The following is a 41,102-nucleotide window of genomic DNA, read 5'->3' on the forward strand; positions in this document are numbered from 1 at the left end:
AAATTCACCGCTAGCCGAAAGGTCGGCGGCAGGATAAACTCGTTCTGCAGCGCAGATGGCAGTCATGAGAGCGTTGTCTGGCGTACCTTCCACGCTATGCCCTCAAGAAGGCGGTGCGCTGCACGATTGAGGTGAAGCCGGCAAACGCTCAGCGTTGACTGCACTTCAGGGCGACCGTGCCCCTTGCCAAGGCAGAGGGCGCACCGCCCGCGCGCGCCACCGCACGGGGATCGTCTGTCGGGACGGGTTGAACAAGAACGGTGCCGTGCCGATCGCCGATCGCGAGCATCAAGGCGATAATGGTGGAAGCCTTGTGGCGCATGGGCATGGTGTGGATTGAACCAAGGAAGGCAACAAGCATCGCAGACCGAGCGTATCGTGACACTCTATAGACTTTTGTGAATCAATGACCGGCAACTGATTCAAAAAAGTCATCGGACTTTACGGGGTCGATTTTGTAGGCTTTGCGCCATGAAAGGCGCAATCCCCCCTGATCCGATCGAGTTGGTGGCGCTTGACCCGACGCGCAACATTCGCCGGCGTTATAGCATTAGCGCGAGTTTTGATCTGTTCGGCATGATCATTGTCGAAACCCGTTGGGGGCGGATCGGCGCAGCCGGCCAAACCCAGTGTCACGCCTTTGCCGATCGTGCCGCAGCTGATCGTCATATCGCCGCGATTCTCCGGAGACGTGGTACGGCCGAAAGGCGGATCGGGATTGCCTATCGGCCGGTAGAGAGAAGCGGAGCGTAACGAGAAACTCTTCAATTGCCTCGCTCCGTCAGTTCGATCGTTGCGAGATCGTGGCAGGGCATGCCGGCGTTGCCGGTGGCCTCACTGTGGCGGATGAATATCGCCCTCATAGCGCGTCCCTTAGCCGACTATTGATAACCCGCCTCCCTTTGGTGGCGCACGGCCAACAGCGCCACCGTCTCACCATCGAAGTGATACAGGACAACATAGCCGCTGTTTCCAAAGTCGATCAGCTTTTCCCGATACTCGGACTCCATATCTTCAGTTGGTCGGCCGATGTGCGGGGTTGCCGCCAGAATCCGAACCCCTCCCCGGATCGCGGCGACCGCGCGTCTCGCTGCGTCGGCGTCTTTGGTCTTCAACCAGCGATGGAGCCGGTCAACATCGGCCAGTGCTTCGGCCGTCCAGATCAGACGTGGCACTTAGGCGGCTCCGCATCCTCACCCGCTTCGAGCTTCGCCAACCAGACATCGGCTTCCTCAAGCGTCACATGCAAGCCCGTCTGCTGATAGTTTTCCCATGCCCGAATGGCGTCCTGTTTGAATGCCTCGCGCTTTTCCTCGCGCTCGACATACTGCGCGATAGCTTCGCGCATAATCCAATGCGAGCTGCGCCGGCGCGCGTTGGCCAGGTGCTGCACACGCCCTTTCAGGGCATCGTCCAGCTTAATAGATGTTGCCGTTGCCATCGTGCTACCTCCATAATGAAAGGTGTTACCCAGCACTACTATATGCTGCCTGCACTCAGCCGTCCATCCTCTGCCGTTACTGCGCCCCTAGTTGCTCGCGCTTCCCAAACTCGCAAGCGGACTCGCTCAAGGTGACGATCCACTGGCAAGCGAGAGCGGTCAGTCATATCCGAGCCAAGCGGCACATCATTGACGATGAGCCTTTGAGCGGTTTTGGGCATTGAAGGCGGCCAGTGCCTTCAGGCTCGTTTATGTCAATATAGGGTATATCCTATGTTGGCGTAAGGAAACGCGTTGAAAATATGTCAGAAAAGAGCCTGTATATCATTTTGTTGACATATGGCGGCTCATATCTAAAGGTCTAATCTGACAGATTGGGCTTGGGGAGTGGAATGAAGGGTCAAAGGATCGGCTATATCCGGGTCAGCACTTTCGAACAGAATATCGATCGTCAGTTGGACGGTGTCGCGCTGGATCGGGTCTTCACCGATCGCGCCTCGGGCAAGGATGTCGGTAGGCCGCAACTGGAAGCCATGCTCTCCTTCATTCGAGAGGGTGACACGCTGGTCGTCCACAGCATGGACCGCCTCGCGCGCAATCTCGACGATCTGCGCAAACTCGTCCAGTTGCTCACCCGACAGGGCATCCGCATCGAATTCGTCAAGGAAAGCCTTTCCTTCACCGGCGAGGATTCGCCGATGGCCAATCTCATGCTGTCGGTGATGGGCGCTTTCGCCGAATTCGAGCGTGCCTTGATCCGCGAGCGACAACGTGAGGGCGTGGCACTAGCCAAACAGCGCGGCGCCTATCGCGGGCGTAAGAAGATGCTGTCGGATGAGAGAGTGTCTGAGCTTGTGCAACGCATTGCGAACGGCGAACAGAAAGCCACTATCGCGCGTGACATGGGAATCAGTAGGGAAACCCTATACCAGTATCTGCGATCAGTGGGGTGAGGCTGGGGTAAGCGATGAGCAGACAATATTTTGGTACCGATGGAATCCGTGGACGTACTAATCAGGGGCTAACGGCCGAACTGGCGATGAAGATCGGTATGGCTGCTGGGACGCATTTCCTGCGAGGAAAACACCGCCACCGTGTCGTGATTGGCAAGGACACACGGCTATCAGGCTATATGATAGAAAATGCGCTGGTCGCTGGCTTTACAGCCGTCGGCATGGACGTGGTACAGTTCGGCCCTATTCCGACGCCGGCAGTCGCTTTGCTTGCCCAGTCGATGCGGGCGGACTTAGGAGTCATGATCTCAGCCAGCCACAATCCTTATCTTGATAATGGGATCAAGCTGTTCGGACCGGATGGGTACAAGCTTTCGGATGAAGATGAACTAAAGATCGAGGCGTTGTTGGGGCAGTATATCGCGCTCGCTCCGTCAAAGGAGATTGGCCGTGCTCGCCGCATAGAGGATGCGCGCGGGCGTTATATCCATGCGGTGAAGTCGAGTTTTCCTGCGGATTTGCGACTCGATGGGCTTAGGATCGTCATCGATTGTGCCAATGGGGCGGCCTATCAGGTAGCGCCCTCTGCCTTATGGGAATTGGGCGCTGAGGTGATCGCGATCGGGGTCGGCCCTAATGGCAGTAATATCAACGATGGTTGCGGCTCTACCGCGCCGATGCTGCTTCAGGAAACAGTCGTATCTTCTGGCGCGGACATTGGCATTGCGTTGGACGGGGATGCCGACCGCCTCATCATTGTTGATGAGAAGGGGCAAGTCGTCGATGGTGATCAGATCATGGCGTTGATCGTTACCAATTTCGCGCGTGCGGGCGTTTTGCGAGGCGGCAGCCTTGTCGCGACGGTGATGTCGAACCTTGGCCTCGAGCGTTTTCTCGAGGGACAGGGCATTGGGCTTGAACGCACCAAGGTCGGCGACCGATACGTGCTCGAGCGCATGCGCGAGGGAGGTTTTAATGTAGGCGGCGAACAATCGGGACATATGATCCTCTCCGACTATGGAACGACCGGTGATGGGACAGTGGCGGCTTTGCAGGTGCTGGCAGCGCTCGTCCGCGCGAAAAAGCCAGCGAGCGAGGTATTGCACCCATTCGACCCTGTACCCCAGCTACTCAAGAATGTGCGCTTTGCTGAAGGAAAGCCGCTTGAACATGCCGATGTGCAGCATGTCATCGCCCAGGCCGAGGCAGAACTTAACGGTTGCGGCCGCCTCGTCATCAGGCCCTCAGGGACGGAGCCGGTGATCCGGGTGATGGCTGAGGGTAATCGTGAGGATCAAGTGCGCGATGTCGTCGACCGCATTTGCGCCGCTGTGGAAAAGGTCGCTACTTAAGCCTGAGCATTGCTGCTTAAATCATTACCTCGTCAACGAGGTGATTGAACGCGTGTGCTCTGCTCGGCGGCGACCTCGAATGGCGACGTCGTATTGGCGCGAGGGTCGTAATAGCGGTCAATCCGGTTGCGAATGCGGTTCTGCACCCGGTTCGCTATACGATTGTTCAGCCGCCCTAAGGGTTCAATATGGACTTGGCTATTGCTGGCGGTCTGGCGCTGCCCCACTTGGCCCGCAGCCGATTCAGCCAGCTGCCCGGCGGGCATCGACTCCTGAGCCAAGGCAGAAGACGCTAGAAGCAGCGATGTCGCGAAAGCACTGCTGAGCAAAAAAAATCTCATGAGGCTGTCCTTTATGGCGCTTGTGGTCGTGTGGGCCGGATCAGGATGCGATCAATCTGACCCGAAACACCCCCAATCTCATTCGAGGATCGTGCGATCAGTGCAAGCGTCTGCACCGGGCAGTCAGCGGGAATGTTGACATGTCCTTGGAACCAGCCCTCTGCCTGTGATGAATTTGGTACCTCTACTCGTCCAATTTCACTACCTGTCTGGCAGCGCACGACCCAATAAGGACGCGAGCGCGCAGCCTGCTCAACCCCGATACTATGCCCTTTCAGCACATAATCGCCGGGTGGGAGCATCTGAAGCTGCTGAAGCAGAAGGCCGCCATTGCCCATGGACACTGTGAAATCGAAAAGGCCGTTCGCCGGATCGGACAGGATCGCCGTCGAGACACCGATGCTGTTGATCGCGATCCAGTCGAAAGCGCTGCGCGCTTCGATCGGGCTTGTGAAGGCAGGATCGCGCGATTGATGCCGCTCGCTGCCAGGACGGGCAGCGGCATAATAGGACCAGGCATCGTCGAACAGTTTGGCCGCCAACAGCCTGTTGATGAGCGCCACGCTGGCGCTGTCGGGTACGGACACGCGGGCGATCTGCAAGGCACGGAAAAAGGCCGCGCTCGCCACCGGATCCGCGTCGCTCCGCGCGGCATGATTGATGAAGCCATTACCCCAATTGGGTTGTCCACCAAGGGTTTTGACCAATTCTGCGCGGATCGCCGGGTCGGTCAGTGCGGAGGTCAGCACCGGATAGAGCAGGTCGGGCGCTTTCTTCTTGGTGCGGAGCGCAATATCATAATGTCTGAGCGCGCCTGGAATATCGTCACGCGCCACGGCTAACTCGATCGCCATCAATTGCGTGCGCAAATCCCGTCGCGACAGCGTCTGCGAATAGGCAAGCAGGCGCTCCCCCTCGGCCTGGTCGCCGCGAACGAATGCATCAGCGGCGAGTGTTGCAACCGCTTCGACGGCAGTTGGGTCATGATGCAAGGCGTCGCGCGCGATCGCTACGGCGCGGATACGGTCGGCTTCGCTTGCGTTTGGACGGTAAAGCGTCTGCGACAAGCGACCCGCGATATGGCCATTGTTGGGCGCGAGCGCATAAGCCTCTTCGATCCGGCTGTCGGGCAGCACTAATGCTACCGATTGCATGACCGACAAATAGCCTAGCCAGGCGGCGATCCCAGCCAGGATAAGGCGCACACTCCATTCAAGCGGAGAGCGTCGTTGTCGAGAGGTCTTTTCCTTCATCAGGCGGTGTCGGACACTACCTTGCGTCCATAGCGATAGCCATATTCATAACCATAACCATAGCCGTAATGCGCTTTCTTGGCGTCAAACTTGGTAAGAATGCTGCCAATGATGCGGACATTGGCAACGATGAGGCGACCGAGTGCCTCTTTCACCAGACCAGAGCGGATACCATGGGATTCAACGGCATAGAGAACGCCTTCAACCTTGGCTGCGATGAGCGACGCGTCGGCTAGCCCCATGACCGGCGGGGAGTCGATGATGACATGGTCATAACTTTCAAGCAGTTGCGCAATAAGCTGCGAAAGACGACTGCCGGTCAGCAATTCAGCGGCATTGGGCGGAAGTGGCCCTGCCAACATCGCCGTGAAGCCCAGGTCCTCCATCGGAAAGGTCAGGGATTCGAGATTGCCCTCTCCGGTCAGGTAGTTGCTAAGTCCCCGATCATGCCTGACACCGCCCAGATGATGGATTGAGGGATTACGCATATCGCCATCAATAAGGATGACCCTCTTACCCCCGCGTGCGAGCGTCGTGGCCAAAGCAAGACAAGTGGTTGACTTGCCTTCCCCCGGTCGCGTCGAGGTGACGGAGAAGGAACGCGGGACGCCATGTTCGGTGGAGAAGGCAAGATTGGTCTGCACCGTCAGATAGGCATCCACGAGGTCCGACTTGCGGTCAAGCAGGACATCCTTGGGCGCCTCTTCGATTTTAGGGATCGAGCCGAGCAGCGGCAGACCAAGCTCACGCTTCGCTTCAGCTGGATCGGCGATGCCCTCGTCGATCTGCTCGAGGCCAAAGGCCAGCGCTGCGCCGATGCCCAAGCCGGCTAGGATAGCGATGGCGAGATTGATGAGCAATCTGGGGCTTGAAGGCGCTTTGGGTGCCTGGGCCGGATCGACGACCGAGATATTGTTGACGCCGACGCCGCCGGCGACGCCGATTTCCTTGAAGCGCTGGAGCAGGCCGTCATAGAGTGCCTGATTGGTGTCCACTTCCTGCTGATAGATATTATATTGGATGCTGCGGCGGCGTAGGTCGAGATAGTCATCTTTAAGTTGTTCGACCTTGGCTTGAAGCGCCTGTTCCTGCCCCTGTGTCCGGCGATAGTCGGCGAGAAGTGATGAGGTCACGCGACCTTCTTCGCTCGCGATGCTGCGGTCGAGCTGGGTGATTTGTGCTTGGACCGCTTGAGCGGCGGGGTAACCTGGTTCGAACTGCGTCATCAAGCGCTTGTAATCAGCCGCCAGCTCCGCGCGACGCTGGCGCAGGCTGTTGATTGCCGTATTGTTCAGGGCTTCGGCAGATGCGCCCGCTCGCCCATTTTGCTGAAAGCGTGACTGCGCCTCAATGCGGCTCGCGGTCGCCTGGGCCAGCGCGGCATTGAGTGCGGCTAGATCATCGACAACGATTGAGCGTTCCGAACTCGATTGGCCATTGCCTGATTGCGCGGGCAGATTGATGATCTTGGCGGACGAAGCGTAATTGACCAATTGCCGCTGCGATTCATCCAGCCGTTGCTTCAACTGGACCAGCTGCTTCTGGAGGAGATTGCGCCCATAGGAGGTTGCTTGGATCTTGCGTTCCAGATTGGTCTGGATGAAATTCTCGGCCCATACATTGGCGACCTGCGCTGAAAAGGTAGGGTCTGGGCTGGTGAATTTGATCTCGACCAAGCGCGACATGCGTGTGGGGCTGATACTGAGATGCTCGCGCAATATTTCACCAGCGACCCGTTGCCGGGTAGGGCGGCCTGAGGCGGGGTATCGGCCGTTTGCCAGCTGGAAGGCCGGATCATCGCTCTTGAAATCGAACATGTCGAAAAAGCTGTGCGATTCCGTCAACTTGAGCTGTGTCGCCACCCGTTCGGAAAGCGCGCGAGACTCCAGTAGGCCATATTGCGTCTGGTAGAATTCCTGGTCGGCAATGCCGGCTTCGCGCTCGACCCCCTGAAGATCAGTGACCTTGTCCGCTTCACGCGAGATTTCGATCGTTGAGGACGCCGTATATTGCGGCGTCATCAGCAAGGTCGTGATCAAGCCGGTCAGGAAGCATACCGCTACCGCACCGAGGATTACATAGCGCCAGCGCATGGCGATACGCAGATATTGGCGCAACAAGGGAGGCCCGCTATTTTCCGATTGCGCCTGCAACAGGGCTGCCGGGGCTAGGTGGCTGCCTGGGGTCAAAGTACTATTGGTCATAGGACTGCAAGCCTTAGCGCAGGACTGCGACGAGGGGCGCCGCAAGTAGTGGTGCTAAAGAAACGACATCTCGGAAAAGACGGCGCTGCGGAGAGTCGCCGATGATGACGACATCATTGGCGTAGATTGCTGGGTCGGCATAGGCGCCGCGACGGATCGCACCGATATCATAAAGACCGGCCATCCGCTGATTGTCGACGGTGCGCAGGATCACGACCTGTTCCTGCTTCGCAAATTCCGACAGGCCTTTGGCTGAGGCGATGACGCGCATCAGCGTCATCTGGTTGGTGACCGGGTAAAGGCCCGGCTCCTTCACTTCGCCATCAACCGTTACGACCTGGCTGACCGAACTCCTGATGTTTACGGTCACCTGAGGGTTGCGGACATAACGACCCTGCAACGAATCTTCGATCGTGCGCGCTAGCTCATCAGCGGTCTTGTTGCGCGCGTCGACGGTACCGATCAGCGGCATGGAAATGCGCCCGCTGGCGTCCACCTGCATCTCTCGGCTGAGTTCGGGCACGTTAAAGATATCGACATTGATCGTGTCGAGCGGGCCGATTAGGGCGGGCCGGTCAGCGGCTGCCAGATCGCCCCGCTGGGGCGCAGGCAGGCCCTGACTGTCAGGAATGACGGTCAGTTGCGCGCTGGGCTGAGGCGGTGGTGTTCCCGTGCAACTGGCAAGACCAGCCGCGACTATGATCGAAAAAAAAATTTTGCGCATGCGCCCCATATCTTCCGGCTGAAGAGGTCTTCGCCTTAGATGCTGATCGCAATCAGGTAAAGTCGGCCATAACGCGGGGCGTCCTATTTTGGCTGAGCCAAGAAGCGGCGATGACGATCATCGCCATCATCATCGGCGTGCGCGCCGGATAGTCAAAGACGCTCGCAACGAAGACGAGAAATAATATGGCCGACCCCAGCTTCGGCAGGATCGCGTGTCGCCCGCCTGTTCGCCAAGCCCGGATACTGGCCATCGCATACCACCCAAGCGCGCCGAGCAGCAGCAGCAGCGCAGGCAAGCCACCATCGAGCACCACTTCCAAAAAATCATTATGGGCATGGTTGAAATAGGTCGGCTTGAGCAATGCGAACGGCTCATGCAGGCGGAAGATCGTATCGAAACCGCCGAAACCTGATCCAGCAGGGAAATAGGCGGTGATCATTGACCGTACCGTCGGTAGGGCGCGCGCCCGCATGTCTTGGCCGGCATCTATTTCAAACGCACGGCGTACAGATTCCGCCCTGTCGACAGCGATGCTGACTAGGACGAACAGGGCAACGACGCCGACGATCGCGGCGATCAGCGCCGGGAACACCCAGCGTGGCGCCCCACGCAAAGCGCGGCGGACATCGTGCCAGCACAAAGCGAGGCCGAGCGCCAGCGCCAACATGCCGGTCAACATGCCGGCGCGCGATCCGGTCGCCAATATGGTGAGAGCAAAGAGCGTCATCAGCGCCAGTGCGACTGGCGCGCGCCACCCCACGCCTTGTTTTCCGGCAAAGGCCCAGACAGGGGTAATCAGGCATCCGATGGCGAGGAGGAGCGCGAAATGGTTGCGGTTGGCGAAGGTGCCGCTGACGCTTCCCACCGTGTCATTGATGAATGGATTATCGAGGACGAAGCCGGAAAATTGTAGCAACCCGACCAGCATCGAGCAGAAAATGATCCCGAGCAGGATCGTCGGCAGCCATGTTTTCTCCTCGTTGCACAAGGCAGTGACGAGAATGAGTGTTACGACCGGCACGATCAGCGAGGACGCGGCGTTGATCGTCGCTGAAGGAACGATCGCCCAAGGCCGCCATACCGTCTCGCCGGGTGACGCCCCGAGTAGCACGTCCCGGCCCGGCAGCGCTGTCCAGATGTTGGGAGGTAACGGCACCAGTTGCAGCAGGACAAGCAGGACCGTCGCCAGCAGCAGCCAGAACGCCGCTCCCGCCCCCACGACCACCGGTCGCACGCCGAGCAGGATTGCGAGCACGAGCAACGTCCACGTTGCCCCCCACGTTATCACCTGCCCCGTGACGTCTGCGTGCGACGCGCCGCCCGCCACCCATAAGGTGCCCAGCAGCAGCAGCAGCAGTACCAGAGCGGGACTCCAGCGGCGTGTGAGGACGGGGCGGGAAGGCATCTAGGACAGAGTCTCCTCTGTGCGCATCGCGTCCTTGAACATATCGCCTATGGCTTGCGAAACACGCGCCATGTCGTCAGATGAAAGCGTCGGATGGACGAGGAACATGAGGCTGGTCCCGCCCAGTTCGCGCGCGACCGGTAGGGGCACTTCGGGCCGCCAGCCGGTGCCGTCGAACGCCTTTTCCAGATAGACTTCGGAGCAGGAGCCTTGGAAGCAGGGAATGCCCCGCTCGCCCATTTCGGTGACGATCCGGTCGCGCGACCAGCCGGATGCCAGATTTTCCGGCCGGACATAGGCATAATATTTATAGAAAGCGTGGACCGACCCTTCCGGCCAGCTTCGGTCCGGGCCGAACGGGCCATGAAGACGGATGATCCCGTTCTTGTCGGCAAAGGGTGTCAGGGCTTCATGCAGGATCGTCGCATTGGCCGTCCGCGTGCACGTCCATTCGTTCATGCGGCGAAGCTGGATGCGGCCGATTGCCGCCTGCATCTCCAGCATCCGCCAGTTGGTGCCGATGCTCTCATGCAGCCAGCGGAAACCCGGCGGGTGCGCGCGCTCATAGACCGCGTTCCAGCTTTTGCCATGATCCTTGAACGACCACATGCGCGACCAGAGATCACGATCGTTGCACGTCACCATGCCGCCTTCGCCGCCGGTGGTCATGATCTTGTCCTGGCAGAAGGACCAGGCGCTGACATGGCCGATCGAGCCGACGCTGCGCCCCTTGTAGCGCGCGCCATGCGCCTGCGCGCAGTCCTCGATCACCTTGACGTCATGCGCGGCGGCGAGGTCCATGATCGGATCCATGTCGCAGGGCCAGCCCGCCAGATGCACCGCGATGATCGCCTTGGTGTGCGGGGTCAGCACGGCCCGACAAGTTTCCGTCGAGATATTGCCGCTGGCGCGCTCGACATCGGCGAAGACCGGCCTGGCGCCGGCATTGGCGACGCAGGAAATCGACGCGATGAAGGTGCGTGGCGTGACGATCACCTCATCGTCGGCACTGCCGCCATTGGCGCTGCCGATGCCAAGTCCTTGAAGCGCGAGATCGAGCGCGACCGTGCCATTGGCGACGGCGATCGCATGATTGCTCTCCGACCATTCGGCAAACTCCCGCTCGAAAGCGCGGCATTCTTCGCCCGTCCAATAGTTGACGCGGTTGGAGAGCAGGACAGCGGAAACGGCGTCCGCCTCTTCCTGCGTGAAGCTGGGCCAAGGGGCGAAATTCGTGTTCAGCATGTCATTTTTTCTCGAGAATGCGGGCGGGATTGCCGACCACGGTTACGCCTGGAGGGACATCCTTGGTCACGATCGCACCCATGCCGACGACGGCATCCGCGCCGATGGTCAGGTTCTGGCGGATGACCGCGCTCGACCCGATATAGGCGCGATCGCCGATCCGGATATTACCGTTGCAGCGCACCCCCGGCGCGAAGGTGACATAATCGCCGATCACGCAGTCATGCTCGACATAGGAATAGAGATTGGCGTGAAAGCATCGGCCGACCTTGATGTTGGACGTGAAGGTTACATAGGGTGAGACAAGGGCACCTTCGCCGATCTCGACATCGTCCATCATAACGATGTCGGCCGCCGTCGCAGCCATGATCTCGACCCCTGACTGCCGGCATTTTTCGTCGAGCATCTGCCTGATCTTAGGGTTGGCGATCGCCAGGGCCGCTCCGCGCCGCTCGGCTGGTTCTTTCATAAATCGATCAAAAGTCCACACCTCATGACCATTGGCATGAGATGATGCCGGATTGTCGTCGATGAAGACCAGGGCCGCATCCATGCCTGCCATCTCGCGCCGCAGCAGCGGCATGATGCCCCGTCCGCAGCCACTGGCCCCATAGACACCATATAAAGGCTTCACGAATTCTTACCCGTGCCCTGGAATTTGGCCATCGTCGCCTGGCCTTCCGCGCTTATCCCATCACGCTGAATGATGCGCAGGACCGTCAGCCATATGATCTTCATGTCCAGCAGCAGGCTGCGATGATCGACATACCAAATGTCGAGCGCGAATTTCTCTTCCCACGAAAGCGCATTGCGCCCGTTGACCTGCGCCCATCCCGTCAGGCCGGGACGGACGTCGTTGCGCCTTGCCTGCTCCGCATTGTAGCGCGGCAGATATTCCATCAGCAGCGGGCGCGGCCCGACCAAACTCATCTCGCCCTTGAGTACATTCCACAGGCCGGGCAGCTCATCTATGCTGGTCGAACGCAACAGACGCCCCAGATCCGTCAGACGTTCAGCGTCGGACAAGGGCTGACCATCGGCATCGCAGGCATCGAGCATGCTGCGGAACTTACACATCCGAAAGGGCCTGCCCCCCAGACCGGGGCGTTCCTGCACGAAAAGCACGGGCGCCCCCATGCGCTGGCGGATCGCAATTCCCGCGACAAGCATAACAGGCGACAGCAGCACCAGTCCGGCAAGAGAGCCTGCAATGTCGATCAACCGTTTCATTTATTGCCCTGTTTCTTGGCGGCGCGATCCGGACGCGGCTAGATCGCGATCTTCAAAGCCCGATGCCCGCTAAAGGTCCATGAAGTCCAGCAGCTTTCGATTCTGGACATGCACGTCGAACCGTTCCTCCGCCAGCCTGCGGCTTTCCAGCCCCATCGGCACAACGCTGTCTGGATGATCGAGGAAATGACGCATGGCCTCTGCCAGACGCGCCGAATTGCGGACCGGAACGAGGAACCCGTTCTTTCCTTCCACCACCGTTTCCCGGCATCCTGGAACATCGGTCGTGACCACCGGCAGGCCGATCGCCATCGCTTCCTGCGTGCTGCGCGGAACGCCCTCCCGATAAGAGGGCAGGACGAAAACGCTCGCCTGCGCCAGCCAGGGACGTACCGGCACATGTCCCGGCCATTCGATCACCCCGGCATCGACCCATAACCGCACTTCGGCCAGCGGTATGGCGGCGGGGTTTTCGTCATGTCCCCCCACCAGCAGGAAGCGCGCCTGCGGATAATGCGGGCGCAATGCCTTTGCCGCCTCCACATATTCCTCCACGCCCTTGTCGCGCAGCAGCCGTCCGACCATGATGAAGGTCGCGGCCCCGGCATCAGGCTCCTCATAGGCCCATTCCTGCAAGTCGAGCCCAATGCCCCCAAGGATCACGGCGCGATCGGGCGACACCAGGCGACGCTCGACAAATTCGCGGCGATCGTCGGGATTGAGGAAGATGACGCGCTCCGCCAGGCGCAGGGCGCTGCGATATAATCGCGCGACGACCCGTTGCAGCGCCGCGCGCCGCCGGCTCGGACGCTGCCCTTGGGTAAAGGCGAACCCCAGTCCCTCTATCATCGCAAAGCGGCGGGGAACGCGCGCCAGCCAGGCCGCGATCGTGCCGTAAATGACCGGCTTGATATAATAGCCGAGCGTGATGTCGGGCTTGTGCCGGCGCAGCAGCCGCCGAAGGTCCAGCAGCGACGCTGCATCCCTGATCGGATTCATCCCCGCCCGCGCCAGGTTGAAATCGATCGGGACGATGCCGTTAGCGCGCAACCATGCGCGCGTCGCTTCATCATGATCGGGGGCGAAGGCCAGAACCTCATGACCCCTGCGCACCATTTCGAGAAGCAGCGGACCACGGAAATTCAGCAATGACGACGCAAAATTGGAAATCACCGAAATTTTCATATTTCACTCAGTCCAGGATAGAAAGCCGACACGCTTGTCCGACGCCCCCCAGATCGCACGATAACTTCTGGCCATCCGATCCCTGGAGAACTGCTTTTCCACACTTGTGCGTGCGGCGACTTTTCTGTCGCTCCAGCCCGGTGCATCGTTTTTCTGAAGCGCGTGGGAGATCGCTTCCGCCAGTGCAACGGAATCCTGAGCGGGAGCGACCCAGCCCGTATCCGCGATAATAACCGCCGCATCCCCGACATCCGTCGAAACGAGGGCGTGCCACAGGCCATGGCTTCGGTCAGCACATTGGGAAAAGCCTCGCTGGCGGACGACATCACATGAAGGTCCAGCGCATTCATCACCGCCGGAACGATATTCATATGGTTTTCCGCTTGACTGCGGCCCTGCTGAGCCAGCCGTAAAAGCTGTGCCGGCGTTCCGCGATTAGCGAAGTCTCGAAATATTTCGCTCGATCGAGGTTGCGCGCGGACTGCGCGGCAAAAAGTTGCTCGTCGCGCAGGAACCTCTCAATACGAGCAGCCAAAGCAGACACGTCATCGCTAGGGACGAGCGCGGCGTCGTCAAGCAACTCAGGAATGCCGCCCACATTCGTGCCGATGCAAGGCAATGCTTGCGCCATTGCCTCAATCATGGCTCGCGGCAGCCCCTCAGTTCGTGACGGCATGACGAACAGATCACAGGACCGGAACTGCACCAGCACTGTTTCCGGAGGAACATTGCCACAGAACCGAACGCGCTCGATCAGACCGAGACGCAATGCCTGCGTTTCGTATTTGGCGCGGAATACACCATCCCCCATCACTACCAAATGAATGTCGAGGCCGGCAGATGTCAGTTGGTAGACGGCCTCCAGCAAAATGTCGAGGCCCTTGTACTCTTGTGCAAGCGAACCGCAGAAAGCCAACGACGCCCTATTTTTAAGCGGACCTAGACGCGGACGATCGACAAAATGACGCGGTTCCAAAAGAACGTTGGATATAGCTACGCTCGGCGCGCCCTTCCCAGGTGGGTAAAGCAATTGTAGTTGCCGCTCGGTCACATAGGCACAGGCAACGGCGCGGCTACAGATAAAGCGGCTGACGGCAACTAAAGGCCAACGCATAAGCCGCTCATACCATCGGAAGCCTTTGCTGCTTAGCACTTGGTGGGGATCTCCGACCATGTGAACTGTGTACGGAATTCCGCGCAGCCAGCAGAAGAATGCATGTAGAGAACCGATCGGCCCAGGAAGCCGTACCGACAGTGCATCTGCCTTAACAGCGGCACGATTCAGCCGTTGCACCAGAGCAGGCAACGCCTTGATGAAACCGCCAACTCCCTTGTAACCAGGTAACGGTTCGACGGAAACGTCATGATCCACGATCCATGTCACCGTTTCGACCGGCGGATCGCGTTCCTCTACCCGGAGCACGAGCCGGAGATGATCGAAGTGCGAACGGATTTCCGCCAAATGCGATAAATGTAGAGGATGAGCCGACCAATGGCGTCCGTGACGGTCACGATTGATCACCGCCTCCGAAGCCCAGTGGAGCGTCGGTTTCGCCCGCTCGAACTCATTACTCGGGAAAGCGACATTAACAATAGAAGCGTCCTCACCCATGCTGATACTCCGCCATTGGTTGCACTGGTTTACGGAGTATCCAGAGGTAAGTACCGATCTGGACGACTGCCCCGGCCGACATCAAAATAACGCATCCAAAAATACCCTCTGTCTGGATTGCCCATGGGGCGAGCAACGCTTGAACTGCCAACAAAATGGCCGAGGTTGTGAATATAGCCGTCATCCGGCCGGTGGACATTGCTAGATAAGAGTAGAATTGTCGCAGGCCGAGCGGCAGAGACAGAACGAGGACAAAAGCTACATCATGCAATAGCGAGCGCTGATTTTCCCATCCCCAATCCACGAAAGCCGCCGCGAGAAAAACCAAGATGGTAATTGCCATGTGCAAGCCCACGATAAGCATGGCAACCGGCGCGCTGGCCAGAAAGGTCTGGCGGATTTCCCCCAATCGAGCAACTCTCGACAACTGATGAAGGTGCGTTTGAGATAATCCTGTCGCAATCATCTGAATCATCAGGACCGGAATAAAGATTGTAGAAAAGTAGCCGACTGTTTCACGGTCCGCGAATAGTTCAAGCAGGTATCGTGGCAAAAAGCCCGCAACGGAAGCGACCAAGCTGTTAACTGCTGCGAACAGTGCCGTAGCTAGCGGTATGACGGCCAGCCATTGGGAAAATTTAAACAATCCGAAGGGACGGGCGCTACCGCTTAATTTCCACTCCGCGATCACGATGCATGCCTGAACGATCACGAGCGTTGATACTATAGTGCTAAGATCGAACTGCGCCGTCCACCCTGCCAGGATCACTAAGCTCAGCAGCGCGCTCTTCATAATTAGCAGCAGCCCGGAGATCGCGCTCTTTCCTTGTCGATCGAAAATCGCCGCCAAAATATCTGACACCATATCCAAAAATTTGCTCGCAAGCACATAGGTGAAAATCATGGCGTCCAGCCGTATCTGGAACGTGAGCGTAATCACGATTGCCATCGTCAGGGCAACCATACCCGTAGTAATGCGCACTGCCAGAACGCTTCCGGCCGAAAGCTCGCCCAACGCGCCCGAAACCCACAGTGGACGTAGCGAAAAGGCAAAAAAACCTACGACTGGAGCAACCACCGCCTGAGCCAGAGCATAGCTGCCTACCAACTCGTAACCACCAATCGGGAGTAAGCGAAGTAGAATCAGCCATTGTAGGCCAGCATATGCGATAATCCCCGTAGCCTGCGCAAAGCGGGCAAGCTGAGGCTGAACTGTCAGGAATTTATCGATCAACCAAGTCATGCGTCGCGCTTTTGGAACAAGCGATTGAGTAGGAGCAAGGCTCCCGGGATTCCTAAAAGCATCGTTAGTCGAAAGACAATATTATCAAGATCATAAAACAGCATAAAGAGGGGGAGAGCCGATATTGTCGGTGCGATCAATGCGCTCTCCCACCCTTTTGGGTGAATAGAATATAATATCGCCCATCGCGACAATAATCCAAATATGACGAACGATAAAACTGCACCAAAAATTCCAAAATTTAGAATAGATTCCCCGACCATGCCATAGATACGCGATGATCCCCTCCCTGATGGATTATTATACAAAATCGCACTAGTTGGATCTATGTTCAATTGTGCATAAGAGCCAACGAAAACTTTACTCCATTTATCTGGTATAGGATCTATAAAGTCAGGAAGGGGCAAGGTTAACGCCTTAACATAGGTCCTGCCGTAAGCGAGAGGTATCCGATCCTCCATCTGAGCATCGAGAATAGACGCTTGAATATCCGAACGTCCGATGTCGCCAATGACGATGCGAATAGGGTTCGTGTAATTTTCATCTAAATAGGCGGGCACCCCTTCTCCGGCGAGATATGAGGATACTCCTTGAATACCCAGATGCTTGTAAACTGTCATCAGGTTAAACACGATAGCGCTACCTATCAATAACGCAAACAAACTAAGCTTACTCAGTCTAAAAACATACTGATGAAAAAGCTGAAAGCCCAAAACTATAATTAATAGTACTGTTACACGAGAACCGCGTGAGAAATTCATTCCAACCGTAATAAGAATAAAAAGGGCAGCAAGTAGCAGCGCTGTCAAGATTGATGGATAACGGCCTCGCTTCCATACGCTCACCACTATTAGCCAAGCAAGAAGAATCGGTGCCGACTCGATCACGGCGTATAATGCAATACCAGAATTGATCATTGAATCACTAGATTCGCGTAGGTTAGATGCAATAAAATTGTTGTAGACGCCTAGGCTCAGACTGATCATAAGAGCCACAGCAAGAAGAAATTGTATATGTCCTAACGAGGGCCAATCTCGCGTTTTCAGTTGCATAAAAGGTTTCGCCTGTCGCGCTGCAATCGCCGCAACAAGAAGTCCAACTGCATTCAATATATTCAAATTTGTTATTGATTCGATAGGATCTGAATAAAATAAAGATCGATTTACATAATCGTCATATATAACATTAACAGCAGGGACTATTAAAAAGTATATGTATACAAATATTTCAAGAGGATAAGAAAATATATTGCGATTAACTCCTCTCAAACAAGAGCGATTGAATGTTACTACAGATATAAGAGTAACGCTCAGCGTTATCCAGAATATATGTTGGGATTCCATGGCGCGGTTGCGTCAGAGTCGCAGATCTGAATCTTCAGCTAGGAAGATCGATTTTAGATCATACACTACAGCTTTTCTGCGCCCGAAGTTTCGCACGGCTTTGATGTCCAACCTTTTGAATTCATCGTGAGGAACAGCGATGATCACGCCATCGTAATAGCCCTCCTTTGGGCTGACTAATTTGATCCCGTACTCCCGTTCGGCTTCGGCCGGAGACGCCAAAGGATCGGTGACATCGACTTCTATGCCGTATTCGCGCAATTCGGCAATTACATCTACCACGCGCGTGTTACGTAGATCTGGACAGTTTTCCTTGAAAGTGAGGCCGAGCACTAGCACGCGGGCACCGTCCACCTGAATACGGCGCTTTAGCATCCCCTTTACCATTTGACCGGCGACGTAGTTCCCCATGCCATCATTGATCCGCCGTCCAGCGAGGATGACCTCAGGGTGATACCCCATCGCTTCAGCCTTATGCGTCAGATAATAAGGATCGACGCCGATGCAGTGCCCCCCAACCAATCCAGGCCGGAAAGGTAGAAAGTTCCATTTCGTGCCGGCCGCTTTTAGTACCGCCTCGGTGTCGATGCCCATGCGATTGAAGATGATCGCTAGTTCGTTGATCAGCGCGATGTTGAGGTCGCGTTGGGTATTCTCGATGACCTTGGCGGCTTCGGCGACGCGGATCGTTTCTGCTTTGTAGGTGCCCGCGGTGATGATCGAGGCATAGAGGCTGTCGACCAGCGTAGCGATCTTGGGTGTCGATCCCGATGTCACCTTGCGGATTGTCGGCAGGCGATGCTCTTTATCGCCCGGGTTGATCCGCTCTGGGCTGTAGCCGCAGAAGAAGTCATGGTTATAGGTCAGGCCCGAAAAACGTTCGAGCACGGGGACGCAATCTTCCTCGGTCGCGCCAGGATAGACGGTCGATTCATAGACAATGATGTCGCCGCGCTTGAGCACCTTGCCGACCGTCTCCGATGCCTTGATCAGTGGCGTCAGGTCAGGCCGACGATGCGCGTCGATTGGTGTCGGTACTGTCACGATATAAAGATTGCATTTAGCCAGATCCGCAGGGTCGGTCGAGAAGCTCAGATGCTTTGCCTCCGCCATTTCCTCGGCATCCGTTTCCAGCGTCGTATCTTCGCCCCGGCGCAGCGCGTCGATCCGCGATTGGTTGATATCAAAACCGATCACATCGCGAATACGGCCGAACTCGACAGCGAGCGGCAAGCCGACATAGCCAAGGCCGACGACGGCGATCTTGAGATCATCCAGTGACGGCGTGGCCGCAATATCTGTGCTGCTCATGATCATTTCCCCGAATATTCACGAAACCAGGCGACGAAATTGGCAATGCCGTCTCGAAAGTCGGTCGCCGGACGGTAGCCAGTCAGTCTTTCGAGCAGCGAGGCATCGGCCCAGGTGGCGGGAACGTCGCCCATCTGCATCGGCATGTAGTTGCGGATCGCCTTCATCCCCAGGCTCGCCTCGATCGCATCGATGAAGTCGAGCAGGCGAACCTTGTCGTTATTGCCGATATTGACGATGCGGAACGGCGCGACGGGGCTAAGCGAGTCTCCAGCCACGATGTCGGCGCGCGATGCCGGCCGCTCGGGCGCTGCGTCGATCAATAGGCGGATCGCACGGACTAGATCGTCGACATAGGTAAAGTCGCGATACATGTCGCCATTATTGTAGATGTCGATCGGGCGGCCATCGAGCATCGCCTCGACGAACTTGTAAAGCGCAAGATCGGGCCGGCCCCAAGGGCCATAGACCGTGAAGAAGCGGAACATGGTCGTGGGCAGATCGTAAAGATGCGCATAAGAATGCGCCATCGATTCATTGGCCTTTTTCGTTGCCGCATAGATGGTGAGCTGGGTGTCAGCCTTTTCGGTCTCAGTGAAGGGCATGTCTTCATTCGCGCCATAGACCGAGGAGGTCGAGGCCATCAGCAGATGCTGCACCGCGTTTCGACGCGCCGCTTCCATGACGTTGAACGTGCCGATGACATTGCTGTCGAGATAGGCACGCGGGTTTTCAAGGCTGTAGCGCACGCCCGCCTGTGCGGCGAGATGAACGATGACGTCGGGCTTGAAGGCATCGATCGTCGCATCGAGCAGCTTCTGGTCCTCGAGCATTCCCTCGGTCGCGGTGAAATTAGGACTTTCGTCAAGATGCGCATGTCGGGAGCGCTTGAGATTGACGTCATAATAGTCGGTCATCCCGTCATAACCGGCCACGACGAACCCTTCGGCAAGCAGAAGCTTGGAAAGATGGAAGCCGATAAACCCCGCTGTCCCGGTGACGAAGATACGTTTCAGGTTAGCCGTGCTCTCTGGCATTGAAAATGGATCCGTTCTCTATGGTAAGATGGATGGATTATTGGGCGGCGGCTTCATAAGCTGGACGATTATATTCAGGAACCAGCTTGTACAAAGTGGACAGCGCCTCCGGCACATCGCCCTGTCTCAAATAATCTTTGAGGTCATCCAATATATCCGACAGCGAATTCCACGGATGCGCTGCTTCACGCGCCTGCATGATCCGCGAATGCACGGTCGGCGTCGGATTGTCGCCGATCAGCAGCTCCTCATAGAGCTTCTCACCAGGCCGCAGGCCGACCTCAACGATCTCGATGTCGCCCTCCGGCGTCGCTACATCACGTACCGACAGGCCCGAAAGCTTCACCATCGTCTCCGCCAGATCGCGGATCAGCACCGGCTGGCCCATGTCGAGGACGAAGACTTCGCCGCCCTCGGCCATGCCGCCCGCCTGGATCACAAGCTGCGAGGCTTCGGGAATAGTCATGAAATAGCGGGTGACGTCGCGGTGGGTGATTGTCACCGGGCCGCCTGCGGCGATTTGCTGCTTGAACAAGGGCACGACCGAGCCGCTCGATCCTAAGACATTGCCAAAGCGGACCATGGTGAAGAGCGTCTTGTCCTGCGCCTGCGCACGCGCTTGCAAGATGAGCTCGCACACCCGTTTGGACGCGCCCATGATGTTGGTCGGACGCACCGCCTTGTCGGTGCTGACCAGGATGAAGCGCCCAACGTCCACCGCCTCGGCAGCAAGCGTGCAATAGAGCGTGCTGAAGATATTGTTGCGCATGCCGGCGATCGGATTGGCCTCGACCAACGGCACATGCTTGTAGGCTGCCGCATGATAGACGGTTTCGGGCTGCCATCGGCGGAAGATGCGAAAGACTGAATCTTTGTCGGCGACATCGGCCAGCTCGGGAATGAGCTCAACCTCGCAACCTTCGGCGAGCGCCAGTCCGCGCAATTCGCTTTCGATTGCGTAGAGAAAATATTCCGATTGCTCGACCAAGATCAGGCGCTTGGGACGCGAGCGGATGATCTGGCGGCACAGCTCGCTGCCGATCGAGCCGCCCGCGCCCGTCACCAGCACATTCTTGGCAAGCAGCGAGCGGCCCATCAGCAGGTCGTTGGGTGCGACCGCATCGCGGCCGAGCAGATCCTCGATCTGCACGTCGCGAATATCGCTGACGGCGAAATGCCCGTCGATCAATTGGCCGATTCCCGGCAGCATGCGCACGCGGATCTTGCGGGCTTGCAGCGCCTCCACGATCTCGCGTCGGCGTACGCGCAGCGCGCTTGGGATGGCGAGGACGACCTCGTCCACCCGCCGTTCTTCCAGGATGCGGTCGAGGATCGAGGAATGCCAGACGGTGACGCCGTCGAGTTGTTGGTTGCTCAGGCGCTCGTCATCGTCGATATAGCCGACCAGCACCAGATGCGGCTCCTGCCGCAGCGAGTTGGCGAGCTGCTGGCCGCCGCGCCCCGCGCCATAGATGAGTAGCCGCCGCCGTTCTTCGGACTGGCTGCGCGCCAGATGCAGCAGATCGCTGACGACGAAGCGCATGGCGAGGCGCAGGAACAGCATCGACAGGAAGAAGATGATCGGTTGCAGCACGGCGATGGTGCGGGGAACGCCGCCGACCTGAAAGAAGCCGAAGATGACCGCCAGCGGTGCCGTTAGCAAGGCGCAGGCATAGAAGAGCCGGCCCGATGCCCGCGCGCCGGAAAAGCGGATGAGATTGCGATAGACCCCTGCTGGCCAGGCGATCACCGTCCAGAAGCCAAGCGCCGTGCCGGTCAGGATCAGCACCATGCGCGCATCGTCAGGCCATTCGCCAAGCCGCAGCGCGAGCGCGACCCAGGCCGCGACGAGGCAGAGCAGGCAGTCGAGGCCGAAGGCCAGCCATCGGCGCGCGAAACGCGGCAGACTGGTCAGGGATTCCAGCATGGTAAGCAGGGCGCTATGCGTTTCCTTCGTCATGTGCCTTGAACGTCCTTGATGATCGTGGCGACTGACGCGCCTTTAGATTTCCCAGGAAGGCTGATGCGACCAAACTTAGCCTGACGAATTGCGACTCGCGCCCCTTACTCCACCGTGACCGATTTCGCCAGATTGCGCGGCTGGTCTACATCGGTGCCTTTTGTGACGGCTACATGATAGGCCAGCAATTGTACCGGCACGCTATAGACCAGAGGCGCGATTAAGGGGTGGACCTTTGGCATGGTGATAGTCGCGAGGCACCCGCCGCCCGCTTCCTGGATGCCGTCATAGTCGCTGATCAACACCACCTTGCCGCCTCGCGCCTGCACTTCCTGCATGTTGCTGACGGTCTTTTCGAACAGCGGCCCTGAAGGCGCGATGACGATCACCGGCACGTTTTCGTCGATCAGCGCGATGGGCCCATGCTTCATCTCGCCGGCGGCATAGCCCTCGGCATGAATATAGCTGATTTCCTTGAGCTTTAAGGCGCCTTCCAGCGCTAGCGGATAGTCGGTCCCGCGGCCCAGATAGAGTACGTCGCGCGCCGTTGCGATTTCGGCAGCGACGGCTTTGATCGCGTCCTCATAGGCGAGGGCGGCATTGAGCGCAGCTGGCGCTTCGGCAAGATGTTTGACGACCATATGTTCGCCCTCGTCCGTCAGGCGCGCTTTGGCGCGTGCCAAGTTGGCTGCAAGCGCGGCAAGCACCGCCAGTTGGCAGGTGAAGGCTTTGGTGGAGGCTACCCCAATTTCGGGTCCGGCATGGGTTGGCAGCAGCAGGTCGGCCTCGCGCGCCATGGAGCTGGTCGGCACATTGACGACAACAGCGATCTTCTGCCCTTCTTCGCGGGCATGGCGCAGCGCTGCGAGCGTGTCAGCGGTTTCGCCGGACTGGCTGATGAAAAGCGCGAGTCCGCCTGGCTCGATCACTGGCGCGCGATAGCGGAATTCGGAGGCAATATCGAGGTCGACCGGCACGCGCGCGAACTGCTCGAACCAGTAGCGTGCGACCATCCCGGCATAAAAGCTGGTGCCGCAGGCGACGATCGTTACCCGTTTAATCTCTGACAGGTCGAAATCGGGAATCGGCAGCGTCAGCGTGTCATCGATGCGCTGGAGATAGGAGCGCAGGGTCTGGGCGACGACGATGGGCTGCTCGTAAATCTCCTTGATCATATAATGGCGATGATTGCCCTTGGAGATCAATTCGCCATCGACTCCCGATTGGGTGATCGCACGCTCGACCGGCTGATTGCCCTGATCGAAAATCTGTGCGTGGTCGCGATCGCAGACGACCCAGTCGCCTTCCTCCAGATAGATGACGCGCTGTGTCAAAGATGCCAGGGCGAGCGCGTCCGAACCAAGATAGGTCTCCCCTTCCCCGATCCCAACGACCAGAGGCGACCCCAACCGCGCGCCGATCAACAGATCGGGTCGATCGCGAAAAAGGATCGCCAGAGCGAAGGCGCCGCGCAACTGAGGAAGCGCTTCTCGCACCGCGTTGATCGGGTCGATCCCGGCCTCCACCCGCTCACTGATCAGATGTGCCACGACTTCAGTATCGGTTTCACTGGTGAAGACGCGACCCCGGCCGATGAGCATGTCCCGTAGGGGCTTGAAGTTCTCGATAATGCCATTGTGGACGACTGCGACCTCAGCCGTGGCATGGGGATGGGCATTATTAGTGGTGGGGCCGCCATGTGTGGCCCAGCGCGTATGCGCGATGCCGATAGTTCCGGGCAGTGGGTCGGTCTCAAGCGCATCGGCGAGGTTGTTCAGTTTCCCTGAGGCCCGACGCCGCTCGATCGCGCTGTCATGGCTCGTAGCGATACCGGCAGAATCATAACCGCGATATTCCAGTCGCCTGAGGCCATCCAGAAGTCGTGCAGCGACATCCCCATGGCCGACGATACCAACTATTCCACACATTTAGCCCCCCCAAATTGCGAACGGATCTTAAGACATAATAGATCGGCTAAAGCAAGTTGGGCTTCACCGCTTGTCCGGTATCAGTAAAGGCTGCAGGCGGGCGACCAGGCTGATTAAGAAGGGCCAAAATAGGGTATTGGCGATATCCTGATAGGTATCCATTGGGCGCCAGCCATAGGCCATATAGTCGAGAAGCTCATTGGCTGTCTCAGCGAGAGCAACAAATGCAAATGGAAAGAATGTTCCATAGCTTTGGCGGACAGTTAAACGTGATAATATAAGAATAAATAATCCGGCATGAACATGCAAAAGTTCATCAGATAATCCTGTGCTATTACTAACCCATAATATTATTTTATTGTAATGTTCAGGCACATTTGTCATATATACATATTAATTATTCTTAAGTTATAGGTGGGATTTGTCATAGGAATCCGCCATTTCTGTCCTTGAAAATATGAAGAAAACTGTGCCCATTATCCTTCGTGAGCAGCTTTCCGATGGTCAATCGGATAAGGTGACCAGATCGCGGTTTCAAGCGGCGTAATTTCACATTATAGGGCAACGGTAACGGGAGAGTCTCAATGATATTTCAGGACGGAGAATTGCGCCGGATTGAGAGTAACCGGCCGATGCTGTTTGATGGATGGGCCTATGTGCCGATTGAACTGAATTCTGCTACAGCCACGGCGCATATCGTGTTGAAGCTTAAGCCAGTGAAAGCGGAGGTGCCCCCAGCGTCCGTTCTCCGATAAAAGACCAGCATCCATTGGATGGCGATATTGATCCTGGATAGATCGATATGTCATTCCGCTGTTATACCCGTCTGTCATGTTGAGGTGTTTTCACGCCTGCTCTCCCAATTCTCGACTGGCGCAGGATAGGAATTGATTTGGGATAGCTAAATGCCTCATGATGCAGACATTGTCACATATCATTTTCAGGCAAAAAAATAGCGGCCCGAAGCCGCCATTTTCTTATCCATATATAATATTCAGTTGCTGTCAGAATCGTCGTCGTCAGTCACAAGCACAACAGTGGTAATAACTGCCGCAGCACCTCCCAGCAAGACAATCGGAAGAGCGGCCTCTGCCAGCTTGCTCGACTTCCTGGGCGAACTGGCCGCTTTGATATTCGTCGCCTTAGCGACAGAAAGCGCAGCAGCCGACTTTGCCGGATTCGCCATCACCGGTGTCGCAATCAGGGATGATGCCAACATACCGGCGATAAGGATTTTGAAGCGCATATCGGATGCCTCTTTCAATAAATTTCTGTCCCGGTATCATAGGTCATATAAGCATGCAAGTGGATTACAGCTTTTAACGCGCTTGCCGCGGTTATGTTGCGGCGATCTGCGACTTTTGTTGCAATGTCCAACGCTTGTCGCTTTCGAACGCCATGGCGGTCAATATGCCTGAGCGATAGGCCCCTGTATCCAGCCCAATGCGACCAGGATGCTCGACCACCTCATTGAAAATCGTGTGTCCATGAACAACTATGGCACCTGGGATAAGAGGCCTGTCCTTGGTGCCAGAAGCGCATAGAAATTCATCGCGAATCCAGCGCAAATCGCTAGGCTTCTGCTCTTTAAGGGGAACCCCGGGGCGAATGCCGGCATGAACGAACACATAGTCGCCTTCCACAATCATGTCTTCGAAGCTTTCCAGGAATGTTCGGTGAGCCGTAGGAACGACGGCCTGCAGCATGGCGGCGAGTTCGTCAAAATCGGCTGCCTCATAAGCCTGCGGCGTAATACCATAGCTCAAAATTGCTTCTGCTCCTCCGATACGATCAAAGAAGCGGAGTGCCTTGCGATCACCGTTTAAAGCGGAGAGGAAAATTTCTTCGTGATTGCCAAGCAAGAAACGCGTTTCGGGGCAAGCGGCCTTTAATGCTATTAGCCGGTCAATGACCTGAGCTGAGTGAGGCCCGCGATTGATGATATCCCCTAAAAAGATCATTTCGGCTTTCGGCTCTCCCCGCGTCATGTCATCGGCGCGGATTTGTGCCAATAGACCTTCGAGTAGGTCGAGGCGACCATGAATATCGCCTATGGCATAGAGACGGTGCCCTTCGGGCGCCTGCGGATTAGACGTCGGGCCTGATACGAAACGCTTGAATATTTTTGCGAGCATCGACGGATGCAGTGCCTTGGCTAAGTGTTGAAAAAATGAGGAGAATAGCGCAGCATAGCAGGGTCAAGGGAATGATGAAACGCCAGAAAATTGTAGCGTGGTACATTGCGTGGGCAATCATTCTTATGCCCGGCGTGCTGGCATCCGCGAATGAACCGCCCCCTTTTGAAGCTATCCGCGCGGTTGAGGCGGAAATGGCCGCCATTGGTTATCGCCTCGCCATTGCTAATGCCCCCTTATGCGATCGGCAAGAGCCGGGGCTGGGATTGCTGCTTCATACGCCCGATCAATATGCAGGCGACGCGCGCGCAGCCGCAATTCGTCATTTCCGCTTTGAAGGGCCGGTAGGGGTCGAGGCGGTTTTGTCCGGATCTCCTGCTGCTGCTGCAGGCGTGCAGCCCGATGACACAGTGCTCGGGGTGGAAAAGAAGCGCTTCGGGCCCGCCAACCGCCAAGCCAAGGCAGGCACAACTGCATTGATGGAAGCAATACGCCAAATCGTGGCCCTTCCTACGGACCGCCCGCTAGTGTTGCACCTGCGCCGGAATGGGGTCGAGTATGATCGCATGATCGTTCCGCTCCCAGCCTGCCATTCGCAGTTTGAGCTTGTGTTGGGCTCTGGGTTCGTGGCCCAAGCGGATGGCGAGATTGTACAGATCGGCAGCCGGTTTTTCGCCGATTATCCACAATGGGTCGCTGCGCCGATAGCGCATGAACTGGCGCATAATATCTTGCGGCACCGCGAACGACTGGAAGCGCAGGGCGTAAACTACGGCTTATTGTCGGGCCTCGGCCATAATGTCCGTTATTTCCGACAGACAGAATTGGAGGCCGACATCCTATCTGTATCGCTTCTTGCCAATGCAGGATATGACCCGAAGATCGCTTTACTCTTCTGGCAGACATTTGGACCCGCGCATGGTGCGAGTATATTGCGTAGCCGCTCTCACCCCGGCTGGAAAGCGCGGGTGGCGGTTATGAAGCGGGCGATCGTCGCGTTGGGACCGGAACACCCCGATCACCCTGCCGTCCTAGCAGCGCGCAGCCGTCCCCTCGATGGAAACTGGCAGGCTTTGCTGGGCGAGCGGCACTGACCACTGGCGCTCGCTGCTCATATCTCTGGTAGCAATCATTGGAAAGGCGCCGCCGGCCGGACAAAAATGAGTGAGCCGCAACCATCATTTCTGGCGCTCACGATACCTTCGGTGACGAACTGATCCACATAAACTTTGACGAGTGCATTGAGGTGCGGAATATATTGGCCGGTGAAAACCATGCCTTGTGGGATGACCTTGCGAAGTTGTACGCCAGAAAGCCCCGAACCATGCGCTAGTCGGGCATTAAGCGGTCCCATCCGATTTTGGAATAGATGAAGAATTGCAGTGGCATCCATGTCTTAATCGGTCGCCTCGAAGGTTGTTGCAAAGCGGATATGATGTCGCATCCTGCGGGTCCCAACGTCGGAAAAAGGTATCCAATCATCTCCTATCCTCCTTCGCAGCAAGCGACAGGATCGCCGAAATTTGAGTTTAACTCCTGAGTAAATGGCGCGTTTACTGCGCCTTCGGAAAAGGAATGGGCGGTAAATGCGCCGATGCGAGGAACAGGAGTGGCTCTCGCCATGAGCGCGAGTTGCGCCCCTATCGCGAAGGCGGAGAGAGGTCGCCAACATGCTTGCATGCTATCCGTCCACCGCTTGCGATCCGGATGATGCCGAGCAAAGCGAGATTCTCGCGATCTGGTCTGCTATGCTCACCAAGCTTCCATCGATACCGACCGGCCACCTAGGCATAGAAGCCTGGGCGGATACGATCGAGCGTGATCGCTGAAGATGGCGCTCGCTCGATCGTGCGAACCGGCCGACCGCGGATGATTTCCAAGGGTTGGACCGAGCCGCTGAGCAATAGGCCGCAGCGATCTGCGCCAAGCCAGATTACCGTGGCCCAGACTTCAAACCCGTCGCCAATCAGTGTGACTCGCGTATTGATTTCGGGGAAATTCCGGCCCGCCAGTAATGCACCATAGGTAGATATATTCTGAATGATAACCGGCTCATGCATGCCTTCCCAGACCAATATGCTTTCCACATCCGCCGCATACCGCTGTTCCCTGCGGCGCTCGCGTCGGGCCTCATACACTATTCTTTCCACCGTCTTTCTCCTGGATTGCCCCCCAGGATATGAAACATAATTTCCTATTTCCATTCATCTTGTCATAACGACAATGGTTAGTGGAAACTAAGCATGATATTGGATCCAAGTACCGTGAGGGAAGTAACGCTTGCAAAGCTTGCGGTCCGAATCTGAGTGCATGCATCTATGTGGCCTGCTGCCGGGAATAGGCGTATTCCGCATAGGCTTGGTGTCGAAACGCTGCTTTCTCAGACCGCGCAGCCGATCAGGCCCGGAACACAGCCCTCCCCGCTCCTGGCGTCTTAAATGCCGTGTCGAAATCTATGTCACGAAAACGGGTGAATTGTCGCACTGCCAGCGGCCCTCTTCCCAATGGAAGCTGACCCGCTGCGCGTTGCTGATCGCGGGCGGCTCGCCGTTGCGCCAGAACGCCTGCATCTTGTCCCGGTCGTCCAGATCGGCGTCGGCGACGATCGCGTGCGCGGCTTGGATGAACTGCCCATGCCCGAACACATAGACCAGCGAGGCGGGCGGCATGGCGGTGAGCCGCGCTAGCGCGGCCTCGCAGCGCCGTAGCAAGGTGGCGAAGCTCTCCGTCCCCTCCCCGTCGCAATAATCAGGATCGGCCGCGCCCCAATAGCGTTCAAGGTGCGGCATCCGTTCGGCGCTGCGCGTGCCGTTCCAGCGCGCCGGTTGCAGATAGGTGAACTCTTCTATCGGCCACACCTCCACCGGCACGCCGGGAAAGCGCGCGATCGTCGGCGCGGCCGTCTGCCGGGTGCGGGTGTAGGGCGACGTGACGATGAGCGCGGGCGCTTGCGTCCAGCTCGCAGCAACGTCGCGCGCCTGTTCCTGGCCCAGCTCCGTCAGCTCGATCGCGCCGAGATCATGGCACGGTACGCCGGCGTTGCCGGTGCTTTGGCCGTGGCGGATGAAGATCGCTCGCATGGCTTGCGCTCAATTCAGCCGCAAGGCGCGGTCGTGATCCCGACCCGGCCCAAGGAAGCGATAGACAACGATCCTATCGCTCCGCACCGCGTAGAGGATGCCGTAGCCATGATAGGACCGTCGCCGAATGCCGTGATGCTCGTAGCGCGGGACCAGCGGGAAGGCGCGGGGCATCCCGCCGAGGCGCTGGGCGGCGTCCTCCAGCTCCGCAACAAACGTCACCGCGCGGGGAGGATTGTCTTTGGCAATGTGGCGGCCGATCGCGCGAAGATCATAGCGCGAACCCGGAGTCAGAAAGACTTTCATTGAAGCGGCTGCTCACCCGCCATTCCTTCGATTTCCGCTCGAATTTCCGCGCAGACTTCGCCAAGATCATAGAGGCGGCCCGCCTTCTCATCCTCAAGGCCAAGCTCGATCGAGGCGTCCAGCTCGCGCAGCCAACGCTGCTCATCTTCCGTTTCGGACTGATCGCGGCGGATCAGGTCGCGCACATAATCGCTGACGCTGGCATATTGGCCGCTGTCGATACGGTTCTGCACAAAGTCCCGCATTGGATCGGGCAGCGAAACATTCATGGTAGCCATCGGCTGATTCCTCCTGCGCCCTATATGGCAAAAATTGCCACAGCCTTCAATCCTCTGCCCTGCTCGCGCTATTGCCATCATGCAAATCCATCATAAGCGCATCGACGCTGCGGAAGCGTGTCCCCCCTTCCCCGCTTTCGCCTCACGCGTCGCGGCTTGGCCGCTCAGTTCGGCCGCCGCCATTTCGGGCTGCGAACTTCGCCTTGCGCGCCTCATAGCGGGCGCGGCGCTCCGGACTCCAATCCTTCATGCGATCAGCCACAAGATCACGAAGCGGGCGATGACCGGCCATTTTAACAAATCCTCCCTAAGTCAGAATCTGGATGCCGCGCCGCTTCACCAACGTCAGCAGGACGAGCGCCGCACCAGTCGGACGCATCGTGCCGGTCTCCCAGCGCTGTCCCGGCGCAGCCGCCTGATTTCGGCCGCCTCCATCGGCGGATAGAGGATTTGGCTCTGTTGCAAAAATCGTGAAGCTTGAGCATGCTTGGCGGAGATTGGACGGACGGAACGATGACGGATTTCAAGTGGCGCCATTTCCAGGGTGATGTGATCCTGTGGGCGGTGCGCTGGTATTGTCGCTATCCGATCAGCTATCGCGACCTTGAGGAAATGCTGGCGGAACGCGGCATTTCGGTCGACCATACGACGATCTATCGCTGGGTCCAGTGCTACGCCCCGGAGATGGAGAAGCGGCTGCGCTGGTTCTGGCGGCGTGGCTTTGATCCGAGCTGGCGCCTGGATGAAACCTACGTCAAGGTGCGGGGCAAGTGGACCTACCTGTACCGGGCAGTCGACAAGCGGGGCGACACGATCGATTTCTACCTGTCGCCGACCCGCAGCGCCAAGGCAGCGAAGCGGTTCCTGGGCAAGGCCCTGCGAGGCCTGAAGCACTGGGAAAAGCCTGCCACGCTCAATACCGACAAAGCGCCGAGCTATGGTGCAGCGATCACCGAATTGAAGCGCGAAGGAAAGCTGGACCGGGAGACGGCCCACCGGCAGGTGAAGTATCTCAATAACGTGATCGAGGCCGATCACGGAAAGCTCAAGATACTGATCAAGCCGGTGCGCGGTTTCAAATCGATCCCCACGGCCTATGCCACGATCAAGGGATTCGAAGTCATGCGAGCCCTGCGCAAAGGACAGGCTCGCCCCTGGTGCCTGCAGCCCGGCATCAGGGGCGAGGTGCGCCTTGTGGAGAGAGCTTTTGGCATTGGGCCCTCGGCGCTGACGGAGGCCATGGGCATGCTCAACCACCATTTCGCAGCAGCCGCCTGATCGGCGCAGAGCGACAGCCTACCTCTGACTGCCGCCAATCTTTGCAACAGAGCCGGTGATTCAGACATCAGCGGCTCGCGTACGTTTACGACCAGATTCTGCGAGGCCCCCTTACTGGCCGTGCTTGGTCCAGCCAACGCTGTTTGCGCGTTCCAAAGCGACCAAGGCGTCTGATACCGCCTTCTGCGCGACTAGAAGATAACCTTCGGCAATACTGGGCCATGTTAACTCATCGAACGGATTTGTGACGTTGCCGTTGAAATAATCGAGAGCTTCATGGGCGCGTGCAGCCGCCTCGATTACCTTGGCGGTTTGTTTCTTTGCCCTGTCAGATTTCTTCATCGTGCCTCATGAGGCCATAGCCCATCAAGAGATCGCAAGCGGTGGCAGCTGCCACCGCTCTACCTTCCGTCAGTTTTGAGCCTGCCACGATCTACGGACAGCTGGGGTATCATCGGATACTTTAAGGCTTCACGCTCCCGCGCCCGACCTTCATCTATCCCGTATGATGCGCCAATCATCAAACCTACGAAGAACACGGGGATCATGAGCAGGAGCATCGAGCCGAAGCGTGCTCTACGGCGAGAGCTTTGGATCGCGAGCGCATCACGTTGCAGCTTGAGGGCTGTTATGATCGTCTCGGTAGCAAGGGTGATTTCATGGGCGTCGTCGCCCACATTTGTAAGCAATTGCTCAACGTCCGTCAGAGGGCGTTCTACCTGTTTACCCACTTCGCTTAGATCAGACCAAGCGAGGTTTCTGGAATGAATCACGCGAAGCAAGGTTTCAATGTGACGATCGAGATCGGACACGCCTCTCGATGGCACCGGATCAGGCCGGGGAATGTTCATCGTGCGGTTTCCTGTTTCCAAAAAGCATGTGCCATGCACTTAGCGCGAGCGTGACGGCTTCCTTTCCTGCTGGCGCAGCGTCAAATCCTCGCGCGCTATGCGGGTAGCCTCGTTCTGGCGCTGTTGCTCGAAACGGGCAGCAGGGACCGGCGCGCCAACCTCAATACGCTTGGCGACAGTTTCCTTGGCCCGCTCTATGAAGCGATCCCTGTCTTCCTTTTGGGTGAACCGGGTTTTCGCTTCGATCGCTGCCGCCAGGACGTGCGATTGCGCGGCCTTGAATTGCGGGTTGGCCGCATTATCCCGATGCGAATTGCGCCGGAACTGTTCGGCCGCAGCACGAGATTCTGAGGGGTCTTGCTTTGCCATGCTCGCTCTCTTTGCCGGGTCTTGTGCTTCGCGGGCCTTATCTCGCGCCGCCAGCCTTTCTCCCTCAAGTTTAAGCTGTTCAGACGGCTTGAACCCTTTCACTTCGACCCCCGATCGCGCCGCTTCCAGATAGACCGCCTTCTTGAATTCGTCGCTTCCATGAACACGGATCGACTGCCAGCCATTGTGCTTCGCGATCGCGATAGCATCGCCAATGGCATAGTCCTTGTTGATGCGAATGCCGTCTTGGCCCTTGATCGACATATCGGGCTTGTCATCGCGGCCGCTACGGAAAAGATCATTCCCAACGCGCAGATATTTGCGTTCGAGCTGCGTGGGCAGAGCCAAGCGTGTGTCGTCAACTTGCTTGTCATCCTTTGGCGCTGCCTTCGATGGAACCTCAGCTTTCGCGGGCGCAGCACCGTCTTTGCTCTCCGCCCTGGCTCGCTCACCCTCATGGATATTGAGCGATTTATCGGCCGATGCGGTCGGAGCCGCTTCGCGCTTCGCTTGCCGGGGCCACGCATTAAGGTCGGCCCGCACTCTGCTTTCGTGTCCGCGCAATTCGTCGGCAGGCGCTCCGCGTTTCAGCGCCTTATTATACTCTTCGACAGCCGGCGTCAGATATTGCGCAACCGGCGTGGACCCATCATTGCGCCAATCCGTGGACGCCAGATAAGCGGTTTTTCCGCCTTTCTGCATCGTCAGCGCGTGGTCATATTGGTTTTCCAGCTTGGCAAATGCCTTCATGGCATCGGGGAATCTCGCAAAGGTTTCCTTGCTGTTCCCAGGGCCAAGAATTTCGTAGGAGCGCGGCGTCTTTGCTTGGCGTTCGCTGTTGTCATTATCGGCCATATTCTTCTCCTTCACTCAGAACTAGATCCCGGCGCTGACCTTCCCACTCCTCTTTCGTCGGGTCGGGACCAATAATGTCGTCGAAGTTGATTTCATCGAAAGCCATGCTGCCGTCCTTCACTGTCAGGTTCGGCATATCGCGATCGAGGGCGAGAACGTCTTCGGGAATGTCCTGCACCTGGTCATCGGCCAGTGCGGAATAATCATTGAAAGCCGCCAGCTCTTCATCGCTCAGATCATCGACGGCCGCGATCGGCGCGACCGGCTTGGGCAGCGCCGGCACTTCCGGCGCAGGCGTCAAGCGCGAGCGGAACACGGCATCCTTGAAGTAGCGGATTTTCTTCCCGCGAATGACGGGGATGCCGCCCCGGATGACGAGTATATCGTCTTCGGGCAGCTGCATCAGCTCTTGCGGGAGCATCAGCGCGCGGCGCTGTTCGGAGATCGTCTTGCTTCGATTGGCGAGCAATCCATGTATCGTCAGGGACCGGCTTTCCGCATCCTGACCAAGATAGCCGAGGCGTTCGGACAGTTCCTTTGCGACCCGCAGCTCCTTCGGCGTGAAAGCAATTTCGACCCCGCAGTTTGATACGATTTCGTCCGCGCCATGCTCACCATAGACATTCCGCAGCTGGGAGCGGGACTGGATGACGGGGAGCAGACGCAGCCCATAGCCGCGCACATAGGAGAACGCATTGGCAATGACCTGGGCGCGGCCGAGCCGCGCAAATTCGTCCAGAATGAGCAGCACGGATAGCTTTTCACCATCGTCGGGCAGTTGCCGCGTGTTGAGGTCGATCAGCTGTTGGAAAAACAGATTGTAGAGCGGCGCGACCCTATCGAGTTCATCCGGCGAGACACCGAGATAGATCGAGGTCGGGATGCGGCGAAGGTCCGTCAGGGAAAAGTCGCTTTCGGCCGTCGCGCGATCGACAATCGGATTGATCCAGAGATTGAGCTTGGAGGTGACGGTCTGGATAATGCCGGTGAATGTGTTGTCTGCGCTGGACGTAAAATCGCTCAACGCAGCGCGGCACCCTTCCGATAGCGCACCATCGCCGGCTTCCTTGGCGAAGAATGCCTTCATCCCCGGCATCGTGATGGTCCGGTAGATCTCGCCAAACGAGAAGGGACGTTCAGGCTTGGCCGCGATCCACGATGCTATGCCGACAAAGGCCGTGCGGGCTGATTCCGTCCAGAATGCCTCGCCCTTCTCCGGGGGCACAAAGAGCATCGTGGCGATCTTCTGCAATTCGACCAGGACCTCAATCGGGTCGGACCTGTTGATATAGCTGAGCGGGTTGTAGCGGGCCGTGCGGCCTTCCCTGTCCGTAGGGTTGAACAGCACAACCTTTTGGCCGCCCTTGCGGCGGAAACCCGCCGTGATTTCGTAGTTCTCACGCTTAATATCGAGCACGACAACCGAATCCGGCCATTGCAACAGATTGGGAATGACGATGCCGACGCCCTTGCCCGATCCGGTCGGGGCTTCGAGCAATACATGCTCCATCTTGCCCACCATGAGAAAGCCGTTGCGGAAAAAGCCATTGCGGACGCGGCCGAGCACAATGCCCTTTTTCGCGCGAAGGCCCGCCTTGCGGATTTCACCTTCGCGCGCGAAACGCGCCTCGCCGTGAAGGTTCTTTTTCGGCCGCAAGACGATCGCCATGAGCAACACCGGCAGCGGCACGCCGATGACCGCGCCTCGCCAAAGCGCTTCGGTCACGACAGGATCATGCCGATAATACCAGAAGAAGCCGGGAAGGGTGAGCGGATCGTAGGCCGCGGCGGGCATCTTGAGGAAGAACCACGCCACCGTGCCGGTCAGCAGGCCGATCAGCAGGAGCGTGATCGGAAGGAGGACAAGGGCCAGTGCGAGCCTGTTAGAGCCTGTTTTCTGGATCAAAATATATCTCCGTCACGCGAAAGCGGCCTTCGACCTTCTTGGTCTGCACGACCACATCAACCAGCAGCTTGAGCAGGCTGCGAATGTCGTCACGGGCCAGATCGGCGCCGCCCTCGCTTTCCTTGACCAGCAATGTCAGCTGTTCGAACGCGAGTTCGGCCGAGTCCGCATGGATCGTCGTGATCGAGCCGGGGTGGCCTGAGTTGACGTTGCGGAGATAGAAGAACGCGGTGCCGTCGCGCAGCTCCTGCAACAGTATCCGGTCAGGCCGCATACGCAGGGCCGATTCCAGAAGATCCTTTGCAGAGATTTTCGCGGTGCCCTGCTTGTCCTTCGCGTAGAGCATGTGGACCACGTTGCGATGCGGAACGACCAATTCGCGCGTGTCTTCGATCGTCAGCAGCCGCTCATGCGGCGGAATGAGCTGGATCAGCCCTTTAGAGAGCGTCGTCTTTCCCGAGCCGGTAGCGCCGGAAATCAGGATATTCTTGCGGCCCTGGACCGCCTTCTGGAAAAATTCGACGTGCTTCCCTGCGTCGAGCAGATCGCGCAATTCAACATCGAGCGGCGAGACTTGCCGGGTTGCGATCTTCGTCTCGCTAAACAGCCCACCGCGCTCGAAATCCTCCATCGTCAACGTCACCGATGACGGCTTGCGGATGGTGATGGACACTGTGCCGGCAGGGACAGCAGGCGGCACAACCAGCTGCACACGCTCGCCGCTGGGGAGGATTGTGGAGCAGATCGGCGTGGACTGGCTTATGTCCTGATGCGTGAAAGCCGCCGCTGCCCGCGCGAGCGCGAGCAGCGACTTTTCATTCAGGTCGGGCAATGTCTCCCAGGACCACCCATCGCGCGTTTCAATTGCCGCCTCGCCAGCCTTGTTAATCACCAGCTCCGTTACGTCCTCACGCGCGAGCAGAGGGCGCAACGGCAGCAAGGCGTTTTCGAGGACAGCCGTATTGCTCATTGGCCGCGCCGAAGCCGAAGGCCGTAGATGTTGGAGAAATCGAAGTCGCGCGCGACCATGATCCCCACTTCCGCGCCCTGATTGATGCGAAGCACCGGCTGAATCTGCATCGTGTCCCGCAAGATCGTGTCCGACGCTTGGCTGGGAACCCGAGTGACATTATCCGCGTCGGAGACTTCCGAGGCGGCGATCGAGGCGGCATCGTTAAGCGAGCTGAACAGCAACGCCGCCCCAAAGCGTTCCCAAAAAAAGTTCTTCACGCCGCCTGCCATGCCTGAACGGCCAAGCGCATCGCTGGCGGGCGAGCCTACGTCGATCGCCACGCCGCGAGGCGTGACCGCGCGGTTCCATACCGCAAAGAGACGATATTTGCCGCGCTGGACGCCGGTTTGATATTCGCCCAGGACGCGCGTTCCCTTTTCCAGCAGAACGACGCGGCCGTTGTCCGAATAAATGTCGCGGGGAATGATGCAGCTGACATATCCGGGCTGACTGGAATCCATCGCCGTTTGCAGCACGCACGGAATGAACGACCCTGCGAGGATCAGCATATCGCGGTTGCCAATGTCGCGGCCTGAAACCCGATCAATTTGCGAGGTCTGGCGCATGTTTTCGAGATTGGTCCGGCGCGATCCGCCCTGTCCATCGCCATCGGCCGACGCGCCAAGCAACTGCGCGCCCTGTCCTCCTGTGCCGCCGCCCATGGGCAGGCCGGTGGCAGCTGCCACCGCTCCGCCGACCCCACCGCCGTTTTCGCCACCATAGGCCATAATTCCGGCGCGGCGCTGCGCCTCTGCGATGACTTGCCCCTCAGACTTTTGGGGGCGACCGCTTGCACCGGCTGTGCGGGGCGCTTGGCTTCCATCAAGCGCCGGCACTTCCGTCATGGGCACCGGCGCGTTCGGATCATTCGGCGCATCGGCAAGCGTTGGGGCTATGATTGACTTCGGATCGTAGTTGGCGAGCTGCCTTTCATCCGGCTTTTCCGCTTTCTCGGCTTTTTCGGTTGGATCGCTCCGCATTGCGTCGATGGTGCTAAAACCGAGCACAATCGCGCCGCAGGCCACCGCCGCGAGAACGACCGCCTTTTTGGGGTCGATCGACCTGTTCGGAAGGGCGGCAATCTTGGCCTGACGTTCGCTTTGCCGCTCAATGTCTTCCGGATCGGGCACCGGCTCTGATGCAAGGGGCCGGTTTTCGACCGTCTCGCCCTGCGAAATGATGTTGTCGCCATGCGGCGCGTTGTCATGATCGTTCGCAGCCATTTTATTGAACCCCCGTGGTTCGCTCGACCAGGCCAGAGGCCGTGTCAGTTTTGGGATCGCGCCCGTAATAGTCGGTTTTCTGATTGTGGATGCAGAGCACTTCGAGGCCCCGGCGCAGCCGGATTGTTCTGTAAACCCCGTGCAGCACCACATATTCATCGCGCACATCGAAGGAGGCGATGGCTTCCGATCCATCAGGATTGACGATGAAGAACGCCGGCAACTCACGCTGGTTGGGAAAGCGCATTACCGTGAACTGTCCGTTGTCAGACACTTCGGAGGGCTGGATGGCGGTCGATCCTTGCATGATGTAGTCGGCGTTGCGCGTGCCTTCCAGCACGCCAATATCGAGCGCGGACTTCACCGCGCCGCGTTCCATGGCTTTCAGCTGGGCCAGCTGGGCCATTGCGGCTTGCGCCTGCGCTTCCGCTGCTTCCTGTTCAGGATAGCGGAAAACGACCGTATAGAAGCCGCTGCCCCGCTGCGTTGGCGACAGAGCGAAGCGGTAGCTGCGCGGGCCATAGCGCGAACGGGTTATGACCGTCAGGTTCGTGCGACCCGCGCGCTCGCGCGGTTTGATAAAGAGCGAATTGGCAGCCGGTGCGACTTCCCAGGACACGGTATCGCCCAGCGCCACATGCTCGACCACTTCATCCTTGGCGAAGACGATTTCCGTGGCGATGCGGAACACGCCCGGAATCTCATAGACTTGCCGATCATTGTAGTTCGCTTCACGAACCCGGTGATCGAGCACCGTCGCATGGGGCGTTTCTTCGGCCATCGCCGGCGACGCAGCCAGCGCGATCGCGAGCGCAAACGGGGCGCTCCACTTCAACACGGTCATTGGGGCACCTCCACGTCAGCGCGATAGCTCTCGACCTGATAGCCAAGCGGATTCTTGAAGCGGTCCACTTCCTTGCTCGGCGTGCCATCGACCTTGTATTTGATGGTCGCGACGGCATCGGTTTTGGTCGAGTTCGAGCCGGTCACAGATTCCTTGGTAAAATAGACCTGCGCGACGTTGCCGCCCAGGAACGACACCCGCTTGATCTCGACAAAAACATCAGTGCGGTTCGCAAGGATGTTTTGCGGGCTTTGGGGATTGTCGGTCTTGTAGAAGCGTGACCACCGATCCTGTTCGGGCCGCGCCGACATGACCATGACCGCATCGAAATATTCTTCGCGAGCGGCCGCTATCCAGCCTTCGCGATAGCGGACATAGGTAGCGAGGAAATACTTACGGACCGCCTCGTCATAGGTGATCGTCGCGTCACCGTGGAGCTTGGCGGCGATCGACGCCTCGCCCGTGTTACGGTCCACCGTGATAACATATGGCTCGACCGTTTTCAGAGGCGTCAGGGCTGCAACGGCCACAACGCCAGCAGTCGCCAGGGCGCCAGCAACGCCAGCGACGACCCACGCCAGCTTTTTGGAGCGCTCGGCCGCCGCAAGCTTGTCACGTTCCCAGCTTGCAGCCTCTTCAAAATAGGCTTTCAGCTCGTCCTTTGGAATACCAACTGCCATCGTAACACCTCAGCAATTCGAGTAGATCGGGCCGCGCAGCGAGGCGCTTAGACGCGGCACTTCGACCGCCCGCGATGCGTCCGACTGTTCATTGCCCGGAGTGGCAGGGTCTGCCGGGGCAGCGTCCGGCGTTGCCGGTGCGCCCTGGTTGAACACGTCCACATTCGCCGGGGCGGTTCGCTGCGCGGCCTGATCCGGGATCGAGGGAAGGGTAAGCCCATGCGGATTTGCGGGCCGCATCGGCCCCTCGCATTTGGCTGGTTTTTTGACGGGCTGACCGGCGCAGGCCGCCAGCGCCAGGCAGATTCCGAGTCCAAGCAACTTGCGCATATTCGTTCCCTCAAGCTCTGGTGATTGTGTTTCGGTTGCGCCAACGGCGAACCGCCGACGAGAAGCCCCGACCCATGCTGGCCCCCATGGCGCGGGCATCGCTGGCCGCGTGGCCTGCGCCCGTTGCCACAGCCCCGCCCCCGCTCATCACGGCGTTACCGAACTGCGATACCATCGCAGCAGCACCGCCACCCAGCGAGGCCGCAATTCCGGGGATTTGTAGGAAGAAGAAGCACGCGAGGACGTAGAAGGCGATGATGCGAACGCATGTGTCCCAAACGTGCTCAAACTGACCGTCGAAGGATGCTGTTGCGGATTCCGCGACGTTGGCGACGACGAGCACCAGCAACAGCGCGAACAAGGACAGCATCAAGAAATTCAGGACGCTACCGAGCCACGAGAAGAAGTAGCTTCTGGTGGAATCGAAGAGGAGCGCCCCGACGAAGATCGGACCAACCACCGCCAGACAGGCGAGCGCGAACAGCGCATAGAGCACGATCACAAAGCCAACCGCGAGCGCGAACAACGCGGCTACAGCGGTTAGCAAGATGATGATGGTTGCGCCGATACACAGGATGATCGCAGTCGCTGCCCCCTGCAAATCCCACATGCTGGCGTTCTGCTCAGCATATTCCTTGGTGGCATCCTGCATCCCTATCAGAGCAACATCGACGCGCGCCCACATCGTATCAAACGACCCACCGACGCCATTTGGCGAGTTCCCGATGATTGAGGCAAACTCATTAGGCAGCCCCGTCACGATCATTTGTGCAATTGATGCCCCGTAAAGGCTTGTCACAGCCCAATAAAGTGCAGCGAGCATTAGGGAGCGATAGACGTATTCGCGGAATGGGTATTGCACAGCACCGCGCATGATAGCGTAGCCGAGCAGTATGATATAAATCACCATTCCCGTGCGGAGCGGCCCAGCGATCCAGCCAACAAACCCAGCGTAGTTTGAAACCACAGACGAGTTGAGTTCGTTGACAAAGCCCTGATAGGCATTCGTGAATAGATCGTATTCCACCAGATCGCTCCGCGTTATTATTCAATCGACCTTCGAGCTGTCACATTCCCGCCGCTTTGCGTGCGCGAGCCATCTGATCTTCTCGGTCACGGGAATATTTGATCGAGGCGATGGCAGACTTGATGCCTCCGCAATTCTTGGCGACGGGAATGGGAAGATCGGATTGTTTGAGTTCGCTGTTCATGATCTTGTCGCACTCCGATACGATCACCGGAATTTGATCTTCGTTGGCTTTGAGCCATTCCACGTCGTGGTAGGTCATGAGGATTTCAGGGAAAACGGGTGCGCGTTGGCAGCCGGCGATTATGCCGGCTGCGCTCAATGCTACTAAGGCCATCTTCCGCATTCTTACATTCCCGCCGCTGCCCGCGCGCGGGCCAGTTGCTCTTCACGATCGCGGGAATAGCTGGAGAGGGCTTCCGCCGTTTTGGCCGCTTGTTCGGCCCGACGCGCCCGCTCCATGGCATCGACGCGGAGCTGGTCGTTCATCATGGACGCGCTTTCAAGCTGGATGCGCGCTTGAAGGTCAGCGACTTCCTTGGCCGTTGATGCCGAAGCTAGGCGGCTGCGCAGCTCTTCCAGGCCTTCGCCACGCGATGTGGCCGCTTCGCCCATCCCTTCGGCCATGGCCTTGTCCATCGCGATCGAGCGCGCGGACTGATAGCGAACATCAGTCTGATCGCCATTCGCGGACACGCCGAGACGTTCGAGCATGTCCTGATAGATCGCATCAGATCGCCCGCCATAGCTGCCGCCGCCGCCAAAATCGCCGCGCGCCATGCGTTCGAGCGAGTTCACATCGACGCCGAGCGTGCGAAGCGAATCCGTCTTGAGCTGGTTGGCGATCGAGGAAACATCGGTCAGCTGGTTCAACCCTTGGTAGAGCTGCTGCGCTTCCGCAATCTGCTGGCGACCTTGCTCGATCATCTGCATGGTCTTCTGGATTTGTTCGATATGCTTGAGCACGGACGTGCTATCGAACACAGGGATACCCTGCGCACTGGCTGGCGTCGCGGCCGCAAGGCTCCCGATCGACACAGCCGCCAAGAAAAGCTGCTTCATAGTCTCACTCCTTTCAGCTTGGCCCAGTCGGCCCGAAGCTGCGATTTTGGCCATGTTGAAGAACAAAGATTGAACATGGCGATCTACCAGGCTCGC

Annotated in this window: 46 protein-coding genes and 1 pseudogene; 6 read left to right on the forward strand and 41 right to left on the reverse strand. The window is 58.1% G+C overall.

Annotated features, from left to right (window positions below; translation table 11 throughout):
• Positions 1 to 148: 148 nt before the first annotated feature.
• Positions 149 to 361, reverse strand: coding sequence for a hypothetical protein (locus tag L3X40_RS13560; RefSeq protein ID WP_059153567.1), 213 nt, complete (start codon positions 359 to 361; stop codon positions 149 to 151).
• A 110-nt stretch (positions 362 to 471) separates the two neighbouring features.
• Between L3X40_RS13560 and L3X40_RS13565 the strand changes: the two genes are divergently transcribed.
• A complete protein-coding gene (locus L3X40_RS13565) occupies positions 472 to 753 on the forward strand; it encodes a WGR domain-containing protein (RefSeq protein WP_082635049.1) in 282 nt (93 codons plus the stop codon).
• A 14-nt stretch (positions 754 to 767) separates the two neighbouring features.
• Here L3X40_RS13565 and L3X40_RS13570 read toward each other — a convergent pair.
• The 3 genes and pseudogenes from L3X40_RS13570 to L3X40_RS13580 form a co-directional block, all read right to left on the reverse strand.
• A pseudogene (locus L3X40_RS13570) lies at positions 768 to 863 on the reverse strand (histidine phosphatase family protein); the annotation flags it as partial.
• An 18-nt stretch (positions 864 to 881) separates the two neighbouring features.
• On the reverse strand, positions 882 to 1,175 hold the full coding sequence (locus L3X40_RS13575) for a type II toxin-antitoxin system RelE/ParE family toxin (protein ID WP_059153568.1): 294 nt from the start codon (positions 1,173 to 1,175) through the stop codon (positions 882 to 884).
• Complete coding sequence (locus L3X40_RS13580; protein WP_059153569.1) at positions 1,163 to 1,441, reverse strand: CopG family ribbon-helix-helix protein; 279 nt, start codon at positions 1,439 to 1,441, stop codon at positions 1,163 to 1,165. Before L3X40_RS13580 ends, L3X40_RS13575 begins: the two co-directional genes overlap by 13 nt.
• Positions 1,442 to 1,833: 392 nt before the next feature.
• On the opposite strand from L3X40_RS13580, the gene L3X40_RS13585 reads away from it, so the two are divergent.
• Both L3X40_RS13585 and glmM read left to right on the forward strand, forming a co-directional pair.
• The gene (locus L3X40_RS13585; protein ID WP_169863596.1) at positions 1,834 to 2,394 is read left to right on the forward strand and encodes a recombinase family protein; all 561 of its coding nucleotides are present in this window, start codon (positions 1,834 to 1,836) and stop codon (positions 2,392 to 2,394) included.
• 14 nt (positions 2,395 to 2,408) lie between these two features.
• Entirely contained in the window at positions 2,409 to 3,746 is a 1,338-nt protein-coding gene (gene glmM, locus L3X40_RS13590) for a phosphoglucosamine mutase (protein WP_237366104.1), read from the forward strand.
• 32 nt (positions 3,747 to 3,778) lie between these two features.
• On the opposite strand, the gene L3X40_RS13595 is transcribed toward glmM, so the two are convergent.
• The 20 genes from L3X40_RS13595 to L3X40_RS13685 all read right to left on the reverse strand — a co-directional run bounded on the left by L3X40_RS13595 (position 3,779) and on the right by L3X40_RS13685 (position 25,905).
• Complete coding sequence (locus L3X40_RS13595; RefSeq protein WP_237366105.1) at positions 3,779 to 4,087, reverse strand: hypothetical protein; 309 nt, start codon at positions 4,085 to 4,087, stop codon at positions 3,779 to 3,781.
• Positions 4,088 to 4,098: 11 nt separating this feature from the next.
• Positions 4,099 to 5,292 (reverse strand): hypothetical protein, encoded by a 1,194-nt coding sequence (locus tag L3X40_RS13600; protein ID WP_237366106.1) that lies wholly within the window; start codon positions 5,290 to 5,292, stop codon positions 4,099 to 4,101.
• A 47-nt stretch (positions 5,293 to 5,339) separates the two neighbouring features.
• A complete protein-coding gene (locus tag L3X40_RS13605) occupies positions 5,340 to 7,544 on the reverse strand; it encodes a GumC family protein (RefSeq protein ID WP_237366107.1) in 2,205 nt (734 codons plus the stop codon).
• A 13-nt stretch (positions 7,545 to 7,557) separates the two neighbouring features.
• Complete coding sequence (locus L3X40_RS13610) at positions 7,558 to 8,268, reverse strand: polysaccharide biosynthesis/export family protein (RefSeq protein ID WP_237366108.1); 711 nt, start codon at positions 8,266 to 8,268, stop codon at positions 7,558 to 7,560.
• 52 nt (positions 8,269 to 8,320) lie between these two features.
• Positions 8,321 to 9,676 carry an O-antigen ligase family protein gene (locus L3X40_RS13615; RefSeq protein ID WP_237366109.1) on the reverse strand — a complete coding sequence of 452 codons (1,356 nt, stop codon included), beginning with the start codon at positions 9,674 to 9,676 and terminating at the stop codon, positions 8,321 to 8,323.
• Positions 9,677 to 10,921, reverse strand: coding sequence for a DegT/DnrJ/EryC1/StrS family aminotransferase (locus L3X40_RS13620; protein ID WP_237366110.1), 1,245 nt, complete (start codon positions 10,919 to 10,921; stop codon positions 9,677 to 9,679).
• A 1-nt stretch (position 10,922) separates the two neighbouring features.
• A complete protein-coding gene (locus tag L3X40_RS13625; protein WP_237366111.1) occupies positions 10,923 to 11,555 on the reverse strand; it encodes an acetyltransferase in 633 nt (210 codons plus the stop codon).
• Positions 11,552 to 12,151, reverse strand: coding sequence for a sugar transferase (locus tag L3X40_RS13630; protein WP_237366112.1), 600 nt, complete (start codon positions 12,149 to 12,151; stop codon positions 11,552 to 11,554). The genes L3X40_RS13625 and L3X40_RS13630 overlap by 4 nt, the downstream gene beginning before the upstream one ends.
• A 69-nt stretch (positions 12,152 to 12,220) precedes the next feature.
• A complete protein-coding gene (locus tag L3X40_RS13635) occupies positions 12,221 to 13,336 on the reverse strand; it encodes a glycosyltransferase family 4 protein (RefSeq protein ID WP_237366113.1) in 1,116 nt (371 codons plus the stop codon).
• The gene (locus L3X40_RS22530; RefSeq protein ID WP_445177194.1) at positions 13,333 to 13,707 is read right to left on the reverse strand and encodes a glycosyltransferase; all 375 of its coding nucleotides are present in this window, start codon (positions 13,705 to 13,707) and stop codon (positions 13,333 to 13,335) included. The genes L3X40_RS13635 and L3X40_RS22530 overlap by 4 nt, the downstream gene beginning before the upstream one ends.
• Positions 13,704 to 14,948, reverse strand: a complete 1,245-nt coding sequence (locus tag L3X40_RS13640) for a glycosyltransferase family 4 protein (RefSeq protein WP_237366114.1) — start codon at positions 14,946 to 14,948, stop codon at positions 13,704 to 13,706. Before L3X40_RS13640 ends, L3X40_RS22530 begins: the two co-directional genes overlap by 4 nt.
• A complete protein-coding gene (locus L3X40_RS13645) occupies positions 14,941 to 16,191 on the reverse strand; it encodes a hypothetical protein (protein WP_237366115.1) in 1,251 nt (416 codons plus the stop codon). Before L3X40_RS13645 ends, L3X40_RS13640 begins: the two co-directional genes overlap by 8 nt.
• Positions 16,188 to 17,309, reverse strand: coding sequence for a hypothetical protein (locus L3X40_RS13650; RefSeq protein WP_237366116.1), 1,122 nt, complete (start codon positions 17,307 to 17,309; stop codon positions 16,188 to 16,190). Before L3X40_RS13650 ends, L3X40_RS13645 begins: the two co-directional genes overlap by 4 nt.
• Before the next feature lie 237 nt (positions 17,310 to 17,546).
• Positions 17,547 to 18,845 (reverse strand): Vi polysaccharide biosynthesis UDP-N-acetylglucosamine C-6 dehydrogenase TviB, encoded by a 1,299-nt coding sequence (gene tviB, locus L3X40_RS13655; protein WP_237366117.1) that lies wholly within the window; start codon positions 18,843 to 18,845, stop codon positions 17,547 to 17,549.
• A gap of 2 nt (positions 18,846 to 18,847) precedes the next feature.
• The gene (locus L3X40_RS13660) at positions 18,848 to 19,882 is read right to left on the reverse strand and encodes an NAD-dependent epimerase/dehydratase family protein (protein WP_237366118.1); all 1,035 of its coding nucleotides are present in this window, start codon (positions 19,880 to 19,882) and stop codon (positions 18,848 to 18,850) included.
• A 37-nt stretch (positions 19,883 to 19,919) separates the two neighbouring features.
• Positions 19,920 to 21,842, reverse strand: coding sequence for a polysaccharide biosynthesis protein (locus tag L3X40_RS13665; RefSeq protein WP_237366119.1), 1,923 nt, complete (start codon positions 21,840 to 21,842; stop codon positions 19,920 to 19,922).
• A 104-nt stretch (positions 21,843 to 21,946) separates the two neighbouring features.
• Entirely contained in the window at positions 21,947 to 23,770 is a 1,824-nt protein-coding gene (gene glmS / locus L3X40_RS13670; protein WP_237366120.1) for a glutamine--fructose-6-phosphate transaminase (isomerizing), read from the reverse strand.
• Between the two features lie 63 nt (positions 23,771 to 23,833).
• Positions 23,834 to 24,145, reverse strand: a complete 312-nt coding sequence (locus tag L3X40_RS13675) for a hypothetical protein (protein WP_159368286.1) — start codon at positions 24,143 to 24,145, stop codon at positions 23,834 to 23,836.
• A gap of 619 nt (positions 24,146 to 24,764) precedes the next feature.
• On the reverse strand, positions 24,765 to 25,016 hold the full coding sequence (locus L3X40_RS13680) for a hypothetical protein (protein ID WP_159368287.1): 252 nt from the start codon (positions 25,014 to 25,016) through the stop codon (positions 24,765 to 24,767).
• A gap of 91 nt (positions 25,017 to 25,107) precedes the next feature.
• The gene (locus L3X40_RS13685) at positions 25,108 to 25,905 is read right to left on the reverse strand and encodes a metallophosphoesterase family protein (protein ID WP_237366121.1); all 798 of its coding nucleotides are present in this window, start codon (positions 25,903 to 25,905) and stop codon (positions 25,108 to 25,110) included.
• Between the two features lie 71 nt (positions 25,906 to 25,976).
• Between L3X40_RS13685 and L3X40_RS13690 the strand changes: the two genes are divergently transcribed.
• Entirely contained in the window at positions 25,977 to 26,999 is a 1,023-nt protein-coding gene (locus L3X40_RS13690) for a M48 family metallopeptidase (protein WP_237366122.1), read from the forward strand.
• A gap of 35 nt (positions 27,000 to 27,034) precedes the next feature.
• Here L3X40_RS13690 and L3X40_RS13695 read toward each other — a convergent pair whose 3' ends face one another.
• The 5 genes from L3X40_RS13695 to L3X40_RS13715 form a co-directional block, all read right to left on the reverse strand.
• Entirely contained in the window at positions 27,035 to 27,298 is a 264-nt protein-coding gene (locus L3X40_RS13695; RefSeq protein ID WP_159368290.1) for a hypothetical protein, read from the reverse strand.
• Positions 27,299 to 27,689: 391 nt separating this feature from the next.
• Positions 27,690 to 28,055, reverse strand: coding sequence for a PilZ domain-containing protein (locus tag L3X40_RS13700; RefSeq protein ID WP_237366123.1), 366 nt, complete (start codon positions 28,053 to 28,055; stop codon positions 27,690 to 27,692).
• Positions 28,056 to 28,358: 303 nt separating this feature from the next.
• On the reverse strand, positions 28,359 to 28,985 hold the full coding sequence (locus L3X40_RS13705) for a histidine phosphatase family protein (RefSeq protein WP_237366124.1): 627 nt from the start codon (positions 28,983 to 28,985) through the stop codon (positions 28,359 to 28,361).
• A gap of 9 nt (positions 28,986 to 28,994) precedes the next feature.
• On the reverse strand, positions 28,995 to 29,291 hold the full coding sequence (locus L3X40_RS13710) for a type II toxin-antitoxin system RelE/ParE family toxin (protein ID WP_237366125.1): 297 nt from the start codon (positions 29,289 to 29,291) through the stop codon (positions 28,995 to 28,997).
• Positions 29,288 to 29,569: a type II toxin-antitoxin system ParD family antitoxin gene (locus L3X40_RS13715; protein WP_237366126.1), complete on the reverse strand. Its 282-nt coding sequence runs from the start codon at positions 29,567 to 29,569 to the stop codon at positions 29,288 to 29,290. Before L3X40_RS13715 ends, L3X40_RS13710 begins: the two co-directional genes overlap by 4 nt.
• A 79-nt stretch (positions 29,570 to 29,648) precedes the next feature.
• Between L3X40_RS13715 and L3X40_RS13720 the strand changes: the two genes are divergently transcribed.
• Positions 29,649 to 30,014 carry a hypothetical protein gene (locus L3X40_RS13720; RefSeq protein ID WP_237366127.1) on the forward strand — a complete coding sequence of 122 codons (366 nt, stop codon included), beginning with the start codon at positions 29,649 to 29,651 and terminating at the stop codon, positions 30,012 to 30,014.
• A 68-nt stretch (positions 30,015 to 30,082) separates the two neighbouring features.
• A complete protein-coding gene (locus L3X40_RS13725) occupies positions 30,083 to 30,847 on the forward strand; it encodes an IS6-like element IS6100 family transposase (RefSeq protein WP_001389365.1) in 765 nt (254 codons plus the stop codon).
• A gap of 111 nt (positions 30,848 to 30,958) precedes the next feature.
• Here the strand turns inward: L3X40_RS13725 and L3X40_RS13730 are convergent, their stop codons facing one another.
• Genes L3X40_RS13730 through L3X40_RS13785 form a run of 12 tightly spaced genes read right to left on the reverse strand, consistent with a single transcriptional unit; the run spans position 30,959 to position 41,006 of the window.
• Positions 30,959 to 31,189 (reverse strand): hypothetical protein, encoded by a 231-nt coding sequence (locus L3X40_RS13730; RefSeq protein WP_020819802.1) that lies wholly within the window; start codon positions 31,187 to 31,189, stop codon positions 30,959 to 30,961.
• Between the two features lie 59 nt (positions 31,190 to 31,248).
• Positions 31,249 to 31,698 carry a hypothetical protein gene (locus tag L3X40_RS13735; RefSeq protein ID WP_020819803.1) on the reverse strand — a complete coding sequence of 150 codons (450 nt, stop codon included), beginning with the start codon at positions 31,696 to 31,698 and terminating at the stop codon, positions 31,249 to 31,251.
• 39 nt (positions 31,699 to 31,737) lie between these two features.
• Positions 31,738 to 32,922 carry an LPD7 domain-containing protein gene (locus L3X40_RS13740; RefSeq protein ID WP_020819804.1) on the reverse strand — a complete coding sequence of 395 codons (1,185 nt, stop codon included), beginning with the start codon at positions 32,920 to 32,922 and terminating at the stop codon, positions 31,738 to 31,740.
• On the reverse strand, positions 32,912 to 34,828 hold the full coding sequence (locus L3X40_RS13745; protein WP_020819805.1) for a type IV secretory system conjugative DNA transfer family protein: 1,917 nt from the start codon (positions 34,826 to 34,828) through the stop codon (positions 32,912 to 32,914). The genes L3X40_RS13740 and L3X40_RS13745 overlap by 11 nt, the downstream gene beginning before the upstream one ends.
• Positions 34,806 to 35,798: a P-type DNA transfer ATPase VirB11 gene (gene virB11, locus L3X40_RS13750; RefSeq protein WP_011627746.1), complete on the reverse strand. Its 993-nt coding sequence runs from the start codon at positions 35,796 to 35,798 to the stop codon at positions 34,806 to 34,808. The genes L3X40_RS13745 and virB11 overlap by 23 nt, the downstream gene beginning before the upstream one ends.
• Positions 35,795 to 37,063, reverse strand: coding sequence for a type IV secretion system protein VirB10 (gene virB10, locus L3X40_RS13755; RefSeq protein WP_020819806.1), 1,269 nt, complete (start codon positions 37,061 to 37,063; stop codon positions 35,795 to 35,797). Before virB10 ends, virB11 begins: the two co-directional genes overlap by 4 nt.
• A gap of 1 nt (position 37,064) precedes the next feature.
• On the reverse strand, positions 37,065 to 37,907 hold the full coding sequence (locus L3X40_RS13760) for a TrbG/VirB9 family P-type conjugative transfer protein (protein WP_021225586.1): 843 nt from the start codon (positions 37,905 to 37,907) through the stop codon (positions 37,065 to 37,067).
• Positions 37,904 to 38,587: a virB8 family protein gene (locus L3X40_RS13765; RefSeq protein WP_004213217.1), complete on the reverse strand. Its 684-nt coding sequence runs from the start codon at positions 38,585 to 38,587 to the stop codon at positions 37,904 to 37,906. The genes L3X40_RS13760 and L3X40_RS13765 overlap by 4 nt, the downstream gene beginning before the upstream one ends.
• A 9-nt stretch (positions 38,588 to 38,596) precedes the next feature.
• On the reverse strand, positions 38,597 to 38,917 hold the full coding sequence (locus tag L3X40_RS13770; protein WP_020819808.1) for a hypothetical protein: 321 nt from the start codon (positions 38,915 to 38,917) through the stop codon (positions 38,597 to 38,599).
• Between the two features lie 10 nt (positions 38,918 to 38,927).
• On the reverse strand, positions 38,928 to 39,944 hold the full coding sequence (locus L3X40_RS13775) for a type IV secretion system protein (protein WP_011627750.1): 1,017 nt from the start codon (positions 39,942 to 39,944) through the stop codon (positions 38,928 to 38,930).
• Positions 39,945 to 39,984: 40 nt separating this feature from the next.
• Positions 39,985 to 40,290 carry a hypothetical protein gene (locus L3X40_RS13780; protein ID WP_011627751.1) on the reverse strand — a complete coding sequence of 102 codons (306 nt, stop codon included), beginning with the start codon at positions 40,288 to 40,290 and terminating at the stop codon, positions 39,985 to 39,987.
• Between the two features lie 2 nt (positions 40,291 to 40,292).
• Positions 40,293 to 41,006, reverse strand: a complete 714-nt coding sequence (locus tag L3X40_RS13785; RefSeq protein WP_020819810.1) for a type IV secretion system protein — start codon at positions 41,004 to 41,006, stop codon at positions 40,293 to 40,295.
• Positions 41,007 to 41,102: the final 96 nt, after the last annotated feature.

It is taken from the genome of Rhizorhapis sp. SPR117 (assembly GCF_021742065.1).

Coding starts and splice junctions, on each gene's coding strand:
- L3X40_RS13705 (WP_237366124.1), bottom strand. CDS start 28,985: ATGCGAGCGATCTTCATCCGCCACGGCCAAAGCACCGGCAACGCCGGC.
- L3X40_RS13730 (WP_020819802.1), bottom strand. CDS start 31,189: ATGAAGAAATCTGACAGGGCAAAGAAACAAACCGCCAAGGTAATCGAG.
- L3X40_RS13765 (WP_004213217.1), bottom strand. CDS start 38,587: ATGGCAGTTGGTATTCCAAAGGACGAGCTGAAAGCCTATTTTGAAGAG.
- tviB (WP_237366117.1), bottom strand. CDS start 18,845: ATGAGCAGCACAGATATTGCGGCCACGCCGTCACTGGATGATCTCAAG.
- glmM (WP_237366104.1), top strand. CDS start 2,409: ATGAGCAGACAATATTTTGGTACCGATGGAATCCGTGGACGTACTAAT.
- L3X40_RS13770 (WP_020819808.1), bottom strand. CDS start 38,917: ATGCGCAAGTTGCTTGGACTCGGAATCTGCCTGGCGCTGGCGGCCTGC.
- L3X40_RS13780 (WP_011627751.1), bottom strand. CDS start 40,290: ATGCGGAAGATGGCCTTAGTAGCATTGAGCGCAGCCGGCATAATCGCC.
- L3X40_RS13615 (WP_237366109.1), bottom strand. CDS start 9,676: ATGCCTTCCCGCCCCGTCCTCACACGCCGCTGGAGTCCCGCTCTGGTA.
- virB10 (WP_020819806.1), bottom strand. CDS start 37,063: ATGGCTGCGAACGATCATGACAACGCGCCGCATGGCGACAACATCATT.
- L3X40_RS13695 (WP_159368290.1), bottom strand. CDS start 27,298: ATGGATGCCACTGCAATTCTTCATCTATTCCAAAATCGGATGGGACCG.
- L3X40_RS13710 (WP_237366125.1), bottom strand. CDS start 29,291: ATGAAAGTCTTTCTGACTCCGGGTTCGCGCTATGATCTTCGCGCGATC.
- L3X40_RS13630 (WP_237366112.1), bottom strand. CDS start 12,151: ATGAAACGGTTGATCGACATTGCAGGCTCTCTTGCCGGACTGGTGCTG.
- L3X40_RS13740 (WP_020819804.1), bottom strand. CDS start 32,922: ATGGCCGATAATGACAACAGCGAACGCCAAGCAAAGACGCCGCGCTCC.
- L3X40_RS13565 (WP_082635049.1), top strand. CDS start 472: ATGAAAGGCGCAATCCCCCCTGATCCGATCGAGTTGGTGGCGCTTGAC.
- L3X40_RS13690 (WP_237366122.1), top strand. CDS start 25,977: ATGATGAAACGCCAGAAAATTGTAGCGTGGTACATTGCGTGGGCAATC.
- L3X40_RS13585 (WP_169863596.1), top strand. CDS start 1,834: ATGAAGGGTCAAAGGATCGGCTATATCCGGGTCAGCACTTTCGAACAG.
- L3X40_RS13720 (WP_237366127.1), top strand. CDS start 29,649: ATGCAAATCCATCATAAGCGCATCGACGCTGCGGAAGCGTGTCCCCCC.
- L3X40_RS22530 (WP_445177194.1), bottom strand. CDS start 13,707: ATGAATATCGTTCCGGCGGTGATGAATGCGCTGGACCTTCATGTGATG.
- virB11 (WP_011627746.1), bottom strand. CDS start 35,798: ATGAGCAATACGGCTGTCCTCGAAAACGCCTTGCTGCCGTTGCGCCCT.
- L3X40_RS13595 (WP_237366105.1), bottom strand. CDS start 4,087: ATGAGATTTTTTTTGCTCAGCAGTGCTTTCGCGACATCGCTGCTTCTA.
- L3X40_RS13610 (WP_237366108.1), bottom strand. CDS start 8,268: ATGCGCAAAATTTTTTTTTCGATCATAGTCGCGGCTGGTCTTGCCAGT.
- L3X40_RS13725 (WP_001389365.1), top strand. CDS start 30,083: ATGACGGATTTCAAGTGGCGCCATTTCCAGGGTGATGTGATCCTGTGG.
- glmS (WP_237366120.1), bottom strand. CDS start 23,770: ATGTGTGGAATAGTTGGTATCGTCGGCCATGGGGATGTCGCTGCACGA.
- L3X40_RS13640 (WP_237366114.1), bottom strand. CDS start 14,948: ATGGGTGAGGACGCTTCTATTGTTAATGTCGCTTTCCCGAGTAATGAG.
- L3X40_RS13760 (WP_021225586.1), bottom strand. CDS start 37,907: ATGACCGTGTTGAAGTGGAGCGCCCCGTTTGCGCTCGCGATCGCGCTG.
- L3X40_RS13635 (WP_237366113.1), bottom strand. CDS start 13,336: ATGAAAATTTCGGTGATTTCCAATTTTGCGTCGTCATTGCTGAATTTC.
- L3X40_RS13560 (WP_059153567.1), bottom strand. CDS start 361: ATGCTTGTTGCCTTCCTTGGTTCAATCCACACCATGCCCATGCGCCAC.
- L3X40_RS13660 (WP_237366118.1), bottom strand. CDS start 19,882: ATGCCAGAGAGCACGGCTAACCTGAAACGTATCTTCGTCACCGGGACA.
- L3X40_RS13665 (WP_237366119.1), bottom strand. CDS start 21,842: ATGACGAAGGAAACGCATAGCGCCCTGCTTACCATGCTGGAATCCCTG.
- L3X40_RS13685 (WP_237366121.1), bottom strand. CDS start 25,905: ATGCTCGCAAAAATATTCAAGCGTTTCGTATCAGGCCCGACGTCTAAT.
- L3X40_RS13580 (WP_059153569.1), bottom strand. CDS start 1,441: ATGGCAACGGCAACATCTATTAAGCTGGACGATGCCCTGAAAGGGCGT.
- L3X40_RS13785 (WP_020819810.1), bottom strand. CDS start 41,006: ATGAAGCAGCTTTTCTTGGCGGCTGTGTCGATCGGGAGCCTTGCGGCC.
- L3X40_RS13620 (WP_237366110.1), bottom strand. CDS start 10,921: ATGCTGAACACGAATTTCGCCCCTTGGCCCAGCTTCACGCAGGAAGAG.
- L3X40_RS13645 (WP_237366115.1), bottom strand. CDS start 16,191: ATGACTTGGTTGATCGATAAATTCCTGACAGTTCAGCCTCAGCTTGCC.
- L3X40_RS13605 (WP_237366107.1), bottom strand. CDS start 7,544: ATGACCAATAGTACTTTGACCCCAGGCAGCCACCTAGCCCCGGCAGCC.
- L3X40_RS13680 (WP_159368287.1), bottom strand. CDS start 25,016: ATGCGCTTCAAAATCCTTATCGCCGGTATGTTGGCATCATCCCTGATT.
- L3X40_RS13735 (WP_020819803.1), bottom strand. CDS start 31,698: ATGAACATTCCCCGGCCTGATCCGGTGCCATCGAGAGGCGTGTCCGAT.
- L3X40_RS13715 (WP_237366126.1), bottom strand. CDS start 29,569: ATGGCTACCATGAATGTTTCGCTGCCCGATCCAATGCGGGACTTTGTG.